Origin of the sequence: Flavobacterium difficile, from assembly GCF_011392115.1 — a bacterium.
Taxonomy (GTDB): Bacteria; Bacteroidota; Bacteroidia; order Flavobacteriales; family Flavobacteriaceae; genus Flavobacterium; species Flavobacterium difficile.
In genome coordinates this window covers 1-57671 of record NZ_JAAJBT010000003.1, presented here as the reverse complement: position 1 = coordinate 57671, position 57671 = coordinate 1, and the positions used below count along the sequence as shown (strand labels likewise).

Genomic DNA, 57671 nt, shown 5'->3' with positions numbered 1-57671 from the left:
CATTCACATGAACTTCTTCTGCAATTTTTCTACCTAAAGTATCAAAAACCTCAACAGAGCTTATTTTTTCTTTACTACTTAAAACAGTTAAAATATCTTGATTGCTATACACTAAAATCTCATTTTCAATTGTCGGTACTGTATTTGTTTTCTTTTTGAATAGCAATTCAAATCGGCTATCAAAAGTACCTGTTTCTGAAATAAAACTGTACGGGTTTAATTTTAAATCCAAAATAGCATTTGTTAATTTATCATGTAAGAAAATTTCTTGTGTTTGAAAAATCCCATCTAAGTGATCGACACTAATAGCAAACAAACCAGCTTGTTGTGTTTTAAATCCTAATTTTACCTTTTCATTTTCATCAAATGGCAATGCTTTTGCTTGAATGACTAAAGGCTCATTTTCAGCAATTGAATATAAAGAAGCACTTCCATTATTGAATAGTTTTGCATCGTAACCAAAATCTAAAGCATTTGTAGCATTAGGTACAAAACCTACTAATATTTGATTGTGTTTGTTTTCACCTTCTGATAAATTCAACCAAATTCTGTTTTCAGGCTCAATAGCATCAGTAGCCTCAACATTTGAATTTCTGTTTATAAACTGATTATTACTAATTTTATTTCTCATCGAATTCGTAAAATACATCGGACTAGTTGCTAACGCATTGACATAAAAACCTTGACCAGATTGAATAAAATTATCAGGAATTAAAGTACCATTTATAGCAGCTGTTCCCCCAGTTAAATTTCTTGTAGCGAAATTATTTGCCGTATACGTTCCTGAAACTGCCGAATTTGTATTTGTCCAAAAGTAAATTGTTCCATCAATTCTTGAAGAATTACCGGTTAAAAACGACGAAATCGTAATTGGTGACGGATACGGATTTCCGATTAAATTGAATCCTAAACCTATTCCTGAATGAATTAAATTCGGATTAATTCTTCCGTTATTTGGAGTTCCTGTATAAGTTCCTGTCCAACTTGTTAAAGTAGCTGGCATGGTATTTTCGGCACGAATTAAATATCCAGTTGCCGCGTTGAAATTCGTTGTAGCCGGATTAGCCACAGCTGTATAAGCAGTAGTTGGTGTAGCTCCAGAAGAAATATAAGTATAAAATCTGTTCGCTAATGTCATTGGTGAAAAAGCTAATAATTTTTGATTGGCTACAGGTGAAGACCAAGCTGCATAATCTAATCTCTTTAAATTAGTTGTTCTTTTTACTTCTACATTTCCAGTATTTGCGATTTCTTCAATTTGAAATAAATTAGCATTAGAAGCAAATTTTAATTGAGCCGTTGCAGCTACATTTGTTGCGCCACGAACTTTTAAATTATGACCTGAAACAAAATTTACTACAGCGGTACCAGTTACGGAAACTGAACAAGCATCTAAATCTGATGAAGAAGTGTAATTTCCCGTAAAGGTAACCTGAGTATCTTCATTTGGCAATCCGTTACTCCACGTTGTTCCGTTCCAAGTTGTTGTATTTGGACATTTTAGCTGAATGTTATTTACAATTTCATTCATAGCAAAAACTACATTAGATGGTGTTAACGTAACATGGCCTTCATTAGTTGTAGGTACGGTATACGCATCAAATGCTGAAACACTTGTTCCAGTAACATTAGCAAACCAATTGTTAGTACTAGAAATTGCTAATGCACTTTGCGTAGGAATAAAATCGAATTTTTTTATAGCCATGGCATTCAAAAAACGTGTTAAAGTAGCGTTTGAACCTGCACTTGCTGCCAAAGCGTCAATATCAAATTGCCCACCAGGAGCAGCATCTAAACCTCCAGTATAGGAAAATGACCGCGCATTGGTTTGACCTGTTCCAATAGTTAACCAGAAAAACGTCCAAGCTTGTTTTCTTACTCTACTCACTCTTATATTTCCATTGGCAGCAGGAGTAAAATTTAAATCTAATAACGCTCTAGTAAATCCGTCACTATTTGGCATATCTAACCCATTAATAACTGTCATTCCAGATGTTCCTGTTGTAGTACCGTTTCCTGCGCCATTCGCAATAGAAATTTTCCTTAAATTTTGTGGAAAACCCATTGCATTTAATTCCGTTTGAAAAACATTTCTGTGAGTCGGATGTCCTGTAGGAAGTAACATTGCAGTAGTTTGGTCGAAATCAGTTAAGCTTCCACCAAGCAAATGACCTTCGAAATGATCGATAAGCATTTGTCGGGCTGCTGGACTTTTCAACATAGAATCTACAATTGCTCTAACAGTTAAATCTGCAATGTCAGAATCATATGCTAAATAATTGAACATGTGTTGCATCCCGATTGGTACATTTGCCCCTAAATGTGGAGAATCGAAAGACAGCCAAAGTCGAGTTTTATGGTCCATTCCGTTCATTTCCATATATCGTAAAGCATGGCGAGTAATTAAACCACCCATACTTGGACCGATTACTACTAATTCTTGATTTCCGACTTTATTTGCATTGATGTAATTGATTAATTCCATCATCACTTTTGCATTACGTTGAATATAGTCGACGCCGCCATCTACTACAGTAGTACCGTCTGGACGAGTATATTGAGGAAAATTTAAAACCACAACGTCATAACCTAAATTTCTTACATTGTTACCTAAATTTTGAACTGGAGCGCCATAATTTAAAAGATTGTAAATATCTGGTACTTTTCTTCCATCACCTGGATCAAAACCATCACAAACAATGATTACTTTATCTAATAATCCCGCTTCATTATCATAGAAAATCTGAAATTCTCCACGACCTTGATGTGCAGCAGTTTCTCCAACACCTTGATAAGGAATTGAGGAAGTTATTGAAGTCAGTGGCGATACGTAAAATGGAGTCATTTGAGAAATTTTTGCTGAAACGTCTAGCGGTATGGCTTTTTCTTCAACTTCAAATGCATTGCTATGAGTGAAAACTTCACCAGTGTTTAATGTCATTTTGAAAGCTATTATTTTTTTTCCAATTGTAGAATAGTTGACAATAACTTCTGAATTTTTTCCAAGAATTCTATACCCTAATCCGTCATTAAAATCGGCTTCAATTTTAGAAATATTTTTATTTGTTGTATTAAAAATTAGACTTTCGCTCAGTTTAAACACTACTCGTTTTCCTTTAATAGCTTTTAAAAGCGGTGCAATTATTCCAATAGAATGTTTATTGAAGTAAGAAATAGACGTATCTGTTATTTCATATTGATTATTGTCATTGAACACCATTTTATTGTTTTCAACTGTACTTTTTATAATGGTTTCGAATTCAGAAACTAAAACTGATATAGGCACATACTCTTTGGCAAATCCGTTTTTAGCTTCTGCTTCTAATTTTTCTAATTTTGGCAACCTATTTAAATAGTCAGCTCTTTCCATTTCATGATACACTTGCATGAAATAAAGCGGATTGATTTCTTCTTTTTTAATATCAGTAGCATGAGATACATTGGCAACTTGGTCATAAAGAATTTTTGTTTCAGTATGTTCTTTTAATAATTCAAATCTTCTTTTAGAATTACTAGCTTCTTGAGAGAATCCTAAAAAAGAAAGTAATGATATAAAAAACAAAATAATTTTTTTCATATGTAAATTCAATTAATTTATACTATGCGCGCATAATAGTTTGATGAACAATATATTAATAAATTATTAATCTGTTAACTTTTTGAAATTAAAATAGATAAAATGCAAAAAAGCGACTATAAAATGCAATAGTCGCTTCTTTTTTGATGATGAAATAAAAAATTAATTCTTTATGAATTTAGAAGAATAATTTAAACTTTCGCCTTTAAGATTTAGTATATAAATTCCAGAAGACAACCCGTCTAGAGTAATTGAATTTGAAGTAGTATTATTTTCTATTTTCGTATTATAAATCGTTTTTCCGTTGGTATCGGTAATGGTAACAACTACTTCTCCTGAAAAATCTTTAATAGAAATTTGCATTACATCTTTAACGGGATTTGGATAGAAAGTCACGTTTTTGTTATTTTCAAAAGTTGGAGCATTTAAAACAGTGTTGGTAAACGTTCCTGAAAAAATTCCTCTACCGTAAGTTGCCGCAAAAACCTTATTATCATTTTTCAAATCTAAATCTGTAACTTTTACATTACGCATTCCGTTATAGGCTTGATTCCAAACTGGGGAAGAATTGTTAAATGTATTTGTATACCAAACACCTAATTCTGTTCCAACAATAACCTCGTTTGCAAGTAATGGATTTTTTAAAATACATTTCACTGGCATATCTGGCAAATTACCTTCTTTATTCACCCAAGAAACACCAGCATTAGAGGAATACCATATACTTACCACATTATAATTATGCATAGTAACGAAAATTTCATTTTCTGAAGCGCCGTATTCAACATCTGAAATACTACCTACAAATTCAGCACCTGTTATATCTGTCCAAGCAGCTGTTCCATTAGCATTTGTAATTCTTAGTAATCTTCCATTTCTGGTACCAACTAATAAAGTTGTTGAAGCTGTAGTGTATTTAGAAACAGTTAAGGCCGTTGGAGAAGCTGTTAAAAGCGCATTAGTTAAATTCACTTTAGCAACTGTTCCCGATTTTAAATTGCTATATCTTCTAATTCTGTACACAGGAGTTGCTGCGGCTGTATCTGAATAATCAGCATATAAAATATCTAATGAAGAATCTAAAGCCATTGGACAAATAAAGGCTCCAAAATTGGTGCTTTCAGAATTAATTGTTCTTGTAGTATTTGTTGCATAATTAAATAAATTTATGCTTTGATTGTATACATAGTTAGTAATTCTGTATCTATCGGTACCAACAGTATTCTGATCGAAAAAAACATGAGCACCATCACCACCCTGTACTTCAGTACTTCCACTTGTACCAGCCGAAGCATTTAAAAACATTTGAGATCCGTTATCTTGTGCACCAGCTAGGAAATTTTCACCTGTCATACCGTTTGTTGTTGGCGCAACTGCAACAGTATAAAACTGAGTAATATTTAATCCCGTATTTCTAGAAGTAGTAGTTGTTCCTGAGTTTCCAGAGAAATATACTCCACCATCGTTACCAAAAACCATTTTAGTAGAAGAACCATTTGCAAAAGCTAATGCGTGTTGGTCTGCGTGTACTTCTTGAAAACCAAAACCACCATACCAATGCGAAAACTGATTCCAACTAATACCACCATTCGTAGATTTAAATAAATCGATACCACCTGTATATACTACTTGATCGTTGTTAGGATCTACCTCAAGCATTAAATCGTAAAAAGCTTGTCCTCTTGTAAAATCGGCAGGAGTAATTCCTGGGTCAGCATCATCTGGTAATGCTAGATTAGTAGTAGTTGTAAAATCATCTAAAGTTCTTGTCAAAATAACTCCTCCAGAAGATAATTCTGCCAAAATATAAGCTTTATTAGGAGTAGTTCTTGAAACTGCAATTTGTGTTCTATCGCCCCCTGAAATAGTATGTTTTTCGCTAAAATTTACACCATCAAGTGAGGCGAAAACCATTCCACCACCATCGCCATATAGCACACTATTGGTTGTAGAAACCCAAACTTCGTTATCAGCCGCAATAGCTATATCATTAGGACAATGTTTGCGGTTATTTGGAGTTAAAGGTAAATTTACTTCCGTCCAACTTGATCCACCATTTACAGATTTGTATAATCCATATTCAGGACCACCAAGAAAAGTGGTTGAATTTGCAGCCGCATAGAAAGCATCTCCTGCAGCTACAAAAATTTCAGAAACACCTGCATTATTTCTAATTTTAATATCATTGATATGTTGTTTTCCGGGAACAATTAAACCTGTAACACCTCCATTTGAGGGTGTTAATGTAACATTTACTTGATTGGAAAGTAATGCAGCTTCTATAAGATCTCCATCTGTTTTAGAAATCATTACAGAAGGTATTGAAATGGCTCCAGCGGAATCTGTTCCACCCATTGGCAATGGCACTCCTGGAACATTATTTATCATAATAACTGCTATTGCACCAGCATTTTGTGCGTTTTGAATTTTTTGGATAAAATTACAAACACCTCTTCGAATTAGGGCAATTTTTCCACTTACAGCCGCACCATTTGTTAAAGGAGAACAACCCAAACTTGTTGGTGAAGAAGCTCCGTCATTTACTAATACGACATTTGATGTAATCGGACTAGAAATAGATGGTCCAAAAGCAGTAGTTTCAACAGAAACATAATTTCCTGCAATTCCAACAGGAGAATTTACTGTAATATTAGAACTTGATTGAAAAACTGAAGCACCACTAATTCCACCAAACACTCTTGACCATGTAGCTCCTGAGTCAACAGATTTCCAAACTCCATCCCCATTAACATCGCCACCAACATAAGATTCACCTGTTCCTACATAAAAAGTTGTGGTATTATTTGGATCATAGGTTATGCATGATACGGCTAAATTATCTGGTATATTTACTCTTGTCCAAACAGATCCTGAGTTAGAGATATTTGTATTTTTCCATAAACCACCACTTACACCACCAGCAAAAACCGTTTCAGATGTAGCATCATTCGGGTCAAACATAACAGCTCTTACTCGTCCACCAACATTAGTTGGCCCTCTTTCAATCCAATTATTATCTGAAGCGTCACCTGGAACTCTTCCAGAAGCAAGTATATCTGCTGTTTCTTTTTGAAGTCTGTTTTTTATTATGGCTAATTTTTCGGGAGTAGGTCTACCAATAGTCGGATCCATAGTTAACTCCCACTCACTTTCGTAATATTTATTTGGAGTAATACCTAATGCTTTTCTTTCTGATTTCGATAAATGAATCGTTTTTTTAAATGGACTATTTTTCAAAAACACTTCATGTTTTTGTCTGATTAAGTCAAATTTACTATTTTCATTTTGAGCAACCGCTACTGATTTAGTGGCAACCGCCATTTTTTTAGTCGTAACCTTTTCAGTAACTTGATTTTTCTGATAATTTACTTCTTTGGGAGAATCAACCGGTGTTGTATTAACTATTTTAACTTTGTTGCTCTTAGCTGTACTAACTTCATCTTTACAACTTGTAAAAACTAATGATAGCATGCTTAAGGTAAGTAGCGTAAGTTTTTTCATGATTTTGAGGTTTTTGTTAATTCCTCAAAATTAATATTTTATAAAAAAAAAGCAAAGAAATTAGCATTTCTTTTCATTTTGTGCAATTATATTTTTGTAGCATTAATGATTTTATATATTTCAATCGCTTTTCCGTCGGTAAGTAAAGAAATAAACTGACATATATTTAATAACTTTTCATACATAGTTTCCTTGTTACTTTTATACTTTTCTGGTAAAATATCCATAATTAATTTATCATGATTGGTAGCCTTATTTTCTGAAGTATTAATATAAGCTGTAATAAAAACATCTAATAAAGTATGAATCACTTTATAGCCAATAATTTCTTTTTCTATGACTTCTTTAGATTGGTAAATGTTTTTCACACTAATAGCTATAATGTCTGAAATTTGAGCTTTATACTGACTTTTATCCATTAAAGAAACTGAAAAATCACCTTTTAAAATGTCTGATTCGTTTTCCATAAAAATCGAAACGGCATCATTAATTAAACTGCCAATGGCTAGTGCACGTAAATAACTGATGCGATCTTCTTTCGTTTTTAGTTCATTGTATTTTTTGGAATCTATAGATTTTTGCACCAATTTAATCAAATATTCTAAGGCGAAATCTTCATTGATTAATCCGAGTTTTATTCCATCTTCAAAATCGATAATCGTATAACAAATATCGTCGGCAGCTTCTACTAAAAAAGCTAAAGGATGACGAAAATAACCCACATCTGGATTCGTTTTATTCGAAATCAATCCCAATTCGGTAGCCACTTCTTGAAAGAATTTTTTATCTTGTTGAAAGAATCCGTATTTTTTATCGCAAATATTTGAGGTTGGTTTTTTAGGCAAGCTTTCTTTTGGATATTTCATAAACGTGCCTAAAGTCGCGTAAGACAAACGTAACGCACCTTCTACGCCTTCTCTACTAGAAGTTAAAATAGAAAATCCATTCGCATTTCCTTCAAAATCGATAAGGTCTTGCCATTCTTTTTCAGACACTTCCGATTTGTATTTTTGTCCGCTTCCAGATGAAAAATATTCTCCAATGGCTTTTTCTCCTGAATGTCCGAAAGGCGGATTTCCAATATCGTGTGACAAACAAGCAGCAGCTACAATCGCACCAAAATCGTTTAGTTGATAGCCGTGAATTTCTTGTAAATGCGGATATTTTTCTAAAATTTTTTTCCCAACTAACCTTCCGATGGAACGTCCTACAACTGAAACTTCTAAACTGTGTGTTAAACGCGTGTGTACAAAATCAGTTTTTGAAAGCGGAATCACTTGTGTTTTATCTTGAAGCAAACGAAATTCTGAAGAAAAAATAATTCTATCATAATCTACTTCAAAACCTAAACGGGTATCGTCTTGTTCTTTTCGTAATCGTTTACTTGTATCGCCTTGTCGTTTTAAAGACAAAAGTTGTTCCCAGTGCATCATTGGAAGTATGAAGTTAAATATTTGAAATACGAAGATAGAAATTTGGAACTATTTTGCCACGAATTCTCGAATTAAAAATTGAATTGCACTATTTAAAATCGACAATTTTGATAAGTATACGAATTATATCTTCGGAATAAAACAATCTAAAAATAAATTCGTGAATTGGTGGCTAAATTAAATCCAAAAAAAAAACCTTCAAAAAGAAGGCTTTAAAATTTACTCTTTTAAGTTAGATAAGAAAAACAAATTGGATTTCTTAGGATACTTATCGTAACTTTTATCACTTGGATTTTCAATAATGGTTTTAATATTCACTTCGTCGCCTAATTTAAATTTCGAAACGACTAATTTATAATCTAACATATAAGGTCCGCAGAAAAAATTTCCGTCGGCATCTTGCTCTATAATTCCAGTATAAACTCCTTTTTCTTTTGCCATGATTTTATTTTTTACAAAGGTATAAAAAAACAGCCACTAAAAATAATGGCTGTTTTGTATAATTTATGATATCATATTAGAATTAAGATCCACACATTTCACAATCGTCTGGACCAGCATTTTTAGCTAATTCAATCATCGCTCTGTATTCTGCAGCAGACATAGCAGAAGTAGCAACCGGCTCTACGGCTTGTACGACTTCTAATTGTTCTTTAGGCTGAATGTTCTGAATTGGTTCTGTTTTTTTGTCGTTGTTTAACGTGAATTTAATCGCATCAACAGCCGCTTTAGTACGTAAATAATACATTCCTGTTTTTAAACCTGATTGCCAAGCGTAGAAATGCATCGATGTTAATTTGGCATAATTGGCATTTTGCATGAACAAGTTTAACGACTGCGATTGGTCTACGAAATACCCACGGTGACGAGACATATCGATAATATCTTTCATCGACATTTCCCAAACCGTTTTGTATAATTCTTTTAAATCTTGTGGAATGTTTAAGTTTTGAACCGATCCGTTTTCACGCATTAATTCTTGTTTTAAGTCTTCTGTCCAAAGTCCCAATTTCACCAAATCTTCTAATAAATGTTTATTTACCACGATGAATTCACCAGATAAAACTCGACGGGTATAAATGTTTGAAGTATACGGTTCAAACGCTTCGTTGTTTCCTAAAATTTGAGACGTAGAAGCCGTTGGCATTGGCGCTACTAATAACGAGTTACGCACTCCAAATTCCATTACTTCTTTTCTTAAATTCGCCCAATCCCAACGACCTGATAAATCTGAATCTTGTAAACCCCAAAGGTTATATTGGAATTCCCCTTGAGAAATTGGCGAACCTTTAAAAGTGGAATACGGTCCTTCTTCTTTAGCCATTTCCATTGAAGCCGTTACAGCTGCAAAGTACATGGTTTCGAAGATTTCTTGGTTTAATTTTTTCGCTTCGTCACTGGTGAAAGGCATTCTTAGCATGATGAAAGCATCTGCTAAACCTTGCACTCCTAATCCGATTGGACGGTGACGTTTGTTAGAATTTTCTCCCTCAATTACAGGATAATAATTTCTATCAATAACTTTATTTAAGTTTTTAGTTACTCGTTTGGTAACCGTATAAAACAACTCGTGGTTGAAGGCACCGTTCTCCACGAACATGGGTAACGAAAGAGACGCTAAGTTACAAACTGCAATTTCATCTTTCGAAGTATATTCCATAATCTCCGTACATAAATTCGAAGAACGAATCGTACCTAAATTTTTCTGATTTGATTTTCTGTTAGCTGCATCTTTATACAACATGTATGGCGTTCCAGTTTCGATTTGCGATTCTAGAATTTTTTCCCACAATTCATGAGCTTTGATGGTTTTTCTACCTTTTCCAGCGGCTTCGTATGAAGTATATAAGGCTTCGAATTCTTCCCCATACACATCGTATAAACCAGGACATTCATTTGGACACATTAACGTCCATAAACCATCTTCTTGTACACGTTTCATGAATAAATCCGACGTCCACATCGCGAAAAACAAATCACGCGCACGCATTTCTTCTTTACCTGTGTTCTTTTTCAAATCTAAGAAATCGAAAATATCTGCATGCCATGGTTCGATGTAAATGGCAAAACTTCCTTTACGTTTTCCTCCACCTTGATCTACGTAACGTGCCGTATCGTTGAACACACGTAACATAGGAACAATTCCATTAGACGTTCCGTTTGTACCACGAATATAAGAACCCGTTGCGCGAACATTGTGGATTGATAAACCAATTCCTCCTGCTGATTGTGAGATTTTTGCTGTTTGTTTTAACGTGTCGTAAATTCCATCGATACTATCGTCTTGCATTGCTAAAAGGAAACAAGAGGACATTTGAGGTTTTGGTGTTCCCGCGTTAAATAAAGTTGGCGTAGCGTGTGTGAAATACTTTTTCGACATTAAGTCGTACGTTTCTAACACAGCTGGTAAATCATTTAAGTGAATTCCAACAGAAACACGCATTAGCATGTGTTGTGGACGTTCTACGATTTTACCATTAATTTTTAATAAATACGAGCGCTCTAAAGTTTTAAATCCGAAATAATCGTAGTTAAAATCTCTATTATATATGATGTGAGAATTTAAATATTCTGCATTTTCTTGAATTACTTTGTGTACTTCCTCTGAAAGAAGTGGCGCAGCTTGATTCGTTCTTGGATTCACATAATGATACATTTCGTTCATCGTTTCCGAGAAAGATTTAGTAGTGTTTTTATGTAAATTCGAAATCGCAATACGAGCGGCAAGTTGTGCGTAATCTGGGTGAGCAATGGTCATTGAAGCTGCTGTTTCTGCTGCCAAGTTATCTAATTCTGAAGTGGTTACACCATCGTACAAACCTTCAATAACTCTCATGGCTACTTTTACAGCATCTACTAAATCGTTTAAACCATAACACAGTTTTTTAATTCGGTCTGTGATTTTGTCAAAACTTACAGGCTCTTTATGGCCATCTCTTTTTATTACGTACATAGTTTTTGTTTTGTGAAACAGCAAATCCCTTTGCTGCTTCGGGTTATTTGTATTAATTATTTTGGCCAGAAATTTAGGCTAGTCTATAATTACAGACTTTTTTTGGAAAAGTAATACTCGATTTGGGGAAATTCTGTATTAATTTTTGCCTCAAAGACACTAAGACGCGAAGTTTTTTTATGTTTTTGAGGCAATTTCTAGTCTGATTTTAAAACTTAGACCCAGTTTGTATTTTCTTTGTCACTTTGTGGCGATAAATTAAAAATCAGCGTCAAAACTAATTTTTTGAGCTTCAATATCGGTATTCATTACGCCAGCTTTTTGGTATTCGGCTACCTTTTTCTCGAAGAAATTGGTTTTTCCTTGTAAAGAAATCATATCCATAAAATCAAATGGATTTGCGGTGTTGTATTCTCTATCGCAACCTAATTCTACTAATAATCTGTCTGCAACGAACTCTAAATATTGTGTCATTAACCCCGCATTCATTCCAATTAATGAAACTGGTAAACTTTCAGTAATAAATTCTCTTTCGATATTTAAGGCATCTACAATAATTGTTCGGATACGGTCTTTCGGCACTTTATTAATTAAGTGGTGATTGTGTAAGTGTACTGCAAAATCACAATGAACGCCTTCATCACGAGAAATCAATTCATTAGAAAATGTTAAACCTGGCATTAAACCACGTTTTTTCAACCAATAAATAGAACAGAAAGCACCTGAAAAGAAAATTCCTTCAACAGCAGCAAAAGCAATTAAACGTTCTGCAAAAGAATCAGATTCAATCCATCTTAAAGCCCAATCTGCTTTTTTCTTAATCGCAGGAAAAACTTCTAAAGCGTTAAAAAGCTCTGATTTTTCGGCTTCATCTTTCACGTAAGTATCAATTAAAAGAGAATACGTTTCGGAGTGAATGTTTTCCATCATGATTTGGAAACCGTAGAAAAACTTCGCTTCAGCATATTGTACTTCATTTACAAAGTTTTCTGCTAAATTCTCATTTACGATACCATCAGAAGCAGCAAAAAAAGCTAAAATATGTTTGATGAAATATTTTTCATCAGGAGACAATTTATTATTCCAATCGTTTAAATCTTGAGACAAATCAATTTCTTCAGCAGTCCAAAAACTGGCTTCCATTTTTTTATACCATTCCCAAATATCATGGTGCTTGATAGGAAAAATTACGAATCTGTTTTTGTTTTCTTGTAAAATCGGTTCTACGGTTGACATATATTCTTGATTTTTTAGTTGTATTTTTTAAATTTTTCTGCCTTACAAAAGTCAGTAATATTTTTAGAAAATGAAAGTCAAACTTATTCACAATTGAATGAAGTTTTTAACAATTTAAACCATTTACGAAATTACAAAATTATTTTATAACATTCTGAATTACAATAAATTAACTTTGCGTTAAACAAAATAAAAAATCGCCTTAACGTGCAGATTTTACACTTGTTAAGACGATTTTTAATACTGTTTTTTTAAGCTCTATTTTTTCAAATCTTCGGCTACTTTTTCTAATTCTTCATACCATGCTTTTCCAAATTTTCTCACCAAAGCTTCTTTTACAAATTTATAAACTGGAACTTGTAATTCTGCCCCTAAAGTACAAGCTTCAGAACAAATGTGCCATTTATGATAATTTACCGCTGAAAAATCAGAGTAATCTTTCACTCTTACGGGATACAAATGACAAGAAACTGGTTTTTTCCAATCTACCAAACCTTGATTATAAGCTTGTTCAATTCCGCAAAGTGCTGTTTGACCATCAAAAATAACGTATGCACAATCTTTTCCGTCGATTAATGTAGTTTCTAATTCACCATCCTCGCCAATTACGTGAGTACCTTGTGCTTCAATTGCAGCAATACCTTCTTTTCTAAGAAACGGTTTTACTTTCGGATAAATATCGGCTAATATTTGTGTTTCTTCTTTTGTTAAGGGCGCGCCAGCATCACCATCTACACAACAAGCGCCTTTACAAGCTGATAAATTACAAACGAAATCTTTTTCTAAAATTTCTTCAGAAACTATGGTTTTTTGAAGTTGAAACATGTTCTAAAATTTAAGGCGCAAAGATACGATTAAAAGTGTCAATTTTCAATTGAGAAAAGTAGCATTACCCAAAAATGTTAAAATTTCAATTTTAATAAACCTAATGAATCGTTAAATTCAAATACATTTTGAACAATATGACTATATTTGCAAAATAATTTACACTTAAGCTTGTGGCAATCGACTGGAAAGAAGTTTTTACGATATCAATGATTTTATTTGCCGTAATTGATATTTTGGGAAGTATTCCTATAATTGTCGATTTACGTAGTAAAATTGGACACATTCAATCAGAAAAGGCAACTATTGTTTCGGCAATTATAATGATTGTTTTTTTGTTTGTGGGCGAAGAAATTTTGAAATTAATTGGAATTGATGCTAAATCTTTTGCAGTTGCCGGTTCTTTTGTTTTGTTTTTTTTGGCTTTAGAAATGATTTTAGGCGTTCGCTTATATAAAGAAGACAATCCAACTACAGCCTCAATAGTTCCGATTGCCTTTCCATTAATTGCAGGCGCTGGTACTATGACGACCTTATTATCATTGCGTGCTGCCTACGACAAAGTAAACATCATAATAGCCATTTTGATAAATGTTATTTTAGTATATGGTGTGTTGAAATCGTCTGGAAAAATTGAAAAATTATTAGGAATTAATGGTTTAGGGATTATTAGAAAAGTTTTTGGTGTCATTTTATTAGCCATTTCTATAAAATTATTTGCCGCCAACATTAAAGGATTGTTTATATAAATTAAAATACAAATCGTTGTCAGTTAAACTATTATTAGCAAAAATTGACAAAAATTAATTGAATAAAAAATGAAAATATTTACCTACGTTGTTTATGCATTATCGTTGTTTACGATTGTATTTAATGCCACAAAAGTTAGCTTAGAAAAACCTTTTGAAGGAGAAAGCACTATTGCTTTAATTGGAATTATAGCTTCATTTTGTGCCATATTAATTGTAACACTTTTTATGGTTTCTAAAAAACTTGTAGATCAAACGAAATAATACTTTTTGTGTAATTGTGCAGTCGAAGAAACGCTTTATTGCATGATTAATCAGAATTAAATTAAAAATATAAATTTAAGATTTTTATTTCATCTTATATGTTCGACGTTTTAATAATTGGCGGTGGTGTTTCGGGAGTTTCTGCAGCCTTAATTTTTGGTTCTGCTAAAGAGAAATCTTTTATGACGGATAAAAAAATTGGTATTGTTGCGCATCAGAAAAGTTCGTCGTTACAAAACGCACTATTTAATAACGCTTATGGCATTGCACCAGGAAAATTAGGTAGCGATTTATTAAACGAAAGTTTAACACACTTAGCTGCAATCTATCCACATATTACTCAAATTGAAGGTGAAAAAGTATTAAAAATTTCTGGAGAATCAGGAAATTTTACCATTCAAACCAATATGAACGTTTATCAATCCAAAATAGTAATCATTGGTATTGGAGCTGGAAATCCGTTTACTATAGAAGGTTTAGAAAACTATATTATTCCACATAAAAAAGCAGCTCCAGAGAAAAACAGGATTCAATTAGAAAATAACGACCATTTAGTTACAACAGGTATTTACGCAATCGGAACTTTAGCCGGACACAGAAGTCAGCTCGTAATCGCTGCTGGAAGTGGTGCAAGTGCAGCTACTGATATTTTAACTTTATGGAACAACGGACAACCTGTTCAAGTGCATGATTCAGTGAAAGTATAGACGGCGACAAAATTATTCTTTTTGATAGATTTTTTTGTATTCCTCAGATTTTGTGATTAGAAATTGCAGCAAAGTCATTTTATCTGAATTTTCAACTGCTTCTTTTGAATTGGGATCGAAACTACAAAAATTTAAAAATTCTTCTATTTCTTCTGGTTTGATTTTCAAACTAGAAATTAAAAAGTCATTCGTATAACTTTGAGCAGTAAAAGTTCTAAACTGAACAGGTTCTTTAGGTTTATAAGGAGTTGTGTCTTTGCTTTTAAACAATCCTACAATCAATTTACCTATCGCCATAAAATTCATTCCATTTGGAATAGAGCCATCATTAAAAGCAACACTAGGTTTGTTATTTGGAATTAAAGGCATTCCAGTTTTTAATCCTTTTAAAAAGGGTTGTTGTTTTTCGACAATAACTTCTTCAATTGTAGTAGATTTTTGAAAAAATTCAATTTCTAAACTTTTGTTGAAATCAAATAACGAATCTACATATACCTTAACAATATCATATTCTTTGTGATAAAAAGTAATCCAATTTGAAGTTGTGGCTTTAATTTCAAAAGCTCCTTCTGTATTTGTTTTTACAACGTCTTTACTCGATATATTTATTACCTCAACCTCTTGAACAGGTAAACCATTAGAGACAACTTTACCTTTTATGTTCTGTGAAAAACAAGTTTGAAAGAAACAGTAAAAGAATAAAAAACCTGTAATTTTAATTTTCATACCTATAGATTAAGTAGGTCAAAATTAAAAGAATATTAACAGCTTATAGTTAAGCTAAATACAAAGTATGTCAATATTTTCTTAAATTACTTCTGTTTTTCTAAAACCTTTTGAATCATTTTATCTTTTGGAAGTATGGTTTGATAATAAAGCGTATCATTAAATAATTGCTTTAAAAATTCGGCATATAAGTAAGTTAATATTTGTTCTTTTTGTTTAGATAAATTAAAAAGCAATCCGTTAGCGGTTACGTATTCTTTAAATTGGTTGAAATATTTATCATTTTTAAATACTTCTTTTTTAAGATCCAAAGCATTCATTTTACTAAAAAAAGACCTGTTTTTATCTAACTTTTCAAAAGCATAATAGCTCATAATATCCGATTGAAGCAGTAGTTCTAAGCCTTCTTGGTTGTGATTCTTTTCAATGGGTACAAAAACATCAGGAATAATTCCGCCTCCGCCATATACAATTCTTCCTTTTTTAGTTTTAAATTTTAAACTATCTGCCACTTTTATGCTGTCTGCTTCATATAATTCTCCGCTTAAGAAACGTTTCTCGAATTCGTTAAAATATTTTTCTCCTTTGTCTTCATAGGGTTTTTGTATGCTTCTTCCTGAAGGCGTGTAATATCTTGCAATGGTTAATCGGACAGCTGAACCGTCGTTCATTTTCATTTCTCTTTGTACCAAACCTTTTCCAAATGATCGACGACCAACAATGGTACCTCTATCATTATCCTGAATAGCACCCGCAAAAATTTCACTTGCAGAAGCGCTATTTTCGTCAATTAAAACATACAATCTTCCAGATTCAAAAACGCCTTTTTCGGTGGCGTACGATAAATCTTCCGTTCCTTTTTTATTTTTGGTTTTAACGATAAGTTGATTGTCTTTTAAAAACTCGTCTGCCATTGCCACCGCCATTTCTAAATAACCACCTCCATTTTCTCGTAAATCAACAATTAACTCTTTTATTCCTTGTTTATTTAAAGAGACTAAAGCTTTATGAAACTCATCATAGGTAGTTTCTGCAAAACGGTTGACTTTGATATAGCCTGTTTTTTCATTAATTTTTGTGGCTACATCAATACTTTTCACAGGAATTACATCTCTTGTAACTGTCACTTTAAACTTCTTCTTTTCAGATTTTCTGTATACAGTTAGTTGAATAGGACTACCAACTTCACCTTTTAGAATAGGAAATAATGTTTCAGATTGATATTTTTTCTTGAAAAGTTGTTTGTTATTTGCGAATAAAATTCTGTCACCAGCTCGAATACCTGCTTTGGCTGACGGCCCGTTTGGAATGGGTTTTATCACCGTTAAGGTATCTTTATACATGTAGAAATTAACACCTATTCCCACAAAATTTCCTTCCATACTTTCAGCAACAGAAGCCAATTGTTCTTTGGGAATATAAGTAGAATGCGGATCGAGGTTTTCTAAAATTCCGGTAACGGTTAAATCTACAATAGAATCGGAATTTACTTTATCTACATATTCGTTATCTATAAAATCAATTAACTTATTTAGTTTTAATTTCCCTTCCGTTTTTGTGCCGATTTGAGCATTTTTCAAAACTTCCATTTTATTACCCAAAAGCAAACCACCTGCAAAAGACATGGCGATAATTACAGGAATAAAAACATAATATTTGTTTTGATGTTTACTCATTTAAATTTTGTATGTGTTCGACTTCAACGCCAGCTTTTCTTAAAAAATCGACACCAGAAGTATCTTTATATTCCTCTAAATACACCACTCTTTTTATCCCAGATTGATGGATTAATTTACTACATTCTTTGCACGGTGAAAGGGTTATATATAACGTGGCACCTTCACAGGATTGCGTGGAACGCGCTACTTTTAAAATGGCATTGGCTTCTGCATGAAGCACATACCATTTTGTTAAATTTTCTTCGTCTTCACAGCAATTTTCAAAACCACTTGGCGTTCCGTTATAACCGTCAGAAATAATCATTCTATCTCTAACAATAATTGCGCCAACTTGTTTTCTTTTACAGTAAGACAATTTACCCCATTCGGTTGCGATGCGCAAATAGGCTTGGTCGTATTTTAATTTTTTCTTTTCTTTCATGTTAAATTTTTGCCACGAAAACACTAAGTCACTAAGTTTTTTTGTTTTGTGAATCTTTGTGAATTAACTTTTATTTAAAAATTTCGCTTTGCATGATCATAGGCAAAACTACGCCAATAATAAATGCTGACAAGACTAAAGCCCAATCTCTTTTTGAAAACCTGAACACCGTTTGGACAATATATGCAAGTATTAAAACAATAATTACAACTACTATTTGAGCCGCTTCAATTCCTAATGCGAACTCTAATAAAGGAAATAATTTATCGGAATTGCTTCCTACCATAATTGTATTGAAATAATTCGAAAAACCTAAACCGTGAATCAATCCAAAAAAAACGGTGACTAATGCTACAAAAGTGATACTTTCTTTTTTACCTGATTTTCCTGCAGTGAACAAATGAAAAAAAGCGGTAATTAAAATAGTTATTGGAATTAAAAACTCTACCACATTCACCTGAATTTTTACAATTCCGAATACGGATAAAAATAAGGCCAAAGTATGTCCGATCGTAAACAAAGAAACTAATAACAAAACACGCTGCCAATCTTTAAAAGCATACGGAATCATTAGGGCGATTAGAAACAAAATATGGTCATAAGCACCCATGTCTAAAACGTGCTTTAATCCCATATTGAAATATATTAAAAATTCTTGCATAACAGTAGGTTAAATGATTTTCAAACTTACAGAATTTTAGGGAAATAAAAAAGCGACATTTCTGCCGCTTTTGAGATTATTAATTATTTTGCCTTTTCCATAAATTCTTCAGCTTTTTCTACCATGGTTTTTACGCCGCAGAAAAAAGGAACGCGTTGATGTAATGTTGTTGGAACAATTTCCATGGTCCTTCCGAAACCATCGGATGCTTTTCCACCTGCTTGTTCGGCAATAAATGCCATTGGATTGCATTCGTACAACAAACGTAATTTTCCTTTTGGCGCTTTTGAACTGGTTGGATAAATATAAATGCCACCTTTTATCATGTTTCTGTGAAAATCGGAAACCAGACTACCAATATATCGAGAAGTATATGGTCGGTCTTCTTCTTCTAACTGACAATATTTAATATAATCTTTCACACCTTGTGGAAAATGCACATAATTTCCTTCATTGATTGAATAGATACTTCCGTTTTCAGGAAATTTCATATTTGGATGTGACAAATAAAACGTTCCGATCGCTGGATTTAAGGTAAAACCGTTAACACCATGTCCAGTGGTGTATACCAACATAGTAGATGTTCCGTAAATTACATAACCTGCAGCAACTTGTGCAGTTCCTGGTTGCAAGAAATCAGCTAAAGTGACTGGCGTACCAATTGGAGTTACGCGTTTGTATACAGAAAAAATGGTTCCCACAGAAACGTTAACGTCGATATTAGAAGATCCGTCTAGTGGATCCATTAATACTACATATTTGTTATTATGACTATCATCTGAACCTGCAACCGTAATGAAATCGTCGTTTTCTTCAGAAGCAATACCGCAAACAATTTCTCTATTGATTAACGTTTGAATGAAAACTTCATTTGCATAAACATCCAGTTTCTGTTGGTCTTCACCCTGAATGTTCTGATCGCCTGCTGCTCCAACAATATCTACTAAACCAGCTTTATTCACTTTGTAATTAACTACTTTAGCTGCTAAACGAATAGAATTTATAATTCTGGATAATTCACCAGAAGAATATTGATGTGCTTTCTGGTTTTCGATGATAAATTCACCAAGAGTTTTGTTTCTTTCTTCCATTACGAAATCGATTGAGTTGAATTGTTGCGCAAATTTACACAATTTTATATGAAAACTTTAAGTGTTTCAAAAAATTAAAATTCAGCCTTAAAGAGTAAAAAATTTAAATTTTATTTAAAAATATAAATTTTTGTTATATTTTTAAATTATTTTTTCAAAACAAATGCTATTAAGTACATTTGCTTGATTTTATAACAATTTCATCTTTCAAATATTTCATACTATATGTTACAAATAAGAAAAGGAACCCCTCAAGATATGCCAGCCGTTCTGGCATTAATTACAGAATTAGCTATTTTTGAAAAAGAACCTGATGCTGTGGTAATTTCAACTGAAGATTTAGTACGAGATGGTTTTACTGAAAATCCTTTATTTCATACTTTTGTAGCAGAGCTGAATGAAGAAATTATAGGCGTAGCTTTATATTATTACCGTTTTTCTACCTGGAAAGGAAAAACCATTCACTTAGAGGACTTAATTGTAAAAGAAAACAATCGCGGCACTGGCGCAGGATTTGCTTTATATTCTGAAATTATCAAACAAGGTAAAAAAGACAATGTTCGAAGAATAGAATGGAATGTTTTGGATTGGAACACACCGGCCATAAAATTTTACGAAAAAAGTGGCGCAAAAGTTTTATCCGATTGGCGTGTCGTGCACATGGATGAAGTTGGAATCGAAACTTTTTTAAATAACTAACAAACACAACTTAAAATAATAAAATGGAAATCTTCAAATTTGGTGGTGCATCAGTAAAAGATGCTGCTGGAGTAAAAAATGTTTTAGAAGTATTAAAAACAGTAGGACATGAAAATGTGTTATTGGTAATTTCAGCAATGGGTAAAACGACAAACGCATTGGAAATTGTAATTAAAAATTACTTCGATAAATCTAACGAATTATATGCTTCGCTTCAAGACATTAGAAAATATCACAATCAAATTCTTTTAGATTTATTTGACGACGAAGAACATGAAGTGTTTTTTGATGTGAATGCACATTTTGACGATTTAGAATATTTTGTAAGAAGTAATAAAAGTCCGAATTATCCATTTGTTTATGATCAAATTATAAGTATTGGTGAGTTAGTTTCAACAACTATTGTTAGCCATTATTTAAATTTTGCTGGAATTTCTAATCAATGGTTAGATGTGCGTCAGTACATTAAAACAGATAATAATTACCGCGATGCGAATGTAGATTGGGACCATTCTCAGAAATTAATTTCGAAAATCAACAGAAAAAAATCATTATTTGTTACGCAAGGATTTATAGGTTCAGATGAAAACAACTTTACCACTACTTTAGGTCGTGAAGGTTCGGATTATACTGCGGCAATTTTCGCGTATTGTTTAGGCGCAGAAAGTGTTACCATTTGGAAAGACGTTCCTGGAGTGTTAAACGCCGACCCAAGATATTTTGAAAATGCAGTTTTGTTAAATCAGATTTCGTATCGAGAAGCAATAGAATTGGCTTTTTATGGCGCAAGTGTAATTCACCCGAAAACCTTACAACCTTTACAGAAAAAAGAAATTCCTTTATTCGTAAAATCATTTATCAATCCGACTTTACCTGGAACAAAAGTGAGCAAAGGCGTTGATTTAGAACCAAAAACATCATGTTTTATTGTAAAGAAAAATCAGATTTTAATTTCGCTGTCTTCAATTGATTTCTCTTTCATTATGGAAGAAAACATCAGTGAAATTTTTGCCTTATTTCATAAATATAAAATTAAGGTAAGCTTAATTCAGAATTCGGCGATTAGTTTTTCGGTTTGTGTGGAAGATAAATTTGAAAAATTCAATGAATTAAAAACCATTTTATCAAAAAAATTCAAAGTCTCTTACAACGAAAATGTTTCTTTATATACCATTCGTCATTTTGATGCGATTTCTGCAGAAGTAGTAGAAAAAGATAAAACTGTTTTAGTGAAACAAATTAGCCGCGAAACCTTGCAAATTGTAACGCAGTAATTTAAAAGAGCCAAAGCAAAAGTAAAAAGAGTCAAGTTGAAAGTAATTGGCCTTACAAATCAAAACTATCACTTTCAATACAATTTTAAATTTTACTTAAGATGCTTTAATCCGAAAAACTTTCCTGTAACTATTTTAGTCACAAAAGTTCGTGGCTAAAGAAATTAAACGCCTAATTAACATTAATTTAATTAGGCGTTTTTTTTTGCTTCAATTATTTAATTTTCTATTGTCTTTAACTTAATACTCAACTCATTACTTTGCCGAAACAATACAGAACGTATTATGGCAAGAATAGTTGATGTTGTAGTTATTTCCGACACGCACTTGGGAACTTATGGTTGTCAGGCTAAGGAACTCCTTTCTTATTTAAAATCTGTTACTCCAAAAACACTGATTATCAATGGTGATTTCATTGATATTTGGCAGTTTAAAAAAAGTTACTTTCCAAAACCACATTTAAAAGTCATTAAAAAAATTATTGATTTAGCTACTAAAGGTACTGAAGTAGTATACATATTGGGAAATCATGATGAATTTTTGCGCCGTTTTGCCGATACAAATTTTGGAAATATTGAATTGACCAATAAAAAAATAATGGATCTTGATGGAAAGAAAGCTTGGTTTTTTCATGGTGATGTTTTTGATGCATCTGTACAACATTCGAAATGGATTGCAAAATTAGGCGGTTGGGGTTACGATTTTTTAATTCGACTAAATGTATTGTCTAATTGGTTTTTAACTCAAATGGGAAAAGAAAAATATTCGTTTTCGAAAAAGATTAAAAACAACGTAAAAAAAGCTGTAAAATTTATCGGAAATTTTGAAGATGCAGCAACAGAATTAGCCATTGAAAATAATTTCGATTATGTGATTTGTGGACACATCCATCAACCTCAAATTAGAAAAGTAGCAAGTAAAAAAGGAAGTTGTATGTATTTGAATAGTGGCGATTGGATAGAGAATTTAACCGCTTTAGAATACAATAACAAAACATGGAAGATATATACCTACGATAAAAATGATTTTAATGACGAATTAGAAAACGACATTAACGATATCGTACTAAAAAACATTGACGAATTAATTAAAGAAGTTGTTGCATTTAACTAAATAAACTATGAAAATTTTATATGCCGTACAAAAAACAGGAAATGGTCATTTAGCTAGAGCGCAAGAAATCATTCCGATTTTACAAATTTATGGAGATGTAGACATTTTAACAAGTGGTAGTCAATCGCAAATTAATTTAGGTTTCCCCGTAAAATATGACTTTAAAGGTATTTCTTTATTTTATGGAAACAATGGAAATGTATCTTTTATTAAAACCTTTTTTAAAAATAATTATTTCAAATTTATTTCTCAAATTTTACAATTGCATGTGCATCAGTATGATTTAATAATAAACGATTACGAACCTGTTTCTGCCTGGGCTTGTAAATTAAAAGGGGGTAATATTGTTTCTCTATCACATCAGTCTTCTTTATTTTTTAAAGCAACGCCAAAACCTAAAAAATTAAAATGGTTGAGTTGGAAAATTTTTAAAAATTACGCTCCTGTTACCAAAAAATATGGTTTTCATTTTAAAGAATACGACGATTGTATTTTTAAACCTGTAATTCGAAAAAAAGTAAGAGATTTAAAAACTACAACATCAGGGAATTACGTGGTGTATTTACCATCCTATTCCGATATTAAAATTATAAAAGAATTAAAACGAACTTCTGCAAATTGGACTATTTTTTCTAAACATACAAAAACATCATACACAGCTCATAATTGCACGGTTTATCCTATTGATGATAACGAATTTTTAAATTCTTTTGCGAATTGCCCTGGTGTTTTATGTAATGCTGGGTTTGAATTGCCTTCTGAAGCGTTGTTTTTAAAAAAGAAACTTTTCGTTATTCCTATCAAAAAACAAATTGAACAAGAATGTAACGCATTAGCTTTAAAAGAAATGGGTGTGTTAACCTCTAAAAAACTAGATTTTAATTTAATAGAAATGTGGACCTTATCCAACAAAACTATTCCTGTAAATTATTACAACAACATTGAAAAAGTAATTGAAGAAATTGTTTTAGAAAACACCTCTTACGACACTGAATTTCTTTTCATATAAACTGGACAAAGGGTAACTAAAAAGAAAGTAGTTTTTTTCAATATTTATTTGTGGTTAGTAAATCGTTGCCCTTTTTCCAAAATAAAAAAATCCCAAACGTTGGTTTGGGATTTTTTAATTATTTTTTGTTAGAAGCTTCTAAATTTCTTTCAATTTTATGATCTGGTCGGCTCCATTTTGGTTTCTCGCCTAAAGCTTCAAACTTAGAATCTGCTGCTTCAACTGTTTCTGGTTGCATTTTCTTAATGAATGGTTTTTGCGGGTTTAATCCTAACATTTCAAACATTTTCATGTCTTCATCAACATCAGGATTTGGAGTAGTAAGTAATTTATCTCCAGCAAAAATAGAATTCGCACCTGCAAAGAAACACATCGCTTGTCCTTCTCTACTCATATTAGTTCTTCCTGCTGATAAACGAACTTGAGTTTCTGGCATTACGATTCTTGTAGTAGCTACCATACGAATCATTTCCCAAATTTCAACAGGTTTTTGGTCTTCTAACGGCGTTCCTTCAACAGCAACCAAAGCATTAATTGGTACCGATTCGGGTTGTGGATTTAAGGTAGAAAGCGCTACTAACATTCCAGCTCTATCTTCAATACTTTCACCCATTCCGATAATTCCACCACTACAAACTGTTACATTCGTTTTACGAACGTTTTCTATAGTTTCTAAACGGTCTTCAAAACCACGCGTTGAAATGACTTCTTTATAATATTCTTCTGATGAATCTAAATTATGGTTGTAAGCATATAAGCCTGCTTCTGCTAAACGATGCGCTTGATTTTCCGTAATCATACCTAAAGTACAACACACTTCCATATCCAACTTGTTAATCGTACGAACCATTTCTAATACTTGATCAAATTCTGGCCCATCTTTAACATTTCGCCAGGCAGCTCCCATACAAACTCTAGAAGATCCAGAAGATTTGGCTCTTAAGGCTTGTGCTTTTACTTGAGAAACCGACATTAAATCATTTCCTTCAATATCTGTGTGGTAACGAGCAGCTTGCGGACAATAGCCACAATCTTCAGGACAACCACCTGTTTTTATTGATAAAAGTGTAGAAACCTGAACCGTATTTGGGTCGTGGTGTTCTCTGTGTATTGATGCTGCATCATATAACAATTCCATCAAAGGCTTGTTGTAGATGTCAATTATTTCTTCTTTCGTCCAGTTATGTTTAGTAACACTCATAAAATCATAAATTAATGCTTCAAAAGTACTAATTTACATTTGAAGAAAAAACCTATTTGAAAAGATTTTATGTTTTTGATACCGCAGGAACATCTTTCCAATACTGCATAATCACAAAAGACCCGATTAAAGATGAGGCTATACCTTCAAAAAACAGAACGGCACAATACATAATCAGATTCGTTTTTCCTGTAAAGAAGAAGGTATCAGATAAAGTAGCTAAATAACTTTCACCACCTTTTATGTATACGAAAACTATTAAACCCATTATACCTAAAACTACTCCAATAATTCCAGTTTTAAAGCCAGATACCAAGTTTTCTAAATATTCTGTAGTTCCGTTAGCATAATTACTTTTGATGGTTTTCCAAATTCCGTACAGCACTATAAATGCGTTTAAAATTCTAAGGTAATTTTTGTTGGCTAAACCGAACAAGTCCATTAGTAAAAAGAAGAGTCCAATACCAACAAAAATTAAGATTCCGTTTTTAATTTCAACTTGATTTTTCATAAATAACGATTTTAGTTGTTTAAAATGAATTTGAAAATCGCATTTTAGCATGAAGTTTGCTTGCGATTTCATAGTAGCTAATTTTTTGATACTTATAAAAGTACAAATAATTATTTATCTAACTGATAATCAAGTTGTTTTTTAACTTTTGTTTTAGAAAATTATTTTATATCATGAAGTAAAACCCAATCATTATGACCAAAATAATCGAAATCAACAGCAGCCATATCGACTTTCTCATCAATTAATTTTAAATAAGGTCTTCTGTTTATAGATACAGAACATTCTACAAAAATGGAGATTGGTTTTTTAGATTCGTTTTTAATTCTCTGGCAGTATTGCCAAATAATATCTGGAGAATGACTCAGGAGTTTTATTTGTTTTTGGGTTAATTCTGATGCATAGTTGTGATAGTGAAACATGCCTGTTTTTTTGTCTACTATTTTAATATTTATTGCACCTTTTCTCTCGCGAAGCATCATTCGCCAAGCTAAACGATGACCTTCTTCTGTAAATAACACGTCACCTTTTATAAAATGATGGCGTAAAGGCAATACAATTTGAACGATAAAAAAAGGAACAAAAAAAAGAGTAAAAAACTTTGTATTTATATCGGTTACGGCATTAATTTCTTCTTTCGAATTTAGAAATTTAAAAGGAATAGTATCATAAAGCAAAACAATAAAACTTAAGGCCAAAAAAGGAAAAATTCCAATTTTAAGCGAATAAGCATTAAAAAGATGAAATCCGAAAGAAGCGATAATGGCTAATTTTCTGGTTTTTTTCCAGATTAAGGCAGGAACAATTAGTAAATCAAATAAAATTCCAGCGTAAGCGTAAGTTAATAAAAACCATTTTTGATTGAAAATATCTAATAGAAATTGTCTTTGCGTAATACCATTTAGGAGAATTTTTGAAAAAGTGCCGTCTAACCAATCGGGATATAATTTTGCAATTGCTGCATAAAAATATAAAATTGCTACTTGAAAAAGTAATAAATAGGGCATCCATCTTGGAATTTTTGTTTGTTTTACTTTAGAAAATAATTTAGCATCCATACTAAATTTACCATTAGCAGGAAGGAAAATCATTATCACACAAATTAGTATTAAAAAGTAATAATGGTTATTATAAGATTCTTTTTGAATAAGATAAACTGCAGACCACAGAAAAGTAAAAGCAGTCATCGCAAATTTGTAAAACAAACCAAGTGTGATGAGTAATCCGAAAATACCCATTACAAAAAAGTACAAATACATTTTTTCGCCATGAAGGACTTGCAAAAAATCGAAACCAATAAAATTAAAAGTAAATTTACTTTGAACAAAAACTGCTTCTACCCAACCTAATAGAATAGCACCAAAGCTTTCAGCCATGATTAATACACCTAGAAGCACTCTAAAAAGTACTAATCCGGAATTGTCGATCGATTCAGAAAGCCATTTTTTCATCATTTTTTATTTTTGAAAATAACGAATAGTATTTTGTTTGTCTAATTCAATTTGAGATTGTAGTTTTTCGAAAGAAGCAAACTTTTGTTCATCTCGTAATCTTTCTAATACATTAACCTGAATTTTTTGATTGTAGATGTCTTTATCGAAATTTAACAAATGTACTTCAACAGACAAATTGTTTTCACCTAAAGTAGGTTTTACTCCGATATTCATCATTCCGGGAACCATTTCATTATTTACAATAACCGTAACAATGTAAACCCCATTTTTAGGAATTAATTTATAGTCTTCTGGGACTTCAATATTTGCTGTTGGAAAACCAATTGTTCTGCCTAATTGCCTTCCTTTTACAACATTTCCTGATAAAACGTAAGGATAACCTAAATACTGATTCGCTAAAGCAATATTTCCTTCTAAAAGCGAATTTCTTATTTTTGTAGAACTTACAGAAACGTCGTTTATTTGTTGTGCAGAAATTTCCGCTACTTCAAATCCAAATTCTTTTCCAAAATCAATTAAATCGTTGAAGTCTGCTGCTCTATTTTTACCGAATTTATGATCGTGACCGATTATAATTTTTTGAACCTTTAATTTCTCCACCAATACTTGAGCAACAAATTCTCTCGGAGAAAGTTCTGAAAAAGCTTTATCGAAAGGATGAATGATAAAATTTTGAATGCCATTTTTTTCTAACAAAATAGCTTTCTCATCCATGGTATTTAGTAATTTAATATCGTAATTAGTTGAAACTATTAATCGAGGATGAGGAAAAAAAGTAAGAATAACACTTTCCAGGTCTTCCTCTTTTGCCGCATTACAAATTTGACTTAAAATAGCAGCATGACCAACATGAACACCATCAAAAGTACCTAAAGTGAGAACTGTTTTTTTTACTGTATTAAAGTCGTAAAGTGATTGATATATTTTCAAGATAAATAATATTTCTACAAAAATAAAAAGGATTGGCGTAAACCAATCCTTTTTAAGAAAAAATCTTTTAAAATTATTCTTTTATGAAGCGTAATGTTTTGTTAGCGTCTCCTAAATTTAAATTTAAGAAATAAACTCCATTACTTAATTCTGAAACATTAACCGTTAAATCTGCATCAGAAGAAATTACTTTAGAAGCAACTTTTTGACCAATACTGTTAAAAATTTCCATATTACCATTTCTATCAATTCCTTGAGGCACATCAATTGTGAAGAAATTTTTAGAAGGATTTGGATATAAAGAAACCTCATCAATTAAACTGAAGCTATCTGCATTTAAAGTCACGTTATTAGTAAAATAACTAACTCTTGTAACAACTGTATTAGCTGGATTTCCAGATACAACAAAATCAGGAACATTCACTACCGTTACACCTGCACCAACTACTGTATAATATCCTTGTGCTGCACCATCAAACAAACCGTCACCATATGAATCACGCACAGTTAAATAGTAACAACCGTTTGCTGGCAAAGTCCATTGTTGATTTACCAAAGGTTGAGTACCTTCTATACCCGAATCAGTATAAGGACCACCTTGGTATAAAATAGTTCCAGCTTGATTTCTCAGGTTCCAAGAAATTTCGTCACCATATCTATCACCTACTAAATCAAAAGTAAATGTTGTGGCATTAGCATAAGGTAATGATGAAGAAGTGGTACCAAAAGTTTTAGAAGCAGAGTTATTAGATGCTCTTTGGTCTGTTCCATTAGCTGCAGTAATAGTAACGTTTAAAGTACCATTTACAGTTGTGTTTGTTAAAGTAACAACTGCATATTTGTTTGGTGCTAAATTACCCGTCCAGTTTTGAACAAAATTTGTACCACCATTCATATTATAGCTTAAAGTAGCAGAAGTTAAATTTGAAGTTCCTCTGTTGTATAACAAAACTACTTTTGCTGGTGATGGAGGGTTTGGAGTTGTACATGTTGGTTCACCACCACCACATAAATTTTCTATAATAACTTCTGCATCATTTGCAAACAATGGTATTGCTACATCTTTAGTAGAAGTTCTTAAGGTAGATCTTCTTGGTGAATTATTCATTACTGTAGTAATTCTAGCTTTTTGTCCAGCTGTAAATATGTTCATACAAGTGTCATCTGTATAATCCATATAATTTTGAATCATGTCATTCCCTGGATTAGATGGACAGGTATTTGTGTTTGCTACACAACCATAATTTGGACCATTAGCAGCCGGAGTGTCTGCCACAAAATCTTTATCATTTACTGTATTAGTTGTAGGACAAGCAGAGTTATCTCCCCAAATATGTCTTAAACCTAAATAATGTCCAACTTCATGGGTCATCGTTCTTCCCTTGTCAAAAGGAGCTGAAAAACTTCCAGTAGCTAAATCTGAACTACCAAAAAATCTGTATCCAGCAACAACACCATCTGTATTAGCACTTTGAGAAGCCGTACTTAAACCACCTAAAGTAGATTCTGGAAACTGAGCATAACCTAACAAAGAGGTATCCGTAAAGTTAACAGACCACATGTTCATATATAAATTAGGATCCCATATAGTAGCTGGTTTTACAGTAGAATTGATGGCTGCAGTAGACCAAGAAGCTTGACATAAGTTTACCCTGTTGATACCATTAGTTGGATTACCATTTGGATCTACTTTCGCTAAGACAAATTCTACTTGAACATCTGCACCTACAGGATTTGTATTGAAACCTGGAGTCCCAGACATTCTTCTGAAATCTTGGTTCATAACTGTAATTTGAGATTGCACTTGCTCATCAGTTATATTTTCATTTACACCATAAGCATCACCATTATGAATAACATGCACTACAACAGGAATATAAATAATTCCTCCACTTTGAGACAAAAGTTCTTGATTGTATTTTTGTTCTTCAATTTTTTTGGCCATCCATTTTTCGAATTGTTCTAAAGATTCCATGTTTGGATTCAATTCTCTTAAATATTGTTCATATTCGGTAGAAGCACATCTAATATGACCAGAAGGACTAATATTTTCAGGGCTAATTTTTTTCCCGAAAACTGTTCTATCGCCTGATTTATTTTGTGCGAAAACTACGCAACTAAAACAAAAGAAAAGAGATAGAATTAAAGTAATTTTTTTCATTTTGATGGTATTATTGGTTAATTAACAACAAATATAACAAAAAAATAATAATCTAATAATATATCAGAAAGAATAACAATAAATTTTGTAATTATTTTCCATTATATAGATTCATAGTAGTATTTAAACCAGCTAACGCAAATGATTTAATTATTTCAGATGATAGAACCAATCGTTCTTCAAGCGCTAATTTTTCTTCAACAGTCCATTCACCCAAAACATAATCTACTTGTTTCCCCTTTTTAAAAGCATCACTTATTCCGAATCTAAAACGAGGATACTCTGTTGTGTTAAGTAATAGTTGGATATTTTTTAATCCATTATGCCCGCCATCAGAACCTTTGGTTTTAATTCGGATACTTCCAAAAGAAAGATTTAAATCATCTGTAATTACAAGAATATTTTCTTTTTCAATATTTTCTTTTTCCATCCAATACTTTACTGCTTTACCACTTAAATTCATATAAGTATTAGGTTTAAGCAAAACTATTGTTCTTCCTTTTATTTTTAATTCGGCAACATCTCCTAATTTTTGGGTTTGAAAAGATACACTTTCTTGATTTGCTAGATAATCTAAAATCTTAAAACCAATATTATGTCTAGTATTAACATATTCTGCGCCAATATTTCCTAATCCAACAACTAAAAATTTTTTCATTTCTTTCTTTTCATTTGCATTAATTTCTTTGCGAACAAATTGAAAATACGTGCGCAAAATTTGAAACCAATAAGTTATTTTATTCATCGTTAAAAAGTAATATAAACAAAAAAGGACTGAAAATTCAGTCCTTTTTTGTTTATAAAATTATTTTAGAATTTTCCTCTATTATCTACAATATCAGCTTTGTCTTTTAAACTTTGTATTACTCTAAATGGAGCAGAGCCTTTAGTTTGCTGATTTATTTGATCGATTTGAGATTTGTAATCTTTAACAGCAGCTGCTTTTGTAACTGCTTTTGTTCTTACCATAAATAACCCAGAGTTACCTTCAATAACTTTAGAAGTTTTCCCTGAAGCTAAACCTAATGCCGTTCCGACTACTTTAGGCTCATATCCTAAATTAGGCACGACTGGTGAAGCCATAGTCGCTCCTACTGCAGGAGAAATAGAAGAACCTGTAGCTTTAGATACTGCTTCTAATGTAGCACCTGTCATTTTCTTTTTTAATATTGCAGCTTTTTTCTCGTTTTTGATAAGCGGCTCAACAATTTGTTTTGCTTGATCTAGAGGAAGTAAACCTTCATCATTTTTTGCTTTTAATTTTACAATTGCAAATCCAACATTTGCAATATCAAAACGTTTAACATCATTAATATTTGAATCATTATTAAAGGCCCAAGTTACGATTTGTCTTTGCACACCTAAATTAGAAACAGTTTCATCATAAGCTCTAAAACTTGTAACTGGAGCAATTTTTAAACCTGCAGCTTTTGCAGCTTTTTCAAGACCATTTGCAGTAGCATCAGACTCAACTTTTAGTGCTTTGTTATAATTAGCATCTTCAGTTTGCTCAGATGGTTGAACTTTCAAAGCAACAGTAGCTAACAAAACAGCATCATATTTAGCATCAACTTTCATCACATGAAAACCGAAATCTGTTTCAACTACACCTGTTTTTCCAACAGGGTTACCAAATAAGAAATCATCAAAAGATTTTACCATTTGTTTAGGAGTTACATTATCGTAAACTCCACCATTTTGTTTTGAACCTTGGTCATCAGAATTGACCATAGCTAACATGGCCATACTTGATGGATTTGCATTAACTTGAGCTAATAAACCTTCTGCTTTTGCCTTGGCTTCCTCTTTTGTTAATTTAACTGTAGGCGCTGCTTGCATGGCACCTTTATACGCAATTAAAATATGACTAACTTTTGCAGATGATCCAGATTTTCTTCCGGCAACTCTTGACAATTTCGAATATCCGTTATCTGTATATGGACCGAAAACTTGACCAGGTGCTAAAGCATATAATTGCTCTGCAAATTGTGGATTGATATCTTTTTTAGCGACATAAGTAGAATCAAATTTAATTTCTGAATACTTATTTACATAATTGGCTAAATTAGTAGCCGATTTGAAAGATGGAATAGTATCATTTACTCCATTTTTTAATTCGATTTTACCGTTAATGAAACCGTCAATTTTAGATTTCATAACTGCTTCATCTGCTTTAGAAGGTTTATTTTCAACCAAAACAAATTCTACTGTTCTTGAATTATCAGATTTATATTTTTTTGGATTTTTCTTCATAAAAGCTATCATTTCTTCATCTGTAACTTTTACTTGATCGTCATTAACTGTAGAAAAAGCTAAAGCAACATAATCAAAATCAACCTTATTGTTATCTCTTTCATATTTTAATTTACCTTCAACTTTTGTAGTGTAAACACTTGATTTAATAAGCGTATTGTAAATTTGTTCTTTAGCGAAATCTTCAATTTGAAGTTCGTAAGATTTCCATTGACTCCAAAGTGTTTGATCTGGATTACTTTGTAAAGAATTGATATATTCTGCAAATTTATTATCATCAAATTTACCTGCTGCATTTAAAAATCTTGGATCTTGAGACAGCTGCGGATTTGTTTTAATAACCGTCATTAATTGTTCTTTTCCTAATAACAAACCAATTTTATCGTATTGTTCTGTTAACAAAGCCTTTCTAACTTCTTGTTCCCAAACCGAGTTTAATGCTTGAGTACCACTAATACCTTGCTGTTGTTTTTCAACATTAGCGACTTTATTCATAAATTCCTGATATTCAAATTCGGTACCGTTTATTGAACCGATATCATTTGAATTACCACCAAAAGCGCCACTTTTAATTACATCTGCTAATACAAATGAAAATAAAGCTAAAGCGATTATTAATACTAATAAGATAGAACGTTGTCTAATTTTTGATAAAATTGCCATTTTTATATTGAGTTATTTTTTTGTTCAGTGGGCGAAAATACAATTATCTATTTAATAATAAAATAGTATTGCCTATTTTTTTTACTTCTTTTCTTGATTGTTTTGCATTTTCTTTAAAAAAATGCTTCTTACAAAGTATAAAATAATAAATCCAACCGCTATAATTAGTTGTAAACTAAAATCGTCGTTACTAAAAAACTTAATTGTAGCAGAAATTCCGAAAACAATTCCTGCAATTAGATATAAAAATTGTGAATATTTAAAATATTTCATGTTTGTTTATTTGATGTTATTGTATTCTCCGTTATTGTTTTGCATGTTGAATATTTTGAAATCTTTGCTAAAGTCAATTCCAACTCCTTGCAAGAAACTACCATCTGACCCATTAAAATTGAATGCCTCTTCAGTAAAAAACCACTCGTTTTTCTGATCAAAATACAATTGATTAGTGGTTAATATTTTACCATCATGAGTGGCTATTTTCACATGACCAATTAAATCTATTACTTCTGTTCTTTTGTAAGAAATAGCCTTATCTGCTACAACTGTTGTCCTGTTACCGTTGTTATCATATAAAGTAACTAACACTGCTTTTGGGAATTCAACAAAAGGATTTTTAGCAGTTGAATAATCAATCATTTTTAAACTCTGTAGTGTAGATTTTACTTTTCCAGAATCAGTATATTTCAGATTTATAGAATCCGCTTCACCTGTTGGGACAAATGAAGTTTTATAAATTCGTTGAACATCCTTCAAATTACTTTCACAACTTTGCATGAAAACAAGAAGAGCAATTCCTATGGTAAGTTCAAACCCTTTTTTCATGATTTTTAATTGTATAAAGTTTTTCTAAACCATCTGTCATTAAAAATAAGCCCTAGATTTACAGAGAAATATTCTTCACGAACTAATCCTCTCAATACAGTTCCTCGTTGTCCATATTCAAAACCAAGGTTTAAACTAGAAAACGTTCCTGCAATTGGCAAACCAAAACCTAAATTTAACGCTTTATCTTTAATCGCAGTATTATTAATTACTAACCCAGTATTTTCAAATCTAAAACCAGCTCTGTAAACAACTCGTTCAAAAAAACTATTATAAGAATCGAATTTAGGAATGTAGAAACCACCAAAAGAAACTTTTGTAGCATTTTCATAACTAACGTTAGAAAAGTTATCAAAACGGTTGACTTGATTTCCTGTTCCTGAAAAAGTTACATCACCACCTAAAAACCATTTTCTATTTCCTAGACCTGCACCAAAAGCTAACTTTGAAGGCACATTAAGTTTTGTATCTTGCATTGCTACTTCAATATCTGAAGAGGCCGGTGTACCACCTCCGGTTGACAAAAGTGTAACTAAAGACACAAATCTAGCATTACTTGAGGTCAATTTTGCTTCAGGTGAATAAGTTAAACTCGACATAAAATTAAGTTTACTATTTAATTTGGTTTGATAAGATAAACCCGAGTTAAAAGCTATACCCGACATAGAAGATTGGTTAATTTCTCTAGAGCCAAACTGAACACCTGTTTCATATAATTGTGCTTCTGTATTAATAGAACCAAATAAATATTGCACATCAAAACCAAAACTTAATTTCGGTGTAATTTTATAACCAGTACCTAGGTATACTTTATTTACTCCTCCTTCACCTTGATAAACTCTTAATGTGTTATCAACAAGTCTTCTATCGTTAACAAATCTGTAACCTACTGCACTTTGTGGTAGTAAACCAAGAGAAACACCTGCTTTTTTTGAAATTGGAAAACCAAGAACAAAGTAATCAAAGGTTGTTTTTTGTGCCTTTTCTGTTTGTAATCCAGAATTTAACTTATAAAAAGAACTAGTAAGACCCAATTGAAAAGTAGTAACAAGTTGATTCGAATAAGATGCAGGATTTAGAACATTCACGTGAGTACTATCAGAATATACACTTATTCCTCCCATGGAAATAATGTCATTTGTACCTTTAAATTTTGATGTTCCTATTCCATAAAAAGAATAAGGCGAAGAAGTGTTTTCTTGTGCAAAACTATAGCTGACAAGTAGTAAAGCAACTATTAAGGTGATTTTTTTAATCATTTTGTAAACTGTAAGTGTATAATTGTTGTAAACTTTTCAATAAGAAATTTTCATCGGCAAATATGATACTTTTTAATCGATTAGCCAAAAAATTAGCGTCTCCGCCTGTTAAAATTATTGTAAATTGTTCGTTTTTAACAGAATATTGAGAAACAAAGCCTTCAATTTCATTACATAAACCATTTACAACACCGGAGTGAATAGCTTCATCTGTAGTATTTCCAATAAAGTTTTCAGGACTTTTTTTATGCAATAAAGGCAAATTTGCTGTAAAATTATGTAACGACTCATACCTTAAACGCAATCCAGGCGAAATAGCACCACCTAAATATTCATTTTTACTAGTCACAAAATCATAAGTTACGCAAGTACCTGCATCAATAATTAAAGTATTTTGATTGGGATACAATAAAACAGCACCTGCTGCCAAAACCATTCTATCTACTCCTAAAGTTTTTGGACTTCCATACAGATTTAGAAACGGAAAAGTAGCATTACGATTTATTTCAATGAGATTTAACTTACTTTTTAGCCACAAAACATCAGATTCTTCTAGTTTTCCCACCGAAGAAAGTACTGCATTTGCACAATTTGGATATTCTTTTAAAATTTTTTCAAAATTATTTTGAAGCTCATTTTTTTGAAAAACAAACTTTTCAATTAAGTTAACCTGTTTAAAAACAGCGACTTTAATGTTTGTATTTCCTACATCTATAGTAAGTATCATATCTAAATATTAGAATTGCAAATGTATGAAATTGATTTTTTTTATTATTTGTTTTGGAAAATATAAAAATGGTTCTATATTTGCACCCGCAATAAGGAAGTAATACTACTAAATTATTCAAGGTACCTTAGCTCAGATGGTAGAGCAACGGACTGAAAATCCGTGTGTCCCTGGTTCGATCCCTGGAGGTACCACTTAAATATCCGCAAATTAATTGATTATCAATTGATTGCGGATTTTTTTGTTTTACAAGGGTGCTGAATAGGGTGCTTTTTAAAATTGTTTTCTATTAAGCACGATAATAGATGTAAAAAAAAGTACCATTTCGTATAGGTCAAGAAACCCATAAAAACAGTACCTATTATAAAGTAAAAAAACTCGAAATTTTACAGAAATAAAAAAACAAAAACAAACCCCACCACTCTAAAAAATGCTAATTTCCTTTTTTATATTTCATCGCTAAAGTCTACACATAATCTAAATCGACAGAAAAACTATCAACTAAACACTGAAAACAACGCATATAAACCACAAAACACAAAAGCCAACATTAAAAAAGACATTATTACATTGAAAAACAACCCTTCAGTATAACCTTCTCCAACACTCAAATTTGATTCAGATATAAATTTAACATCATTAAGTTCAGACTTCAAATTTTTTATTTTCTCAGAAAAAATAAGCTTTTGAATTTCTAAAGCTAAACTTTTATAAAGTAATAAAATTACAAAAACAACAAACCCTCCAGCCCTAGCCTCTCCACCAGATAGTATAACAATTAAAAATGATGATATTAGCATCAATAAAAAAAGCGCAATAGCATTGTAAAGCATTTTTGGTTTAGGCAAAACAACAACTTCATTATTAACATTCTTGACAATAAAAAAATCTCCATTAAAGTTAATTTCTTTATTTTCCCCAACTTTTAAAATTTTAATCTCTTTTAATTCTTGTGAATTCATAACTAAAAATATTTATCTACAAATATTACAAAATTTAACAAAAGACACAAATATGTGTCGGTTTATTTACAAAGTTAAACGCAATTTTATTGCGTGAATGAAAATGAAGAAATACAATTCCTTAAAAGCTTAGGTGATAAAATAAGAACGAGAAGAATCGAAATGAATCTTTCTCAAGAATTATTATCCTTTGACGCCAATATTCCTAGAAACCAAATTGGGAGAATCGAAAGAGGAGAAATAAGCACTTCAATAACTACCCTTCAAAAAATCTGCAAAGCACTCAATATTGAAATTAAGGATTTATTTTAATCGCTTTTTATATTTATATATTTTTCTATTACTACAACTATAATTATATAAGTATTACAACAATATATTTTCCTTAAAAATTGTATTATTGTACTATGAAAAAATATTTACTAATTATTATCGTTTATTCTACAGTAAGTTACGCACAAACTAAAGATGCTAATAGTAAGACATATAAAGCAAAGTCTGTAACTGTAAAAATCGACACAATCAAAGCAACTGTAAAAGATAAACCGATTGTAGTTTCCGTTGACACCAAGAAAGACATCAATATTATACTTGCTAAAGAAGAAGCTACTGGTACAGATTGGGCAAAATATGCCTTACCTATAATCACTTTGTTTCTTGGTATTGGTATAAATCGATTAATTGACTGGAATAGTAAAAGAAATGCAACGATTAGAAACGGCGAAAGATGGGTTGTTGAACTAAGAAGCACAGAAGTTCTATTAAGTCAGCAAGTGACAGATTTAATTGAGTTTAGAGATAAGCTAAGCGTTACAGAGTTTGTCATTCCTGAAATTAAAGCAATGACAAATATAAATGGGGATATATTCAAATCATTAGATAAAAGTGAACTTATAAAATATATAGAAATTAAAAATTCTAAACCATTATACGAACGAATTTGTGATAGTAAAGCAGAAAAAGAAAAAGCCTATAAAGAAGTGGTGAGCATTTCAAATTTTACTCACGGTCATATTGCAATAATGGAGCATCAATTCAAACTGATTGGTGAAAAATTTAATTCATATTTGAGTGGTACATCGGGACACGTTCAATCTTTCAACAAACATTTACAAGAGTTCCTTAGAGAATACGGAATGTATAATTTGGATTATGAAAAAGAAGGTGTAAATATTTTTGAAGATGAAAGAACAGCGCCCTTATGTGTTCTATACACTGCACAAATTGTACCCCATATAGAAGACGGTGAATACAATCCATTTAAGTTGAGAGATGAATTTTTTATACCTAGCATTAGACACTTGTCACATTATAGATTTGAAGAAAAAACTCTTCCACTTACCAGAAGTATTACTGCTTGCTTAAATGATATTGCCGGCATTAAAGCGGAAGTTGGCTACATGACCAAAAACGTAAATATTATATTAGAACGTTACACAGAATTAGCAAATTCTTTACCTAATGTTATTAATGATATATTAGGAGAAAAAGGGTAAAAATAAAAACAAAGCTCAAATTTCAAACTAGATTTGGGTCAGCTTGAATATTACAACCACTATTTAATGTTTAAATTTCTAAACAAATGAGTAATCCAGAAATAACTACAATTTTAAGAGAGCGCCAACTTTTCGAAAATCAAACTTTCGATAAAGTAATAAATGAAGTCGATTTTAACTTTGAAGGGGATTTAGAATTTAAAAATTGTGTATTCGAGAAACCAATTTCAATAGATAATTTTAAAACAAATGGGAAGCTAACTTTTTTCAATTGCAAATTCAGCTCATATTCAGTTATCAAAAATTCAGAATTAGATATAATTAGTATTTTAGGATGTGAGTTCTCAGGCTCAGATAAATCAACTTTTAGTTTACTTTCAAACAAATGTAATATTTTAAGCTTAGACGGCTTTAAAGGGAATCTGCTAAAAATAAATGGTAAATATTTATTAAGCTTCATAAATCAATGTACATTCAAAAAACTATTATTAAAAGACATTAACACTGAATACTCACAATCTGAATCTAGAATTGAATTTAAAAGAAACAATGAAATAGAAAATTTAAACATAGAAAGTTCAAATCTCTTTTCAGACCTAATTTTTGATGATGGCACTTATGAAAGTATTCATTTTGACGGGGTATTTAAAAACAGTATTGTTTTCAAAGGGGCATTAAAAACAAAATATTTGTTTTTTGAATCATCTACATTGCACAAAAGATTAGATATTGAGGATGGATTTTTTACATCTATAAATTTTTACAGAAGTAATTTCCAAGGATTAATTTGGATAAATGGCTATAATTTATTGGACAATACAAGTTTAAATTTGAGTATTAAAGAATTATCACTTCATGAATGTGTTTTTGATAAAAATATTACTTTAAACTCATCAAAAATAAATTCTTTAAGTCTATCTAACAATAATTTTAAGCAACTTTTAAATTTCAACACTTACCAAAAAATTGATGGCAATGTAAATGAAAATAAAATTAATATAAGTATTTCTGGAATAAATCAAGGAAGTATGTTTTTTGAAAACATCAATACAAACATTAATTTAAGTGGTATAAATTTCGGAAACATAAATTTTAAAAATATAAATATAAAACATCTAACTATTAGTGATTTTCAAAACAAAGGTGTTGTATCATTTAACAATATTAAATCAGGAGATTTACTAATTATAACAGATTCAATTGTTGGAAACTTAGACTTCATGGGTTCAGATGTAACATTATTCAAAGAATTTGTTTTTTCGGATAGTAATTTAGTTGGAATAAATTTTTCTAAACACCCATTTAATATCTTATCTTATAGCTCTAATCCTGTTATAGGATATGGAATTATTGATAAGTCAAAATGGAATACTAATTTAAAAAATGTTTATAATCAGCTTAAAAAAAATGCTTTACTAAAAGGAGATATTGATACATCAATGAAATATCAATCATTAGAGTACAAATATTTATTAAAAGAAAAAGACTTTGGATTTGACAAGGTGTTATTGTTTTTAAATTTAATTTCTAATAAAAATGGCTTGAGCTGGTTTAGAGGTATTCTATTCACTTTAATAACAGCTTATTTGTTTATGTTATTATATTTAAAAACTATAAATATCGATTTTAACTTTGAAGAAAGTTTAAAAGATTATACCTTTTTTATAAGTTCCTTTCCAAAACTGGAAATTCAAAAATACTCTACAATTCCTAATACTTGGCAATCTAATCTAGTCATTTGGATTTCAAGAATATTTGTCAGCTATGGAATCTACCAAACAATTGCTGCTTTTAGAAAATATGGTAAATCATAACAAAAACTTGGCATTAATCTAGAATTTCGTGTTTGTTTAAATAATTATAATAACTAAATGGAGAACCAAAAAACATTTCATCATTAACTTCAGGGTCTGGTTTATGACTTTCTTTTCTTAATTCATCAATCTGCCTTGACAATCTCCAAATTTGCTTTTCTCTATAAGAATCCAATTCTTTTAATTGCTTACAAATATATTTATTCTTGTTCTCTTTAATCATTTCAAAACCATTAGTCCAACACAACCCTTGTTTTGAAGTCTTATAATTATGAAGTTCAATTCTTCCTACTGACATTGAATTTAATCTATTTTGTGTACTAAAAATAATTTGATTTTTTGATTTTCTTGACGTCTCATTCACATTACCTTGCTTTACAGCAATTGCTGTTAAAACATTTTCAACTTCTTTTACAATTTTCTTTTTTTCTTTTTTAATCGATTGCTTTCTTACACGTATTTCGCTATTGTATTTAATTTGATATCCTACAAACGAAAGCCAAGGAATTGCACTTGAATCTTCTTTTGGATTATCCCACAAATAAGGTTCCTTCGATTTGCTTTTCCAGAATTTCTTATTACTTGTTTTATCTAAATAATTATTACATTCAGTTGGAGTATGGTATGATAAAAAATTCTCTTTTAAAGTATTTTTATATACTTCTAATGCTTCCTTACAAGTATCTTTATTTTTGTGCATTAAAATCATATCATCACAAAATCTTACATAAAAAACACCATCATCAAATTTCAACACATTTTCATCTACATTATGTAGGAGTAAATTTGAAATAAAACACGAAATTGCATTTCCTTGAGGAACTCCAATGCGATTTTCAAGATATTTCTCACCATATTCTTCTATTAATGACTTTTCTATCCATTTAAAAAAACCGTCTTTCAAGTTGTTTTCTGCCCACCAATCAGAATCGTCATTTTTAGGAAACACATCTTTGTTAAATGCAAAAGAACTTAAAAATGTTTTGAAAATCAAAATTGCTCTGTTATCAATTTCTCTGTTATGACTTTGCTTTATTTTTTCAACATGTTCTAAAAACACATTATAAATATGATTTTGATTTACAGCATCAAAAAACTTTTGAATATCACATTCAGATACCCAGATATCTTTATTTTGCTTCCTATAATTAATTATTTCTTCAATTGATTTGTGGTGTGTATATTTTATATCTCTTTTTGTTGAGCGAAAAGCGAAAGAACAATTTAAAAAATACGGGTCGAAAAAATCGGTTAAATATCTGGCTGTTAAAGAACTTATGATTCTATCAACTAATTCATATAAAGCAATAGGTCTATATTCACATTTTACACTATCAGCTTTTTTTAAAATCCCAAATATCTTTGGGCTTCCCATTTTATAATTTCCAGTATCATTAAAACGTTCAATTAGACTAGAAACAAAATCTATTAAATTTTTATACCAATCAGCAGACTCATCCAAAGGAATATTCTTCTTTTTATAAAATTTATAAGTTTTGAATAATCTTGCAGAAGCTCTTTTTATACTATCATTATATTTTTTTCTTTCATACTCATTTAAACTAACCCAATTTCTTCTTGAAGGGAATATATTTTGAAGTATCTCGAACTCAGGATTTGTTCCCTTGACCTCAATTTTGTTAGTATTTTTATGCAAGCTGATGTCTCGCATCATGTGAAGTTTATGTCTTTTATGAGAATATTTTGACCTGTAACCACATAACAGTTTTACAATTTCTTCCTCGTTAAAATAATCTGATAAATTTCCCATAAAGATAAAAAAAAGTGTCGTCGAAATTTGTAATACAAAGATATTGACATACGTCTATGACTATAAACAAACAGCAACCTAGAGTCATTTGTAATTAATGCTGCTTCTAATGAATGAATTTATTTAGATAATAAACCCACACCTGCACGACACTTATTACAAATATAATATTAAATTTGTCTAAAACGCAAAACTAAATGACAAACTACAAACTATCTATATTTAACAACGCGTTTCAGACAACTGGAACTGAAACAAACTTGACAAAAGAAATAAATGACATTCGAAATGGCACCTATAAACCTGAAATCATTAATTGTAGAACAGCTTTAATTGAACAAAAAAACAAAGAATTATATACCAAATATAAATCACAACTTAAAGCTGTAACATTTTGTGGAATGTTTAAAGATGGTAGAAAATTATCAAATCTTGTTCATTACAATGGTTTAATTGTTATTGACATTGACAACTTACAATCTGATAAAATTATTGAAATTAAAAAGTATTTAATTACTGATGAGTACATTATGGCTTTATGGGATTCTCCATCTTCATTAGGTTTTAAAGGACTAGTGAAAATTGATTCAAATGTTGATAATCATAAACTATACTTTTCTTCATTAAGTATTTATTTTTTACAGAAATACGATATAGAATTAGATAAAAGTGGAAGTGACATAACACGTTTATGTTATGTTTCTTGGGATGAAAATATATTCACAAATTATGATTCAAAAGTATTTTCAGACATTATTGAGGTTGAAAATAAATCATTAAAAACATCTGATAAAAATCCAAATACACAAACAGAAAAACAACCTTCAGAAAAACTAAACATATCTTTATCAAAGAGTGCTTATGCTACTGAAGGCATGAATAAACCAAATGACAAAAAACAAATAAAAAAAATTATTACTTATCTGAATAATAAAGACATATCTATTACAGATACTTTTGACAATTGGATTAAGGTTGCTGTTATTATAGCAAATAGTTTTAGTTATGATGTTGGTGAAAATTACTTTTTAAGTCTATGCAAAATAGACAAGAATAAACACGACGAACAAAAAAGCATAAATCTTTTAAAATATTGTTATAACAATAGAAAAATAAATAATTATACGAGATTAAATTTTGCTACTCTTATGTTTATAGCAACTGAAAAAGGATTTCAAAAAAAATGAGCCCAATAATAAAATTACTGAGCTCATTTTGCAAGAAGTATTATACTTTGCATTATTAGTTGCAAATTTATTTAAACTAAGTCTCAACGTGTTTTAATTCAGGCTCTAACAACTGATGAAACTTATTTAAAAGTTGTAATAAAATTTCATCCTTTAATTCATCTAAATTATATTTTCTAATTAACTTTTCAAATTCATTAATATGTATATTCTTAACTTTTTGAGGCTTTCTTAAAATTATCGCCCAATGAAATGAGCTTGTATATTTTACCAATTTATCCATATCTCTTTTAGGAATATCTTTTCTATGTTCAAATTCATCAATGATATGTAATTTCTCAATTTTATCAATAAAAAACCAAAACAATTTACTCAACTTACTTTTATCCATTAAATCATTCAAATTAAAAATTTCAAGTCGTTCTAAAATCCTTTTCATTCTAATTTTAATTTCGACTCGTAAAATATATTTGCTCGTACCATACTGCTTAGACTTATTATAAATTTTAATATTATAATCAGTAAGTTCAAATTCTTTATAATCTCCTCGACCTCCATATTTTAAATTCTTACTCGGACTTTTATGATTAAACATCATAACACATTTATCAATAATCTCTTGAGGGTCTTTATCTACTTCAATATTGAACCCAAACTCCAAATTTGTAATTTTTGTTTGTAATGGATTAATACCAGTATAGAACTTAATTTCACTTATAACACGCAACAAGTCATTATAATTAAAATCATTGTAATTATGTTCTTCATTATTAAAATAGTAATTATAAAATTTATGCAAACTCCCATTTAAAAATGCAGTACATTTTGTAATATTAACATCTAAATTCCATAATTTCCCTTTTTTGGGATAATCCAATACTTCTCCAGTATTAACACAATAAGGAGCCTTAAAATCCATTATCCCACTATCACGTACATTTTGCTCAAACTCATCTTTATTTATTGCAAAAAATCTAACATTATCAATCATAACTAAAAAACAATTTGAGTTAATCTTAATACATCACTCTTTTTATACAATATCCTTCTACCTATTTTATGAGTAGGTTTTAAAATACCATTGCGATTATGGTTATTCAATGTAACCAATGAAATTTTTAATAATTCCGCAACTTTTTTTCTTGTCATTAAAACATCTTCATCAGTGTTTTTTTGTTCTTTACTAATAAATAAAGAATCCTTTTCTTCTACTTTCATTATCATTTAACTTTTAAATTTTAAGCGAAGTTATTTTGTAAAAATGATGATTTCTCTAAAGGGGAATTAGGGGAATACTACAAAAAAAGGCTTGTGACTTAGCCACAAACCTTGTAAGATGTAAAAAAATTTTAAACTTTTTTATAAAGGGGAATTCAAAAGGGAATTATTTAATCAAAAAACTAAAATCAGATACCAATAGTTTGACTTTTTTAAATTTTGATGGCTTAGCTTGGTCACCTAAATTAATTTTATATCTATTCTCTAAAAAATGTAAAACATTTGATTTTTCTTCATAATTTCTATTAATCATTTCTTGGGAAACACAAAACTTAAAAAACTTAACAAGAGACACATTGGTTTCTAGCCAACTCAGATTATCGTCTAAATAACGAAAAGTAATAAGTTCTCTTTCAAAACTAATAAATTTGTTAATAGCTAATTGATTTCTAAAATATTTTTTAAACAAAGCTGATTCATCTAACTCTTGATTACCCAAAATATTAAAAAACAATTCAGAACAATATACTCCATATTCTTTTTTTAAATCTTTTATTAATTTCTTATAACTTGACTGATATAACTTTGAAACTTCTAATTGAATCGGATTTAAACTTTGTTTTTGAAGTGCTTCTATTGAATGATTAATTGAATTAACAGATTCAGATAATTTCTTTTTAAAAATAATATCGTTTTGAGATTTTTCTAACTCCTTTTTCAAATCTAAATAAAACTCTCTTTCTTGCAAGTCTATAATCGCCTTTAATTCTTCTTTAAAAACATCTATATCTAAATTCTTATTTAACAAATAATAATCAACTTTGAATTTATGATGCTTATTTTCAGGGTCAAAATGCTTTAAATCAATTGGCGTTTTCTCAAAATCTTCATCCAAACCTTCAACCTCATAAAAAAAGATACAATCAAATATAGTTTTATTACTGTTTGGTAATTTTGGATAAATATCAAACAAAGGATTATTTTTTAATTCAAATAATGGTACAAATTCTTTTTCTAAATCTTTAATCTCACTTTTTAGATATCTCATAGTTTAATTATAAAAACCTTCATTAACAATATTTGAAACTCTTTCCTCTTCAGTAATACGAATGTACTTATAAAATTCTTTAGTTGTAGAGTGACCACTAAATACCATAATATCCTCAACTCTTTTTCCTTCTTTAAATTTATTTGTACAAAAACTTCTTCTAGCAGTATGCGTTTTAATTAATTCATATTTTGGTTGAGTTTCTTTAAACTCCTTACCTCCTTTTGTTGAAATGCAAATTACTGGTTCATTAATTTCTGCCATTTGCCCTATTTGCTTCAGATAATTATTTATATACTGCTCCGTCATTTTTTTAGGTGGCTCACCACCATATTTGCTATTCATCATTTCTCTAATGTGAGGCTCAATATAACAATTTACTACTTTACCTGTTTTCTTCTGTTTAATCCTAAAATACTCATGTTTATTTATATTTACTAGATTTTCTTTTGTTAATCCATTGTAATCACTTATTCTTTGACCAGTACTTAATCCAATCAAAAATATATCTCTTGCTCTATCTAAATCTTGGTACTTTGACAAATCTAAATTTTTAATTTTTTCAATTTCTTGCTTATTCAAATATATTTCTGTGGTTATTTCTGAACTTATTGAAAAATCTCTATTCTTAAATTTTAAATTACTATTTATACCATCATTAGTAGCCGAATTCAATATCACTCTCAAATTTTTTACATGTTTCCTAATCGTATTTTTTTTATAATCTTGAACCTCCAAATAATGTTTAAATGAATTAAAAAATGCTTGGTCAAATGAATCAAAATTTAAATCTATATTTTTCTCTGATTCGAAGCTTCTTAACTTTGATAACGTTTGCTTATAAGACCTTAACGTAATTATACTAATTATTGGTTCTTTTTCATTTAAGAAAATTTCAGCATACTCAAAAAAAGAAATCTCTCTAACTTCTACATTTGAAACACTCGTTTTATTTGTAAAAACATCTAGCCTATCTTTTAATGCTTCTTTTGTAACTGGTATTTGTTCAGAAATCAATCTTGAGCATTCTTTATTAACTTCATTTTCTATATCTGAAAGGAAATTATTAATATAGTCTCTATCTAATATCCCAGCTTTATTCCTTATTCTCTGTTTTTCAGAATCCCAATTTTCAAAACATATTTTAAACCCAGTCGAATATTTAAATCTCATAGAACCATAAGTAAAATGCAACATCAAAAGAGACTCTTTCTTTTTGTCTTTTTCAAGCTCAACAAGAGGTTCCTTTGGTGCAAACCTAATTGTTCCTTTTGCTCTTTCAATTGTGGTTTTCATATCTAATTATTTTAAACAAAGCTATAAAATATTTTATCAGGGTGCAAGTAAGGGTGCAAATAAATATTTATTATCCTTTACTTTAATTAATTTCTTTTATTTATAAATGATTCATAACTCAATAAAAATAAGATATTTAAAGTAAAATTAAAAAAACAAAGTAAAACAAGATAAAGCATTTAGAAGTACTGGAGGTACCACTTAAACCCTGACAATGTCAGGGTTTTTTGTTTTTACTACTTTTTGTTTTTCATAAAAAAAACCGACAACTTAAAATTGTCGGTTTTTCGTTTTTATAGTAACGGTAATATTTCGTTTTTTAATCTATCATACTCACCTTGTAGAATTAAGCCGTTATCAAGCAACTTCTTATAATTGTTTAGTTTATCAAACAATTCGTCTTTAGATAAGTCGGACAGTTTTTTCTCATGTGCAGGAATAGGAACCTCCACTTCCGTATCTTGAACTGCAGGAACTACTTCAGCAGGTATAATTTCAGCAAAATGTGTTACTTCTTCTGTAGAAATCTCTTCAATAACTTCATCGAAAACAGGAGGCATTTCTTCAACAATTGAACTTGAAGTAGTTGGCTTTTTCAAACTTTCCAATTGTTCTTTAGCATAGGTATACAATTTACGTGCTTGATTTTTTGGTAAATAATCCACTGTATGTGTTAATTCTGTTTTGGTTGAAAATGTAAAATCCGAACCTAGCAAGCCTTCTTTTACAAAAGTCCCTGCAATATCATCCCAATCGTAATCCATGAATTCCATGGACAACCCTAAATTTTTAGGCTTACACAAAATAATACGCTTGTTAGTAACCACGATACTATCTGGAAAAACAGTAATGGCTGGTTTTTTCTGCACGGCAATATACCCCACTTCTTCATTGCTCATTAATAAATTAGACAATTTAGAAGTGATTTTTTCAATTGCCTTTGGATCTTGGTCTTCGTTTAATATTTTCTTTAAATTATCAATCATTTTAAAAATAGTTTAAAAGTTTTTAGTTGGTTATGTAATATCAAATGTAATGCCTAATTTTCATTATCTAGAATTTCAGCTTGTATTTTTTTAGTTAAACTCTTAAAAACCAAATCGTAAGAATCATTAATTAACTTACACATCATTGTATCGTTTACATCGGAATGAAAGTTTACCGTATTCCAATGTTTTTTACTCATGTGATAACCTGGTTGAATGGCTTCGTATTCTGTTCGAAGTTCTTCGGCTTTGTTTGGATCGCATTTTAAATTTAAACTGGGTTCATTAATTTCCCATTGTTTTAAGGAAGTTAAGCAAAACATTTTTCCACCAACTTTAAACACTAAAGTATCATCATCAAAAGGAAAATGTTCCGTTACTCCTTTTTTTGATAGGCAGAATTCGTATAATTGTTGAATGTTCATGTTTATAGTATTCCGTGTTCAGTTTTTAGTGTTCAGAATCCAAACTATACAAAATAGGCTTTGAAGGCGAAGCATCATTTTCAAAAGAAGCGAATTGCAAATTCAACAGATAACTTCCATCTGAAACCTTATCATTTACATAAATCATTTCAGTAATCGTGCAGTTAAAACGCGCATCTTCATTTACCTGATTTACATCTTTTACATTCCAAAATGCTTTATGTGCTGCTAATTTTCCTTCATCGTGTTCTTTGTCTACACTAGGCAAATCGATTAAAAGATGTTGGATTCCTTTTTCTCTAATAAAAACAGCCGCTGCTTCTTCTATATAAGGCGGATTGGTATTTGAATAGTTTTTAGATTTTTTATCTTCTGAATTCGGAATCGTTCTAATAATTATCGCTTCTGGTACATTTTCTCCCAAGGCTTTTTCAATTTGTGCCTTAGTGATAATACTATCTTCTCCAACTGACATAGGTGCAATGGAAATTAATTCCGCCGTAAAGAAAAACTGCTTCAAACACTGATTTATAGAATAAAACTCTCGCGTAATATGCCCTAAACACTCGGTATGCGTGCCGTGTGCGTGCGGATTAAAAAATATATTATTAAAATTCGTAGAGGACTTCCCTTCTGAAACTTTTCCGATCCAATCACCCATAGTTACAGGCGCAATTTCTGGTATGTTTTGATACCATGCAATCGGATTTGCATCGGTGTTAGACAAGGGTAAAGAAATATCAATGGGTTTTGATAAGTCGATTTTGAAGTTGTTTATAGTTGCTTTCATTATTTGCACGCGGAATTAACGGATATTCTAACACAGATTTAAACAGATTTTTAAAATCCGCGTCGCTAGCATCTGTCTAATCTGCGTACCAATATCAATCCAAATTTAATAAAAATAAATCGGAAGCAATCCCATCACTTAAAAATTTTCCTTTTTTGGTGGTTTTTAAAACATTATTTACGATTTCCAACAAATTATCTGAAATGAATTTTTCTGATTGTTTTTGTAAATACTCCAAATATTTGGTTCCGAATTCCGTTTCAATTTTCTCTAAAGAAACGCCCCAAATCGTTCGTAAACCTGTCATGATATATTCGTTGTATTGATCGGTTTTAGATAAAGTTTCGGTTTCGGATGGTAACTGATTTTCTGCAATCGCTTTCAAATACAAAGAATTATTAGCGATATTCCAACTTCTACTTGTACCATTATAACTGTGCGCTGATGGTCCAATGCCAATATATTTTTTACCCAACCAATAGGCTGTATTGTTTTTCGAAAAGTAATCTGGTTTACCAAAATTGGACAATTCGTAATGTACCAATCCGTTTTCTTGTAGTTTGTCTATTAAAATATAAAAATGTTGTTGCGCCAAATCGTCATCTAATCTCGGAATTGAACCCGATTTTATCATTTTATGCAAAGCCGTTTTGGGCTCTACAGTTAAAGCATAACTAGAAATATGTGGAATACGGAACGAAAGCGCCGTTTCTATATTTTGCAGCCATTTTTCATTGCTCATATTAGGCATTCCGTAAATTAAATCTATGGAAATGTTATCAAAATGTTGCGTCGCGAATGCTAAACATTTTTTGGCTTCTACCGAATTATGTGCGCGATTCATTAATTGCAAATCGTCTTCAAAGAAAGATTGCACACCAATTGATAAGCGATTTATGGGCGAATTGGCATATTGAAGAATCGTTTGTTCATCTAAATCATCCGGATTCGCTTCTAAAGTTATTTCTGGATTTTCAATTACTTTATAATTTTCATAAACCTTGTCAATCAACAATCGAATATCATCAATTGTTAATACACTTGGTGTTCCTCCACCAAAATAGATCGTTTCAATTGATTCGTTTTGAGATTCGTTTTTACGTAATTCCATTTCTTTCGCCAACGCCAAAACCATTTCGTCTTTCTTCTTCATGGATGTCGAAAAATGAAAATCGCAATAATGACAAGCTTGCTTGCAGAATGGGATGTGGATGTATATGCCGCTCATTTGAAAGTATTCAGTGGTCAGTTTTTAGTATTCAGTTTGGAATTAGATAAAATCAAAACTATTTTTTAACTCCGAATTTTCTGGATTTAAAATCATAAAATTTATTAGTTTCCCTATTTCATTACTTTTTAGAAATCAAACTATCATATTCAATTTCTGAAATATATTCACATTTAAAAGCAAACTCTAACCAACCTTGAGTTTCGGAATTTTCAGCATCAGAATCGGTTAATTTACTGTGAAAATGTTTTGGATATTCCCTTTTTCTATAAGCCTCCGCAATTGTTATTGGCACGCTTCTAGAACTTCTCCTGATTTGGTCTGTTAAAGAGTATATTTCTTCTTTTGGGAATTTTTTTGTTGTGGCGAATATTTCCATTGCTAATGAAAATGATTTTTGATAGGCGAATAAATCTTGAAATCTCATATAAATTAATTTTTTTTTCTAATACTAAACACAAAGTCTGAACACTAGAAACTGAACACTGAACACTATTTTTTCACTCTAGATTCATTCTGTTTCACAAAAGCATCCCAACCGGAATAGCTTGTAGTTCCCACTACTTTTCCCGTATTGAAAAAATGACAAACTGCCGCTGCTAATCCGTCTGTAGAATCGAGGTTTTTGGGTAAAGTTTTCAAACCTAATAATTGTTGTAGCATTTTGGCAACTTGTTCTTTACTAGCGTTTCCATTCCCAGTAATGGCCATTTTTATTTTCTTCGGCTCATATTCTGTGATTGGAATTTCTCTCGACAAACCTGCTGCCATGGCTACTCCTTGCGCTCTACCTAATTTTAGCATTGATTGTACATTTTTACCAAAAAAAGGCGCTTCAATAGCAATTTCATCTGGATGATAGGTGTCAATTAATTCGATGGTGCGTTCAAAAATGCGTTTCAACTTCATATAATGATCGTCCATTTTACTGAGTTGCAATTCGTTTAATTGGATAAACTCCATTTTTTTATTTACAACACGAATAAGTCCGAAACCCATAATAGTAGTTCCAGGATCGATGCCGAGTATGATGCGTTCGTTTGACAAAATTTTCGTTTCAGGTTTAAGGTTTCAAGTTTAAAGTTTTGTTTCTTTGCAAAATGATTTCAAACAAAACTAAACAATATCTCACACTTATAATAAAACTGGTCATTGTTTTTGGCGCTTTTTATTTTATTTACGACAAACTGGCTCACGATGATAAATTAAGTTGGAAGCAATTTTCTGATATTTTACAGCATAAATTCACAATCAGTTGGATGCTATTCATGCTATGTTTTAGTATTTTGAATCGTTTTTTAGAGATTTTAAAATGGAAGAATTTAGTTTTAGTGATTGAAAAAATTTCTTTATACACTGCAACCAAACATGTTTTAGCCGGAGTTACCGCAGGTTTATTCACACCAAACGGAATTGGCGAATATGCCGGTAAAGCGCTGTATTTCCCTAAATCGGAAACCAAACGCGTGTTGTTTTTAAATCTAATTTGCAACGGCATTCAAATGGTGCTAAGCATTATTTTCGGATTAATTGGATTATTATATTTAGGTTATACGTTGTACTTTTTTATCTTACTTGGATTTGGTTTTTTAGTAATAACTTTTCTGTTTTTAACGAAGAATGCCAATATTAAAGGGTATTCCATTGCTTTGTTTTTAGAAAAAATTGCAGAAATTCCGAAAAAAATCCATCGAAAAAACATACTGTTAGCTATTGCTAGGTATTTGACTTTTTCGCACCAATACTACTTTTTGTTTTTGGTTTTTGGTGTAGATGTTGACTATCTTACTTTGATGGCAACTATTACTGCAGTCTATTTTATTGCAAGTTCGTTACCTTCTTTTCAGTTTTTAGACTTTGTGGTAAAAGGCGGCGTGGCCATTTGGTTTTTCGACAAATTAAACATTGACGAATATATTGTGTTATTTATTAGTACTTTTATGTGGTTATTTAATGTGGTACTTCCTGTTGCAATTGGAAGTTATTTTGTGTTGATTTACAAGACGCGAGAAACTGCCACGAAGACACCAAGTCACTAAGATATTTTATGATTTTTTTCGCGCTACTTTTATTTATTTATGCGGCTTTGATAACTCAATTGGCTTTTGGCATTTCGAAAATGAACAAGCAAAACACTATTGAATCTTCTTCACCAAAAACTACTTTTTCTATAGTTGTTCCTTTTCGAAATGAAGCTGAGAATTTACCTTTTCTTTTAAATTCGATAGAGCAACTAAAGTATCCGAAGGAATTATTTGAAATCATTTTAATAGATGATGAATCGGAAGAAAAGTACGATTTACAAAATACGATTTACGACATAAAAATTATTTCAAATATCCGAAAAAGTAATTCTCCGAAAAAAGATGCGATTGAAACGGCGATACAACTAGCCAAATACGATTGGATGGTGACAACGGATGCCGATTGTGAAGTGCCAGAAAATTGGCTGCAAGTTTTTGATGCAAAAATTCAAGAAACTAATGCTCGAATGTGTGTGGGTGCTGTTGGATATGTATCTGAAAAAGGCTTTTTACACGATTTTCAAAACAATGATTTTTTAAGTTTACAAGGTGTGACTGCTGGAAGTTTCGGAATTGAAAAACCGTTTATGTGCAACGGGGCGAATTTCGCTTACGAAAAAGATTTCTTTAAACACTTAAACGGATTTGAAGGCAACAATAACTTAGCGAGCGGCGATGATGTTTTTTTGTTACAAAAAGCCTTGCAATCGGCTCCTGAAAAAATTGCTTATCTAGGGAATTTGAATATTGTTTTTACTAAAAGTTGCACTTCTTGGAACGCCTTACTTCATCAAAGAGTGCGTTGGGCAAGTAAAACTTCAGCATATACGAGTTGGTATCCGAAAATTTTAGGAACAATTGTGTTCCTGACAAATTTAAGTGGATTGTTAGTATTAGCAGTGCCTTTTTATCAATTCGAATTAATTCAATTAACCGCTTATTTTTGGATATTGAAATTTGGAATAGATTTTATGTTTTTGAAATTTAGTTCCGCCTATTTTAACTTGCCGTTTAAGAACTTTCTAGGTAGTTTTTTATGTTATCCTTTTTTTACGGTTTTAGTAGTTGGAAAAGCGTTGTTCGGAAAATTTGAATGGAAAGAAAGACAGTTTAATTAAGAGCCAAGTTAAAAGTAAAAAGATAAAAGTTTTTTTTACTTCTTTAATACCACTGGCATTTGAAATTCTGTTTTTACAGGAACACCTCTTTTTATGGCGGGATTGATTTTTGGAAAATCGGTTAATCGCAATTGAAAGATACTGTCTAATTGAGGTTTATTGTAAGCAATAGAATCTGAAATAATCGGTTCGAAATTTAAATCAGAATTAGAGGAAATAATTACTTTTACTTGAATGGTATCTAGTTGCGGAAACAATTTTGCGATACTATCGTCTTTTAATTTCGAATGCAATTGCACAGAAAGCGTTTCATAAAAACAACTTTGTTGACTGTCTTTATCCGTTAACGAATCGCATTCCGAAAAAGAAGGAAATTCGTCTACTTGCTCCCAATTGATTTTTTTGAGTTCTTGTTCTAACAAAATCTTTTCATCGGGCACTTTTTTATCGAAAAACTGGCACGATTGTAGTGAGATTAGCAGGAATAAAGCAATTACTTTGTTCATTTATTTTTTTATACATTTAGAATTTCAAAAATACACTTTTATGGAATATATTTTATTGATTTTAGGATTTTGTTTATTAATTGGCGGAATTATTGGAAGTATTTTGCCTGCTTTACCCGGTTTACCGCTTTCTTGGTTAGGATTATTGTGTTTGTTTTTTATTCCAGGGATAGAAACCAACTATTGGTTATTAGGCATAACGCTCGCTTTAACGATTGTTTTGAGTATCCTCGATTATTTTATTCCAGCCAAAGGAACCAAAATGTTTGGCGGAACTAGCTATGGTATTTGGGGAACCAATATAGGCTTAGTTGTCGGAATCTTTTTACCGATTCCATTTGCTTTTTTAATTGGTCCGTTTTTAGGTGCTTTTATTGGCGAACTCATCTATAACTCAAAAGACAAAAAACGAGCTTTTAATGCCGCATTTGGCTCGTTCTTGGGCTTTTTAGCTGGAACTTTCATGAAAGTATTTTATGGTTTCATTTTATTAGGCATTTTTACTTGGTTAGTGATAAAAAATTATAGCATATGGTTATAAAAAAAATCCCGATTAAATCGGGATTTTTTGTTTCTTATTTCTTAATGATTTTATGCATACTTTTTTGATTGTCTTCTGAAACCACTTCTAGTAGATATAAACCTGGACTATAACTAGTCATATCGATTTCAGTTATTGAAACATCCATTTTCTTATTTAACAATTGCTTGCCTAATAAGTCGTAGATGTTGACTTCAGAAATTGTACTATTCGATTTAGATTGTATATTTAAAACGGTAGAAGTTGGGTTTGGATATATTGCAAATTCATCTGTATTGAATGAAGTTGCCTCTAAAAGCGCTACAAATTCAGTTTGAAACGTATTGGTAATAATAGCTGGATTAAAATCGAAATAAATGGATGCGGTATTCGGAATTATGTCTCCAACGGCATAACCTGGTTTTGGTTTAATTTTAAAAGTAATGTACCCTTTTCCAGTCATTGTATTGGCAACAGAAACAGGCAACATAATATTATCAAACCTCCAATTTAAGTTATTCCCTACTCGATCTAAAACATACGGATGACTTGCACTTTCTACACGAATTGTATTTTCATCTAACATCGAATTTAAAACATCGTTTACTCGAACATTAATAGCACTAGCATTTCCTGTATTTTCAAATCGAATGGTATAATACAAATAGTCGTTAGACGTGAAAGAAGAATGTAAAATCTCTGGTCCATGCGCTTCTGTTTTATCATTCGGATCGTACGCATTTATGATCATTTGACTAGTTGTATTTGTGTTATTTTCTGGAGAAATATCTCCTGCCAATGGAGTTATCGTTGCGCTACTTGTTAAAAATTCCCCTGCAGTAACCGTTGGAATTGTTGGCACCATCATCGTAACATCAATTGTTCTATATTCAAAAGGTTGCAAATTGGTAAAGTTGTAAGTAAAACCGGTTGTGTTATTAACTACTCCAATTTGAGAAACTGCACTAATAGAAACTGCCGCATCTTTTGTAAAACTTATAGTTCCATTAGCAATTACCTGATTTCCCAAATTACCATATACTATTTTATTAAAATAACTAAATCCTGGTCTTGGATTATTTACTGGAACTACAACAACACCTAAATCTGAATAATTTTGTAAAGAAGTTACAGGAAAATAATACTGTGTAAGTACACCATTTGTAACCGATAAATTAGAAAAAGATGATGGATTTACGTTATACAAAGAAGCATATAATGGGTTTACTGCGTAACTTACATCATAACTACTTGAAATTGTATTTTCATAAACTGTAAATTTACCTGTTGGTGCGGTGATAGTATGAACTATTCCGTCATTGTTTTTTTCGTATTGGAAATCACCTAATGGGAAATTGACTTCGCCAGAATCTTTAGTTCCGTTATTATTTGTATCTAAAAAAGCAGTAAAAGCCATTCCGGTACAATTAATTGTTCCGGTTGAAGTTGGTAAAACATTGATATTTATCACTCCGGGTTGGTTAGAAAAATTCGTAACCATCATTAAATAATATTGCCCAGCTACTGCATTAGGAATTGCAGGATATTCAGTAGATGCAGTAGAATAACTACAACTTACAACATTAGTATTATTTACAGCGTTACAATTACCTGAACCAGTTGAAAAAGGTCCATAAACGATATAATCAATATCTAAATTATTATATAATGGCGCATTATTTCCTTGATTGATTTGTAAATTAATGGAACCTGAACTACTAATAGGCAAATTAAACCAAGTGGCATTTGGAGAAGAACCTAAACAACCTGGTGAACCACCATTAGCCACATTTATTGAATTGGTAAAAGGACTTGCTAAACTTCCACAAAGTGAATTGGCATTACTACAGTTTGAAGCAGCATTGCAATTTGATTGTGAAATTAAATTAACAGTATAAATAGCATCACAACCATTTGGAATGTTCTCTCTTACAAAAACAGAAATCATCCCAGAAGTTGCGCTAACAGATAAAGAAGTTGGATTAGCGATTGGACTAGTTTGATTTTGAGCATTAACCAATGAGGAATAATACACCAATTGGTTTAAGGTTGAAAGTTGTGCTTGAATTGTGGTTAAATCGTAAACAACTAAACCGTCATTATTAGCATCACACTGTGTAATTGAACTTAAAGTACCAGCATTGATGAAATTTTGAGCCGTTACTGTAAATGCGTTGATTTGTACTTGTTGCCCATTTACATCTTCTACTCTTGAAAATAAAGTATAAGTTCCCAAACTTAAACAATATGGCGAGGCTATTGGATTGATATCGTTAGCCGCATCTGCTTGTGAAGTATGATATGTAATAGAAAAATTAGATGGATTGTTACCATTTAGTATAATTGCATTATTGGCACTTAAATTAAAACATGTTAATCCACTTTGCTCATCAACACATTGAACTAGACTTTGAGGTTGACCTAAATTTCCACCACCATTACACCCTGTATTGAAAACAAAAGGAACTGGATTGCTATTCGATGTTGTTGAACAAATGGTAGAAATATTGCAGGAATAAGTGGAACAAGGTGTTAGGCCTGTAAATACAAAAGGAATAGAAGTAACTACAAAAGGCGAACCAATTGTAATACCATTTTGCGCAAGCGTAATTTGGTACATATTACCTGAACTAGTATTAGGATCCGACCAAGAAACCACTGCTGTTGTGTCCGTAACATTTGTGACTAAGACATTATTGGGTGGCATACATTGAGATTGTACAAATTGCAGAGAAGCAAAAAATAAAATCAATACAGAAAGTATAGTTTTTTTCATAGTTTTAGTTTTAGAATAGGAATATACAAAAAAACTAACTTTCAATAAGTTAACACTCAACATAATCGTCGAAACGTGTGTTTTTATCGATGAAATAATAAAAACAATCTGAATATAAAAAAAACAAACATTTAGACATAGTTTTGTGATACAGAATGAATATAAAATCAAAAAAGCCTTCCAAAAATGGAAAGCTTTTCATCTCGTCCCAAAAGACGAGACTACTAAACCTTTTTCGATAAAATTAATTTCTCAATAGAAAGTCGGTTTAACTTTTTTAAACGCTTTTCTTCTTTAAGCGCATCTGATTTATTTTCAAATTCATGTGTATAAACTAAAACCCAATCTTTAGATTTTGAAGTGTAAGCACTCTTGCCATCAAGATGTTTTGCTAAACGAATAATTATATCAGTTGTAAAACCTTTGTAATAAACATTACTTGATGCAGAAAATAAAATATAAACTGTAAATATCATTTGAATATAAAATCAAAAAAGCCTTCCAAAAATGGAAAGCTTTTCATCTCGTCCCAAAAGACGAGACTACTAAACCTTTTTCGATAAAATTAATTTCTCAATAGAAAGTCGGTTTAACTTTTTTAAAC

53 protein-coding genes and 1 tRNA gene (1 of these 54 running past the window's edge) are annotated in these 57671 nt (G+C 31.0%); 16 read left to right on the top strand and 38 right to left on the bottom strand.

Annotated features, from left to right (window positions below):
* The 7 genes from G4D72_RS06320 to G4D72_RS06290 all read right to left on the bottom strand — a co-directional run.
* Window positions 1-3577: the 5' portion of a T9SS sorting signal type C domain-containing protein gene (locus G4D72_RS06320; RefSeq protein WP_166076810.1), read on the bottom strand. Its footprint begins 104 nt before the window's first position; only the first 3577 of its 3681 coding nucleotides appear in the window; the start codon lies at window positions 3575-3577; the stop codon falls past the left edge of the window.
* Between the two features lie 162 nt (window positions 3578-3739).
* Entirely contained in the window at window positions 3740-7078 is a 3339-nt protein-coding gene (locus G4D72_RS06315; protein WP_166076809.1) for a T9SS type A sorting domain-containing protein, read from the bottom strand.
* An 86-nt stretch (window positions 7079-7164) separates the two neighbouring features.
* Complete coding sequence (locus G4D72_RS06310; RefSeq protein WP_166077048.1) at window positions 7165-8508, bottom strand: deoxyguanosinetriphosphate triphosphohydrolase; 1344 nt, start codon at window positions 8506-8508, stop codon at window positions 7165-7167.
* 222 nt (window positions 8509-8730) lie between these two features.
* Window positions 8731-8952 (bottom strand): hypothetical protein, encoded by a 222-nt coding sequence (locus tag G4D72_RS06305; protein WP_166076808.1) that lies wholly within the window; start codon window positions 8950-8952, stop codon window positions 8731-8733.
* 82 nt (window positions 8953-9034) lie between these two features.
* The gene (locus G4D72_RS06300) at window positions 9035-11464 is read right to left on the bottom strand and encodes a ribonucleoside-diphosphate reductase subunit alpha (protein WP_166076807.1); all 2430 of its coding nucleotides are present in this window, start codon (window positions 11462-11464) and stop codon (window positions 9035-9037) included.
* A gap of 258 nt (window positions 11465-11722) precedes the next feature.
* Entirely contained in the window at window positions 11723-12700 is a 978-nt protein-coding gene (locus G4D72_RS06295; RefSeq protein ID WP_166076806.1) for a ribonucleotide-diphosphate reductase subunit beta, read from the bottom strand.
* A gap of 258 nt (window positions 12701-12958) precedes the next feature.
* Complete coding sequence (locus G4D72_RS06290) at window positions 12959-13525, bottom strand: DUF3109 family protein (RefSeq protein ID WP_166076805.1); 567 nt, start codon at window positions 13523-13525, stop codon at window positions 12959-12961.
* Between the two features lie 173 nt (window positions 13526-13698).
* Between G4D72_RS06290 and G4D72_RS06285 the strand changes: the two genes are divergently transcribed.
* The 3 genes from G4D72_RS06285 (at window position 13699) to G4D72_RS06275 (ending at window position 15245) form a co-directional block, all read left to right on the top strand.
* Complete coding sequence (locus G4D72_RS06285) at window positions 13699-14274, top strand: MarC family protein (RefSeq protein ID WP_317165231.1); 576 nt, start codon at window positions 13699-13701, stop codon at window positions 14272-14274.
* 69 nt (window positions 14275-14343) lie between these two features.
* Entirely contained in the window at window positions 14344-14538 is a 195-nt protein-coding gene (locus tag G4D72_RS06280) for a hypothetical protein (protein WP_166076804.1), read from the top strand.
* Window positions 14539-14636: 98 nt separating this feature from the next.
* Window positions 14637-15245, top strand: coding sequence for an FAD-dependent oxidoreductase (locus G4D72_RS06275; protein ID WP_166076803.1), 609 nt, complete (start codon window positions 14637-14639; stop codon window positions 15243-15245).
* A gap of 12 nt (window positions 15246-15257) precedes the next feature.
* Here G4D72_RS06275 and G4D72_RS06270 read toward each other — a convergent pair whose 3' ends face one another.
* From G4D72_RS06270 to fbp, 5 genes are all read right to left on the bottom strand, one after another.
* Complete coding sequence (locus tag G4D72_RS06270) at window positions 15258-15971, bottom strand: transthyretin-like family protein (RefSeq protein ID WP_166076802.1); 714 nt, start codon at window positions 15969-15971, stop codon at window positions 15258-15260.
* A gap of 86 nt (window positions 15972-16057) precedes the next feature.
* Window positions 16058-17647, bottom strand: a complete 1590-nt coding sequence (locus G4D72_RS06265; RefSeq protein ID WP_166076801.1) for a S41 family peptidase — start codon at window positions 17645-17647, stop codon at window positions 16058-16060.
* On the bottom strand, window positions 17640-18071 hold the full coding sequence (locus G4D72_RS06260; protein ID WP_166076800.1) for a deoxycytidylate deaminase: 432 nt from the start codon (window positions 18069-18071) through the stop codon (window positions 17640-17642). Before G4D72_RS06260 ends, G4D72_RS06265 begins: the two co-directional genes overlap by 8 nt.
* A gap of 70 nt (window positions 18072-18141) precedes the next feature.
* Window positions 18142-18732 carry a HupE/UreJ family protein gene (locus G4D72_RS06255; protein WP_166076799.1) on the bottom strand — a complete coding sequence of 197 codons (591 nt, stop codon included), beginning with the start codon at window positions 18730-18732 and terminating at the stop codon, window positions 18142-18144.
* A gap of 83 nt (window positions 18733-18815) precedes the next feature.
* Complete coding sequence (gene fbp / locus G4D72_RS06250) at window positions 18816-19823, bottom strand: class 1 fructose-bisphosphatase (RefSeq protein ID WP_166076798.1); 1008 nt, start codon at window positions 19821-19823, stop codon at window positions 18816-18818.
* Window positions 19824-20048: 225 nt separating this feature from the next.
* On the opposite strand from fbp, the gene G4D72_RS06245 reads away from it, so the two are divergent.
* From G4D72_RS06245 to G4D72_RS06230, 4 genes are all read left to right on the top strand, one after another.
* Window positions 20049-20522 carry a GNAT family N-acetyltransferase gene (locus tag G4D72_RS06245; protein ID WP_166076797.1) on the top strand — a complete coding sequence of 158 codons (474 nt, stop codon included), beginning with the start codon at window positions 20049-20051 and terminating at the stop codon, window positions 20520-20522.
* A gap of 23 nt (window positions 20523-20545) precedes the next feature.
* Entirely contained in the window at window positions 20546-21796 is a 1251-nt protein-coding gene (locus G4D72_RS06240; RefSeq protein WP_166076796.1) for an aspartate kinase, read from the top strand.
* A 285-nt stretch (window positions 21797-22081) separates the two neighbouring features.
* The gene (locus G4D72_RS06235) at window positions 22082-22909 is read left to right on the top strand and encodes a UDP-2,3-diacylglucosamine diphosphatase (RefSeq protein ID WP_166076795.1); all 828 of its coding nucleotides are present in this window, start codon (window positions 22082-22084) and stop codon (window positions 22907-22909) included.
* Between the two features lie 7 nt (window positions 22910-22916).
* Complete coding sequence (locus G4D72_RS06230; RefSeq protein WP_166076794.1) at window positions 22917-23918, top strand: glycosyltransferase family protein; 1002 nt, start codon at window positions 22917-22919, stop codon at window positions 23916-23918.
* Between the two features lie 118 nt (window positions 23919-24036).
* Here the strand turns inward: G4D72_RS06230 and bioB are convergent, their stop codons facing one another.
* The 11 genes from bioB to G4D72_RS06175 all read right to left on the bottom strand — a co-directional run bounded on the left by bioB (window position 24037) and on the right by G4D72_RS06175 (window position 35902).
* A complete protein-coding gene (gene bioB / locus G4D72_RS06225; RefSeq protein WP_166076793.1) occupies window positions 24037-25119 on the bottom strand; it encodes a biotin synthase BioB in 1083 nt (360 codons plus the stop codon).
* Between the two features lie 67 nt (window positions 25120-25186).
* Window positions 25187-25702 (bottom strand): hypothetical protein, encoded by a 516-nt coding sequence (locus G4D72_RS06220; RefSeq protein WP_166076792.1) that lies wholly within the window; start codon window positions 25700-25702, stop codon window positions 25187-25189.
* A gap of 89 nt (window positions 25703-25791) precedes the next feature.
* Window positions 25792-27081 (bottom strand): HTTM domain-containing protein, encoded by a 1290-nt coding sequence (locus tag G4D72_RS06215; protein ID WP_166076791.1) that lies wholly within the window; start codon window positions 27079-27081, stop codon window positions 25792-25794.
* Between the two features lie 6 nt (window positions 27082-27087).
* A complete protein-coding gene (locus tag G4D72_RS06210) occupies window positions 27088-28014 on the bottom strand; it encodes a bifunctional riboflavin kinase/FAD synthetase (protein WP_166076790.1) in 927 nt (308 codons plus the stop codon).
* Window positions 28015-28087: 73 nt separating this feature from the next.
* Window positions 28088-30175, bottom strand: coding sequence for a T9SS type A sorting domain-containing protein (locus tag G4D72_RS06205; protein WP_166076788.1), 2088 nt, complete (start codon window positions 30173-30175; stop codon window positions 28088-28090).
* A 91-nt stretch (window positions 30176-30266) separates the two neighbouring features.
* Window positions 30267-30833: an aminoacyl-tRNA hydrolase gene (pth, locus tag G4D72_RS06200; protein WP_235922471.1), complete on the bottom strand. Its 567-nt coding sequence runs from the start codon at window positions 30831-30833 to the stop codon at window positions 30267-30269.
* A gap of 152 nt (window positions 30834-30985) precedes the next feature.
* Entirely contained in the window at window positions 30986-33091 is a 2106-nt protein-coding gene (locus G4D72_RS06195; protein ID WP_166076786.1) for a peptidylprolyl isomerase, read from the bottom strand.
* 81 nt (window positions 33092-33172) lie between these two features.
* A complete protein-coding gene (locus G4D72_RS06190) occupies window positions 33173-33364 on the bottom strand; it encodes a hypothetical protein (RefSeq protein ID WP_166076785.1) in 192 nt (63 codons plus the stop codon).
* A gap of 6 nt (window positions 33365-33370) precedes the next feature.
* On the bottom strand, window positions 33371-33916 hold the full coding sequence (lptC, locus tag G4D72_RS06185; protein WP_166076784.1) for an LPS export ABC transporter periplasmic protein LptC: 546 nt from the start codon (window positions 33914-33916) through the stop codon (window positions 33371-33373).
* A 5-nt stretch (window positions 33917-33921) separates the two neighbouring features.
* A complete protein-coding gene (locus G4D72_RS06180; RefSeq protein WP_166076783.1) occupies window positions 33922-35175 on the bottom strand; it encodes a hypothetical protein in 1254 nt (417 codons plus the stop codon).
* Complete coding sequence (locus G4D72_RS06175) at window positions 35168-35902, bottom strand: type III pantothenate kinase (RefSeq protein ID WP_166076782.1); 735 nt, start codon at window positions 35900-35902, stop codon at window positions 35168-35170. Before G4D72_RS06175 ends, G4D72_RS06180 begins: the two co-directional genes overlap by 8 nt.
* Window positions 35903-36023: 121 nt before the next feature.
* Between G4D72_RS06175 and G4D72_RS06170 the strand changes: the two genes are divergently transcribed.
* A tRNA-Phe gene (locus tag G4D72_RS06170) sits at window positions 36024-36096 on the top strand.
* A gap of 303 nt (window positions 36097-36399) precedes the next feature.
* Here the strand turns inward: G4D72_RS06170 and G4D72_RS06165 are convergent.
* Complete coding sequence (locus G4D72_RS06165) at window positions 36400-36864, bottom strand: hypothetical protein (RefSeq protein WP_166076781.1); 465 nt, start codon at window positions 36862-36864, stop codon at window positions 36400-36402.
* A gap of 93 nt (window positions 36865-36957) precedes the next feature.
* Between G4D72_RS06165 and G4D72_RS06160 the strand changes: the two genes are divergently transcribed.
* From G4D72_RS06160 to G4D72_RS06150, 3 genes are all read left to right on the top strand, one after another.
* Entirely contained in the window at window positions 36958-37176 is a 219-nt protein-coding gene (locus G4D72_RS06160) for a helix-turn-helix domain-containing protein (RefSeq protein ID WP_317165230.1), read from the top strand.
* Window positions 37177-37271: 95 nt separating this feature from the next.
* Window positions 37272-38360 (top strand): hypothetical protein, encoded by a 1089-nt coding sequence (locus G4D72_RS06155; RefSeq protein WP_166076780.1) that lies wholly within the window; start codon window positions 37272-37274, stop codon window positions 38358-38360.
* Window positions 38361-38446: 86 nt separating this feature from the next.
* Complete coding sequence (locus tag G4D72_RS06150) at window positions 38447-40174, top strand: hypothetical protein (RefSeq protein WP_166076778.1); 1728 nt, start codon at window positions 38447-38449, stop codon at window positions 40172-40174.
* Between the two features lie 13 nt (window positions 40175-40187).
* Here the strand turns inward: G4D72_RS06150 and G4D72_RS06145 are convergent, their stop codons facing one another.
* Window positions 40188-41945 carry a reverse transcriptase domain-containing protein gene (locus G4D72_RS06145; protein ID WP_166076777.1) on the bottom strand — a complete coding sequence of 586 codons (1758 nt, stop codon included), beginning with the start codon at window positions 41943-41945 and terminating at the stop codon, window positions 40188-40190.
* A 197-nt stretch (window positions 41946-42142) separates the two neighbouring features.
* Here G4D72_RS06145 and G4D72_RS06140 point away from each other — a divergent pair, with 197 nt between their 5' ends.
* Window positions 42143-43132, top strand: a complete 990-nt coding sequence (locus G4D72_RS06140; protein WP_166076776.1) for a BT4734/BF3469 family protein — start codon at window positions 42143-42145, stop codon at window positions 43130-43132.
* 76 nt (window positions 43133-43208) lie between these two features.
* Here the strand turns inward: G4D72_RS06140 and G4D72_RS06135 are convergent, their stop codons facing one another.
* From G4D72_RS06135 to hemW, 8 genes are all read right to left on the bottom strand, one after another.
* Window positions 43209-44123: a hypothetical protein gene (locus G4D72_RS06135; protein WP_166076775.1), complete on the bottom strand. Its 915-nt coding sequence runs from the start codon at window positions 44121-44123 to the stop codon at window positions 43209-43211.
* A gap of 2 nt (window positions 44124-44125) precedes the next feature.
* Window positions 44126-44350, bottom strand: a complete 225-nt coding sequence (locus tag G4D72_RS06130; RefSeq protein WP_207784876.1) for a helix-turn-helix domain-containing protein — start codon at window positions 44348-44350, stop codon at window positions 44126-44128.
* 166 nt (window positions 44351-44516) lie between these two features.
* Complete coding sequence (locus tag G4D72_RS06125; RefSeq protein ID WP_166076774.1) at window positions 44517-45323, bottom strand: hypothetical protein; 807 nt, start codon at window positions 45321-45323, stop codon at window positions 44517-44519.
* 78 nt (window positions 45324-45401) lie between these two features.
* Window positions 45402-46694, bottom strand: a complete 1293-nt coding sequence (locus G4D72_RS06120; RefSeq protein ID WP_166076773.1) for a tyrosine-type recombinase/integrase — start codon at window positions 46692-46694, stop codon at window positions 45402-45404.
* A 293-nt stretch (window positions 46695-46987) separates the two neighbouring features.
* Window positions 46988-47680: a PH domain-containing protein gene (locus G4D72_RS06115; RefSeq protein ID WP_166076772.1), complete on the bottom strand. Its 693-nt coding sequence runs from the start codon at window positions 47678-47680 to the stop codon at window positions 46988-46990.
* 53 nt (window positions 47681-47733) lie between these two features.
* On the bottom strand, window positions 47734-48105 hold the full coding sequence (locus G4D72_RS06110) for an MmcQ/YjbR family DNA-binding protein (protein WP_166076771.1): 372 nt from the start codon (window positions 48103-48105) through the stop codon (window positions 47734-47736).
* A 25-nt stretch (window positions 48106-48130) separates the two neighbouring features.
* Window positions 48131-48895, bottom strand: coding sequence for a cyclase family protein (locus G4D72_RS06105; protein ID WP_166076770.1), 765 nt, complete (start codon window positions 48893-48895; stop codon window positions 48131-48133).
* 94 nt (window positions 48896-48989) lie between these two features.
* On the bottom strand, window positions 48990-50123 hold the full coding sequence (gene hemW / locus G4D72_RS06100; RefSeq protein ID WP_166076769.1) for a radical SAM family heme chaperone HemW: 1134 nt from the start codon (window positions 50121-50123) through the stop codon (window positions 48990-48992).
* Between hemW and G4D72_RS13475 the strand changes: the two genes are divergently transcribed.
* Window positions 50061-50192 (top strand): hypothetical protein, encoded by a 132-nt coding sequence (locus G4D72_RS13475; RefSeq protein WP_262887223.1) that lies wholly within the window; start codon window positions 50061-50063, stop codon window positions 50190-50192. The two genes, hemW and G4D72_RS13475, sit on opposite strands and share 63 nt — an antisense overlap.
* 52 nt (window positions 50193-50244) lie before the next feature.
* Here the strand turns inward: G4D72_RS13475 and G4D72_RS06095 are convergent, their stop codons facing one another.
* Together G4D72_RS06095 and ruvC are read right to left on the bottom strand one after the other, a co-directional pair.
* Entirely contained in the window at window positions 50245-50550 is a 306-nt protein-coding gene (locus G4D72_RS06095) for a four helix bundle protein (RefSeq protein WP_394367569.1), read from the bottom strand.
* 65 nt (window positions 50551-50615) lie between these two features.
* Entirely contained in the window at window positions 50616-51170 is a 555-nt protein-coding gene (ruvC, locus tag G4D72_RS06090; protein ID WP_166076768.1) for a crossover junction endodeoxyribonuclease RuvC, read from the bottom strand.
* Between the two features lie 53 nt (window positions 51171-51223).
* Here ruvC and G4D72_RS06085 point away from each other — a divergent pair, with 53 nt between their 5' ends.
* Both G4D72_RS06085 and G4D72_RS06080 read left to right on the top strand, forming a co-directional pair.
* Window positions 51224-52162: a lysylphosphatidylglycerol synthase transmembrane domain-containing protein gene (locus G4D72_RS06085; RefSeq protein WP_166076767.1), complete on the top strand. Its 939-nt coding sequence runs from the start codon at window positions 51224-51226 to the stop codon at window positions 52160-52162.
* An 80-nt stretch (window positions 52163-52242) separates the two neighbouring features.
* A complete protein-coding gene (locus G4D72_RS06080; RefSeq protein ID WP_235922461.1) occupies window positions 52243-53265 on the top strand; it encodes a glycosyltransferase family 2 protein in 1023 nt (340 codons plus the stop codon).
* Window positions 53266-53300: 35 nt separating this feature from the next.
* Here G4D72_RS06080 and G4D72_RS06075 read toward each other — a convergent pair whose 3' ends face one another.
* Window positions 53301-53771, bottom strand: coding sequence for a hypothetical protein (locus tag G4D72_RS06075; protein ID WP_166076765.1), 471 nt, complete (start codon window positions 53769-53771; stop codon window positions 53301-53303).
* Between the two features lie 40 nt (window positions 53772-53811).
* On the opposite strand from G4D72_RS06075, the gene G4D72_RS06070 reads away from it, so the two are divergent.
* Window positions 53812-54312 carry a DUF456 domain-containing protein gene (locus G4D72_RS06070; RefSeq protein WP_166076763.1) on the top strand — a complete coding sequence of 167 codons (501 nt, stop codon included), beginning with the start codon at window positions 53812-53814 and terminating at the stop codon, window positions 54310-54312.
* A gap of 34 nt (window positions 54313-54346) precedes the next feature.
* Here G4D72_RS06070 and G4D72_RS06065 read toward each other — a convergent pair whose 3' ends face one another.
* Together G4D72_RS06065 and G4D72_RS06060 are read right to left on the bottom strand one after the other, a co-directional pair.
* Entirely contained in the window at window positions 54347-57067 is a 2721-nt protein-coding gene (locus tag G4D72_RS06065) for a DUF7619 domain-containing protein (protein ID WP_166076762.1), read from the bottom strand.
* Between the two features lie 224 nt (window positions 57068-57291).
* On the bottom strand, window positions 57292-57543 hold the full coding sequence (locus tag G4D72_RS06060; RefSeq protein ID WP_166076761.1) for a GIY-YIG nuclease family protein: 252 nt from the start codon (window positions 57541-57543) through the stop codon (window positions 57292-57294).
* Window positions 57544-57671 lie beyond the last annotated feature (128 nt).

What these genes read in the sequence shown, in the direction of transcription:
- G4D72_RS06280 (WP_166076804.1), top strand. Translation starts at nt 14,344, where the DNA reads ATGAAAATATTTACCTACGTTGTTTATGCATTATCGTTGTTTACGATT.
- pth (WP_235922471.1), bottom strand. Translation starts at nt 30,833, where the DNA reads ATGAAAAAATTTTTAGTTGTTGGATTAGGAAATATTGGCGCAGAATAT.
- G4D72_RS06085 (WP_166076767.1), top strand. Translation starts at nt 51,224, where the DNA reads ATGATTTCAAACAAAACTAAACAATATCTCACACTTATAATAAAACTG.
- G4D72_RS06230 (WP_166076794.1), top strand. Translation starts at nt 22,917, where the DNA reads ATGAAAATTTTATATGCCGTACAAAAAACAGGAAATGGTCATTTAGCT.
- G4D72_RS06175 (WP_166076782.1), bottom strand. Translation starts at nt 35,902, where the DNA reads ATGATACTTACTATAGATGTAGGAAATACAAACATTAAAGTCGCTGTT.
- G4D72_RS06180 (WP_166076783.1), bottom strand. Translation starts at nt 35,175, where the DNA reads ATGATTAAAAAAATCACCTTAATAGTTGCTTTACTACTTGTCAGCTAT.
- G4D72_RS06195 (WP_166076786.1), bottom strand. Translation starts at nt 33,091, where the DNA reads ATGGCAATTTTATCAAAAATTAGACAACGTTCTATCTTATTAGTATTA.
- G4D72_RS06235 (WP_166076795.1), top strand. Translation starts at nt 22,082, where the DNA reads ATGGCAAGAATAGTTGATGTTGTAGTTATTTCCGACACGCACTTGGGA.
- G4D72_RS06190 (WP_166076785.1), bottom strand. Translation starts at nt 33,364, where the DNA reads ATGAAATATTTTAAATATTCACAATTTTTATATCTAATTGCAGGAATT.
- G4D72_RS06245 (WP_166076797.1), top strand. Translation starts at nt 20,049, where the DNA reads ATGTTACAAATAAGAAAAGGAACCCCTCAAGATATGCCAGCCGTTCTG.
- G4D72_RS06070 (WP_166076763.1), top strand. Translation starts at nt 53,812, where the DNA reads ATGGAATATATTTTATTGATTTTAGGATTTTGTTTATTAATTGGCGGA.
- G4D72_RS06275 (WP_166076803.1), top strand. Translation starts at nt 14,637, where the DNA reads ATGTTCGACGTTTTAATAATTGGCGGTGGTGTTTCGGGAGTTTCTGCA.
- G4D72_RS06095 (WP_394367569.1), bottom strand. Translation starts at nt 50,550, where the DNA reads ATGAGATTTCAAGATTTATTCGCCTATCAAAAATCATTTTCATTAGCA.
- G4D72_RS06060 (WP_166076761.1), bottom strand. Translation starts at nt 57,543, where the DNA reads ATGATATTTACAGTTTATATTTTATTTTCTGCATCAAGTAATGTTTAT.
- G4D72_RS06130 (WP_207784876.1), bottom strand. Translation starts at nt 44,350, where the DNA reads ATGAAAGTAGAAGAAAAGGATTCTTTATTTATTAGTAAAGAACAAAAA.
- G4D72_RS06270 (WP_166076802.1), bottom strand. Translation starts at nt 15,971, where the DNA reads ATGAAAATTAAAATTACAGGTTTTTTATTCTTTTACTGTTTCTTTCAA.
- lptC (WP_166076784.1), bottom strand. Translation starts at nt 33,916, where the DNA reads ATGAAAAAAGGGTTTGAACTTACCATAGGAATTGCTCTTCTTGTTTTC.
- fbp (WP_166076798.1), bottom strand. Translation starts at nt 19,823, where the DNA reads ATGGAAGAAAGAAACAAAACTCTTGGTGAATTTATCATCGAAAACCAG.
- G4D72_RS06220 (WP_166076792.1), bottom strand. Translation starts at nt 25,702, where the DNA reads ATGAAATCGCAAGCAAACTTCATGCTAAAATGCGATTTTCAAATTCAT.
- hemW (WP_166076769.1), bottom strand. Translation starts at nt 50,123, where the DNA reads ATGAGCGGCATATACATCCACATCCCATTCTGCAAGCAAGCTTGTCAT.
- G4D72_RS06080 (WP_235922461.1), top strand. Translation starts at nt 52,243, where the DNA reads ATGAACAAGCAAAACACTATTGAATCTTCTTCACCAAAAACTACTTTT.
- G4D72_RS06120 (WP_166076773.1), bottom strand. Translation starts at nt 46,694, where the DNA reads ATGAAAACCACAATTGAAAGAGCAAAAGGAACAATTAGGTTTGCACCA.
- G4D72_RS06265 (WP_166076801.1), bottom strand. Translation starts at nt 17,647, where the DNA reads ATGAGTAAACATCAAAACAAATATTATGTTTTTATTCCTGTAATTATC.
- G4D72_RS06300 (WP_166076807.1), bottom strand. Translation starts at nt 11,464, where the DNA reads ATGTACGTAATAAAAAGAGATGGCCATAAAGAGCCTGTAAGTTTTGAC.
- G4D72_RS06155 (WP_166076780.1), top strand. Translation starts at nt 37,272, where the DNA reads ATGAAAAAATATTTACTAATTATTATCGTTTATTCTACAGTAAGTTAC.
- G4D72_RS06260 (WP_166076800.1), bottom strand. Translation starts at nt 18,071, where the DNA reads ATGAAAGAAAAGAAAAAATTAAAATACGACCAAGCCTATTTGCGCATC.
- G4D72_RS06310 (WP_166077048.1), bottom strand. Translation starts at nt 8,508, where the DNA reads ATGCACTGGGAACAACTTTTGTCTTTAAAACGACAAGGCGATACAAGT.
- G4D72_RS06135 (WP_166076775.1), bottom strand. Translation starts at nt 44,123, where the DNA reads ATGATTGATAATGTTAGATTTTTTGCAATAAATAAAGATGAGTTTGAG.
- G4D72_RS06140 (WP_166076776.1), top strand. Translation starts at nt 42,143, where the DNA reads ATGACAAACTACAAACTATCTATATTTAACAACGCGTTTCAGACAACT.
- G4D72_RS06075 (WP_166076765.1), bottom strand. Translation starts at nt 53,771, where the DNA reads ATGAACAAAGTAATTGCTTTATTCCTGCTAATCTCACTACAATCGTGC.
- G4D72_RS06240 (WP_166076796.1), top strand. Translation starts at nt 20,546, where the DNA reads ATGGAAATCTTCAAATTTGGTGGTGCATCAGTAAAAGATGCTGCTGGA.
- G4D72_RS06290 (WP_166076805.1), bottom strand. Translation starts at nt 13,525, where the DNA reads ATGTTTCAACTTCAAAAAACCATAGTTTCTGAAGAAATTTTAGAAAAA.
- bioB (WP_166076793.1), bottom strand. Translation starts at nt 25,119, where the DNA reads ATGAGTGTTACTAAACATAACTGGACGAAAGAAGAAATAATTGACATC.
- G4D72_RS06205 (WP_166076788.1), bottom strand. Translation starts at nt 30,175, where the DNA reads ATGAAAAAAATTACTTTAATTCTATCTCTTTTCTTTTGTTTTAGTTGC.
- G4D72_RS06115 (WP_166076772.1), bottom strand. Translation starts at nt 47,680, where the DNA reads ATGATTGATAATTTAAAGAAAATATTAAACGAAGACCAAGATCCAAAG.
- G4D72_RS06255 (WP_166076799.1), bottom strand. Translation starts at nt 18,732, where the DNA reads ATGCAAGAATTTTTAATATATTTCAATATGGGATTAAAGCACGTTTTA.
- G4D72_RS06215 (WP_166076791.1), bottom strand. Translation starts at nt 27,081, where the DNA reads ATGAAAAAATGGCTTTCTGAATCGATCGACAATTCCGGATTAGTACTT.
- G4D72_RS13475 (WP_262887223.1), top strand. Translation starts at nt 50,061, where the DNA reads ATGAAAATCGCAATAATGACAAGCTTGCTTGCAGAATGGGATGTGGAT.
- G4D72_RS06145 (WP_166076777.1), bottom strand. Translation starts at nt 41,945, where the DNA reads ATGGGAAATTTATCAGATTATTTTAACGAGGAAGAAATTGTAAAACTG.
- G4D72_RS06110 (WP_166076771.1), bottom strand. Translation starts at nt 48,105, where the DNA reads ATGAACATTCAACAATTATACGAATTCTGCCTATCAAAAAAAGGAGTA.
- G4D72_RS06065 (WP_166076762.1), bottom strand. Translation starts at nt 57,067, where the DNA reads ATGAAAAAAACTATACTTTCTGTATTGATTTTATTTTTTGCTTCTCTG.
- G4D72_RS06305 (WP_166076808.1), bottom strand. Translation starts at nt 8,952, where the DNA reads ATGGCAAAAGAAAAAGGAGTTTATACTGGAATTATAGAGCAAGATGCC.
- G4D72_RS06105 (WP_166076770.1), bottom strand. Translation starts at nt 48,895, where the DNA reads ATGAAAGCAACTATAAACAACTTCAAAATCGACTTATCAAAACCCATT.
- G4D72_RS06165 (WP_166076781.1), bottom strand. Translation starts at nt 36,864, where the DNA reads ATGAATTCACAAGAATTAAAAGAGATTAAAATTTTAAAAGTTGGGGAA.
- G4D72_RS06150 (WP_166076778.1), top strand. Translation starts at nt 38,447, where the DNA reads ATGAGTAATCCAGAAATAACTACAATTTTAAGAGAGCGCCAACTTTTC.
- G4D72_RS06295 (WP_166076806.1), bottom strand. Translation starts at nt 12,700, where the DNA reads ATGTCAACCGTAGAACCGATTTTACAAGAAAACAAAAACAGATTCGTA.
- G4D72_RS06315 (WP_166076809.1), bottom strand. Translation starts at nt 7,078, where the DNA reads ATGAAAAAACTTACGCTACTTACCTTAAGCATGCTATCATTAGTTTTT.